The sequence below is a fragment of the Candidatus Dependentiae bacterium genome, from assembly GCA_026389015.1.
Classification (GTDB): Bacteria; Babelota; Babeliae; order Babelales; family Vermiphilaceae; genus JAPLIR01.
Genome location: JAPLIR010000025.1, coordinates 1 through 57671, shown reverse-complemented (window position 1 = coordinate 57671; position 57671 = coordinate 1). Strand labels below are relative to the sequence as shown.

The window sequence follows — 57671 nt, the reverse complement described above, 5'->3', positions numbered from 1 at the left end:
CGCTATCGCGCACTCCTTCACTGGCTCTGCCATGAAAAAGTTCCTTTTGGTCCAACACAAAACTTCTTTGATGAACTCCTCAGATTTCTCGACGGCAATGACAGCAAAACCCATCGGGCACATCATGCCTGGTCGCTCATCAAAAAGAAACAAACTGCCTGGATTGTAAAAATCTAATTCATCTTTTTATAGTAATAGAGTAGGCTGCGCTGGTACTCTGATACTAAAAAAGAAGGAACGAATGGAACAGCGCAACCCTTATCGCAGAAAAATGATGATCGTACTCCTGCTTGCGCTGCTTATTCATGCATGCATTATGCTTTTCCTTTTTGTCTGGAAATCTCAGAACGCAGAATATGAAAGAAAAACTCAACTATCACATGAAGAACGAGAACAAATAGTCTATATGCAAGACGAACCACAAGAAGAAACCAAACAACAAGAAGCGCCTCAAAAAGAAGAATGGGCTGCTATGAAGGCTCGCGCTAGTGATTTTGGTGGCACTCCTCTATTTGCCGACGAACCAGAATTCACTCCTGAGCCAGCAGCAGAAAATCAAGAACCTTTAACCCAACCAACACCTGAATCTCCACAAAAAGAGGAAGAAAAAACTCCTGAGCAACAAAACTCGAAACCGGACCAAGAAATTAAAAAAAAAGAACAAGAAAAATCAACCACCGTTGTGCAAGATAATGAAGAAAAAACAGCAGAACAAAAAATAGTTGAACCTGAAAAAAAACAAGAATCCCCGAAAATTGCCCAACGCCCTACAAAAAAAGAATCGGCCATTACTGGAACAATGGTCGGTACAAGTAATCGCGATGCTACTCCCGCACCAATAAGCCTAGCCGATATCACCAAGGGTTTCATACGCCATCTCACCAACGATGGCAATGACTCGATTACCATGTCAGGCAAAGAAGGCGGCAACCCAACGGCAGAACAACTCAGATACTCTCGCTATCTCCAAAAATTAAGCTGGTGGCTTAATAATGCTGATAAAGTTCACAATCATAAACTCAATAATCAACCCGCCATGAAAGCTGAACTTCAGATGCATATGACGCTCAAACGTGACGGCTCATTGATAGGGCTAGAGATAGCTCAATCATCGGGAAAAAAATATATCGATGAATATGCACTATTTATTTTCCGTGATGCGTCAGTTTCATTTCCACCGGTTCCTTCACATATTCAGGACAATCCCTTTAAAATTCTCTTTACTGTCAAGGTACATATCGGACAAGCAAAGCAATCATTTGGGTTCAGTCTTCAATAAACATAAAAACCTTTTCTTGCTCTTCTAGTTTGTGCTATCGTAAGAATGAAAAAAAATGAGACCCTACATGGCAATGGAGCCTACCATGAAACAACGCCTACTTTATAGCATCATTGCTCTTCTAGTACTATCAAATATTCCCAGCACAAAAGCATCCGAGGACTTTGCGGTAATCTTAAAGCCTGAATGGCAGGACCTTGAAAGCAATCCAGAAAAGGCAAAGATCTTTGGTGGCAAATGGATTCTTGCCGGCAGCATTGTTTTTAAAAAAAGAGCCAAAGAAACGGTACATCTCAACCGCCTTTATTTACAATGGCAAGGTGCATGTATTGATAAATTAATCGGCTCACTCTACAGAGTTGAGCCCGATAAAAAATTCATACCCATTCAGGACAATTTAGTCTGCGATGGCATATGGAATAAGGCACAACAAACACTGATGCTCAATTTCGATAAAAAAGAAACTATCGGCTTTAATAATACTTTCTACTTAGTGCTCACCGTGCCAAACACCTTGGAATCCATATTAAAAAAAGGTAGTTTCAGTCTGCTGACAAGTTCGTTGCCTGAAGAATTTAAGATATGCGCAGTTGCGCACCCATTGACGTTGTCATTTGACGTTCTTGGCGCACAGATCACTAAACTCGATTGATTCCTTCTAGACTTTTTATGCGTGCCATTGTATATCTAATGCAAATTTTGGCAAAACAGACGATGTAAGTATATGCAAGCATAAAAAGGAATAGCCGCATGGCAAAGATAGTGATTATTGGAGCAGGGTTAACCGGCATTTCAGCTGCCTACCACCTAGAACAAAAAGGCTTTAACGATTATGCCATTTTTGAACGAGATAACACCATCGGTGGGTTGTGCGGCACCATTGCCCAAGATGGCTTTACCTTTGACTTCACTGGCCATTATTTGCACGCAAGCGACCCTTACTTCCGCTCAATGATAGAACAATTAGTCGGCATGGAAAATCTGAACACCGTGATTCGCAAATCATTTATCTATTCTCATGACACCTACACCCGCTATCCATTTCAGGTAAACCTTTTTGGGTTATCTGACCAAGTAATTGCCGAATGCATTGAAGGATTTGTGCTGCGTAATCGCTCACGCAAAAAACCACAAACATTCCCTGAATGGGTTCTCCAAAATTTTGGCGCTGGCTTTGGCAAACAGTTCTTTTTTCCCTTCCAACGCAAAATCTTTGGACATCCGCTAGAAAAAATTACCGCCAGTTGGACGGGCCGCTTTGTGCCACAAACGTCGTTGCAACAGATTGTTAAAGGCTCAATGCAGGATATCGATGATACTCTGATTGGGTATAACGCTAGCTTTTTATATCCCAAAAAAGGCGGCATACTGTTCTGGGTACAAAAAATTGCTGACCAACTTACCCAGCCAATTCATACCAACTTTTGCGTCAGTGCCATTGATTTAAAAACAAAAACTGTATCGTTTACCAATGGCCATGTGGAACCTTTTGAGCAACTGATTAGCACCATGCCGCTTGATAAGTTACTGAGCAGCTTGCAGGAAAAATCTTCAACATCACTTGCAACTGCTGCCGATAAGTTGCTGTGCAATAAAGTCATCAACTTTAATCTTGGGGTGAATCGCCCACAGCTTTCCGAAAAACATTGGATTTACTTTCCCGAAAAGCACTATCCGTTTTATCGCATGGGATTCCCATCTAATTGCTCGCAATTCATGACACCGCCAGGCTGCAGTTCACTCTATGGTGAATTTTCCCATGTTAATAAATCGAAAACATGGGTAACGAGCACCCTCAAAGCATCACTTGATGCAACCAAAAAATTATTCAACATTGCTGATTCAGAAATCCTCATGCAAAAAATAATCCCGATTAGCCATGCGTATGTCATTTACGACACCTGGCGCGAAAAGAATTTGCCAAAAATTCACAACCGCCTCGCACAAGAATCGGTACATTCTGTCGGCCGCTATGGCGAATGGAAATACTCGAGCATGCAAGAAGCAGTGCTTGACGGCAAAAAAATTGCTGAACAACTGATTGTTGTGCCAGCACGACACGCACCAGAAACCGAATTTGTTATCTCTAAACAAAAAAAAGAAAAAGTAAGAGAGCTATAACTATGACACATTTTTATCACAACATGCTCGTTGTTATCACCGGTGGCTGCGGCTTTATCGGCTCACACCTAGCAGAAAAATTAGTAGATCTTGGCGCGCGCGTCACTATTGTTGACGATCTTTCAACCGGCGATCTTGAGAACATCAAAAATATAAAGGACAAGGTTACCTTCATTAACAAAAGCATTGTTGATAAAGAAGTGTGCCTTGCTGCAACCAAAGATGCAGAAATCATATTTCACCTTGCTGCTTTTATTTCCGTGCCACAATCGCTTGAGCAACCTGATGTATGCCATGCCACCAATGTTGATGGCACCTTGAATATGCTCGAAGCTGCGCGCATTAATGGCGCCAAACGCTTTGTGTTCTCATCATCCTCTGCTGTATATGGCAACAAAAATGAACCTTGTTCAGAAGAAATGAGCTGCAACCCAGAGTCACCCTACGGCTATTCAAAATTGATAGGCGAACTGTACTGCCAACAGTATGCAAAAAACTTTGGTATTAACACGGTCATGCTCAGATATTTTAATGTGTATGGCGAGCGACAAAACCCGAATGGCGCCTATGCTGGCGTAGTGGCAAAATTTGCACATCAAATACATAATAACTTACCCATCACCATTTTTGGCAATGGCCTACAAACACGCGACTTTACACCCGTTGCACGTGTTGTTGATGCAAATTTGAGATTAGGCATGCTTGCCGATTCAGTCCCTGGGCAAATTTTTAACATTGCTACAGGACACAGCGTTACCTTATTGGAACTAGTCGAACAATTAAAAAAAGACGCACCAGGCTATCAATTCCCGGTTACCTTTATGCCAGCCCGCCAGGGGGACATTAAACACTCCTCAGCACAGTGTACAAAGTATTATTCAATAGACGCTTATTAAGCAAAAGAGAGATCGAACAACACATGGCCATTCGATCTCTCTTTATTTTCATCATTCAAATACTATTATTTAGTCCTCAAAAACAGGCTCTTCTTCATCCATAATAGCTTCAGGATCTTTTTCAATTTTTTCTATTTTCTTTTGCAACTCTTGTGCTTTGGCAGGAACTGGTTCTGGATCTATCGCCTCAACTAACTCAAGTACATCTTTTAGATTACTCGTTATAGTCTTAAAAATAGCCTCAATCTGTGCCAACCTAAACACAGCTACAGCACTAAGATTTCTGAGTTTTACAATCGGTGCTTCTCCAGTAAATTCAAATAACGATTTCAACGTACTATTCAAATCGTTCACAAGAAGAGTCATAGTAACAACCAACTTAAAAATCTTCTTTGGCGTTAAATCCTTATCATCAATGTTATTTTTTATAATGCTTATGTTTTTATCAAAAGATTTAACCACATTAAGAACTTGGATCACCAATGGAATGGCTTTGTTCAACATACGAGTTCCACGCGTTAAATTGGACACCTCTTCCTGTTGAGCATACATTAATTGCCCACTCATCATGACCATACCACTCAAGGCTAATGCCATTATGTTATTTTTATTCTTCATAATTTTTTCCTTATTTTATTTTATATAGCTTAATACTTACCATAAGTTATCGATTGTTTTAGTTAGGTACGGGAGTTCCTAATAAGCGAGACAGCGTAGTAATTAAAGAACCAATTCTGTCGGCATACTTTTGAACATCTCTGATTTTATCCTGAACCATCGCCATACCCTCTGTACCTTTTCTAATTTCGCTACTGATAGGCTCCAACTTTTGAGTCATGCTTTTCGCAACATCAACAAATCGGATCAATTGACCAGATAATTCATTGAACAAATTAAAACTAATTAACAGTATCTTAAAGACATTGGCCGTTCTAACTTGTTTTGATGTACTTTTGTTTTTAATTATTTGTATCGATGCCAAAGCTCTATTTTTCTCATCGGTAAATTTCTGCTTAAACGCATCAAGGTCATTTTTAAGCGGCTGATACACCGTTGACTCAAATTCATTGGCATATGTCAAAACATCATTCGCGGCATTCATAAAATCTTCGAAATCGAAGGCCTTAATCTGACCACCCATCAATAAACCGCCCGCTAACACAACGGACATCATCATTTTGTTCTTCATTAGAACTCTCCTTTTTGTTATTAGTTATGATTAAAATACATTTCTACTTGTAATTATGCCACACGTAATGGCTATAAATCAATGGTTTTGATGTTTTTATATAAAATTCACTATTTGAACCTGGGACAGTCTGGCTAATAGCCTTCAAGTTCGCTCTCGTAAAACTCGAGCTACCCTTCCGACTTCGCTAATCCAGGCCTCCCGGCTTGGCTAGCTACGACGGACAGGCAGGGAGGACGGCGGGGGTAACCTGGGAAAACCTAAATCGCCCTATTTTAGGGCAGAAAAAATCTGTTCAAGACTTGTTATCATGGTTTTAATATCGGCATTAAAAGCCTCAACATAGTGAATATATCCCGTAATTTGTTGGTATACGGAAGGCATAGCCTCTCTAAACGATTGCTCGTTTAAGGATTTTGCAAGCCTAACAGCAAGATCAATAGCCTCTGCGACATCTTTAAGTAAAGGCAAACGAATGAGCGAGGATGCCGTGCCGCCTGTCTTTGCTCCCTGTAAAGCAGCAATATCGGTTACAAATTTTTGCTGCAATTGGGCAATAGGGTCCATTGCTTCTGACACTACTTTTTCAAGACCGACCACCACCAACTTAACGGTTTTGTGGAAGGTGTCCCAGTAACCATAATAGATGGCAAGTGACTCGGCTAATGAAGGATCCAAGGGTTTAAGAATCTGCTCATGCACAATTCTGGCAAACGCCATAGCAATATCTACAACACTCGTAAGATCTTTAACCAACACTATTACTGCTTTGAGTCTAACCATAAAGGATAAATTAGCGGTGATTGCCTGATTGATTTCGGTAACATCAGCTATGATTTTTTGATGTATAGGAGGGAACGACGACCATAATGGCGCAGCATCATTGACCACTTTTTCTAAAACTAAGGCAATATCTTTAAGTCCTGCGCCCATGACGGTCAAATAACCACTATAAATCGCCAACTGCTCTTTTGATGCTGGCGGTGTGCCTTTGGTCATTTGATCATTAAAATAAGTTACCAACTTTTCAATGAACGACAAGCCTTCTTTGGCCGTCGCAACAACTGATGGAAAATTGGCTATCAATGACGTGTGAGCTGTACGAGATTGAGCAATATTAGTAGCATCAGCAGCAATTTTTTGCTGCACTGTTGTGAAATCAGAAACAAAAGATCCGAATGCCGCTAATACCTTCTCAAGGTTTACCGCAAGGTTTTTTACCGATTCTTCTGACGAGACAGAAGACACAGACACTGGTGTCGTAGAAATAGATTCGACAGACGCTGGCGCCGCAGAAACAGACGTTTTAGCAGACACTTGTACAGGCGATAACGCAGTCTGCGCAGAGATTGGCACAAGACCAATATCTGCATACAACGACAGACCAGCAAGCACAAAGATGCTTACTGTAATCGTTAATAGTATATAATTATTACGTTTCATAGCCTGCTTCCTCACTGTTTAAAAGCAGAATAAATCTGCGCAAGACTGTCCACGGTATTTTTAATATCAGCATTGAAGGCCTCAATGAAGCCAATGTACAATCCAAACTGCGCGTACACAGAAGGAACAGCATCTCTAAACGTCTGCTCATTAAAGGATTTTGAAATCCTAATCATCAAGTCGACGATTTCAGCAATATCTTTCATCAATGGCAACCGAAGCATTAATGATGCAGTGTCGCTGGTTTTGGCCCCCTGCAGGGCAGCCATGTCTGACATAAATTTTTGCTGTAATTGATTAAGAGGATCGGTTGCCTCAGCTACTGCCTTTTCAAGAGCGACCACAACAAGTTTGGCGACTTTATGGAACGTATCCCAATAAGCATAATACGCCACCAAAGAATCACTGAGCTGAGGCTCAAGAGACTTTATGATCTGTTCATGAAAAATTTTGGCAAGCCCCATAAGAACATCAACAACGCCTGTAAGATCTTTAACCACTATCACCACGGCTTTGAGCCTGACCATAAAAGACAGATTAGCCGTGATCGACTGATTAATTTCAGCAATATCTGCCATAATTTTTTGATGTAAAGGGGGAATTAAGGAAATAAATGACCCTGAATCAGTTGCCACTTTTTCCAACGCTAATACAGCACTTTTAATGCCATTTATTACCATGGTCCCGTACCCAAGATAGGTAGCTATTTGAGCATTCAATTCAGGTCGCGGCCCTTTAAGCATTCGATCGTTAAGAAGTACGGCAAACCCTATTGCTTGGTCAACTAGCGCCACAGCATCCTTGGTTGTTGCAATTATCGATGGAAGACTTGCCATAATCGAAGTATTTGCTGTTCGTGCTTGCACCAATGTGCCAAAATCGGTCACTACTTTTTGTTGTAATTGGGTAAAGGCCGTTATAAAAGACCCTGATGCAGCAAGTACTTTTTCAAAATTGAGTGCAGCATTTTTTATCCGTGTATTAAAAGCAGCTACTAAATCAAGATAGCCAGCAAGTTGCACGCTTATGTCTGGCTGAACATTTTTAACTATTTGATCGTTCAAAATTTTTATAAAACTAGATGACTGCTCAACCAGGGACGTCGCATCCTTAACCAGGGCAATCATGAGAGGAAGTTGTTCGGCAATCGGCTTTCCGGCCACTTGACCTTCTTGAAGCGCAGCGGCATTTTTTAATATATTTTTCTGAGTTAGTGCCAAAGAATCAAAAAATGGCCCTGTCTCTTTTGCCAAGCGAATCACACCAGGAGTTATCTTAGTAATTTCTTTAATAAATTCTTGCAGTGGCACGAGATTAAGCTCAGCATATAAAGATAAACCGCCTGATACAGAGAAGCTTGCCACAATCGCGGATAGTATAATATTACTACGCTTCATAGCATGCTCCCTTCAACCAAGCGGAATACTTATTTTCTTATCGTTGCCCCATAGATTGCGCCATGGATGCAACAAATCCCTCTGCAACTTTAATAAGTCCTTGAACTTGTGCCAACAGAGCTTTGCGTTGGTCATGCGTCACAACGTCAACAACCTGATTTTTTTGCATTTCATCATTGAGCGATAATAAAAAGGCTAACAACCCATCAAAGAACATTGCAACATCGCCAGCTACTTTAGCGTAGGCCACTACTTTGGTCCCAAATTGAGCATTAGGAGAACTTGCAAGAGCAAGATCTGCCTGTATTTTTGGCAACAATGTATTAACGCCACCAATGACATCACCCACTCCAGGCTTTGCAGCAAATACAGCAGGAAGAACTTGCAATAGTGTTTGTAACATACTTGGCGTTACTGGTTGTGATGCATGCGCCGACTGGCCACCCATTACTAATCCACTTACCAGAACAACCATCATTATATTTTTCTTCATCTTATACTCCTATTTTTGATTATTATTTATACTTTTAGTTCTGTAATGCCGATACATCAAGCAACACCGCCATTAATGCCTCAATTAACTCAATCACGTAATTACTCTTAGAAAGTCCAGCTAGCCTAGCCTTAACTTTATCTTGCGTATCCAGAGAAACAGCTGACTCATGCAAAGCCTCAATAAACTTTGTTACTTTAGTCAGCACCGGCTCAAGTTTTTGTGCCATCTCAGGCTTAAAACTTCCCAAAAGCTCGCTATTAAGTGTCTCCAACAATGCAAAAAGCACTTTACTTAATGCCGATGAATCAGCCACCAATTTACTCACTAAGGAAATTCGTGTTCTAATTAATGAATGTTGTTCTTTTTCATTCATATTCTTTTGCGTTTCCAACCGAACATTAATAGCAACAATTTGCGCCAATCCATCCTTAATTTTCTGTATCGCTGCCTGATCAAGCACCGCGTCTTTAACTTCCATAACCCTTGCCAAAAGCATCATGAAATCTGGAAATTTTGCTGGCTGCACGGCCTGCTGGGCATGCATTGACAATCCACTCATTAAAAACCCAGTTGCCAAAACGGTTAACATTATTCTGGTACGCTTCATAACTACACTCCTTGTTATTATTTTACTATAGTATTATATTTCTAATTGAAATTATACAGAACTTTTGACTAAATAAGCAATCATTTTATTTTTATTCGATAAAATATGATTTAAAAAGGCTTTTTTGGTGCAATTGCAACCATTTTGACACCGCTCTTATAAAATTATCCCCTTGGGCAGGCAATAATTTTATGGTATACTAACCGATAACTGTTCAAGAACATTTCTTTATTAACCCCACAAGCATATTAAGACGTGAACCATGGCAAAAAAAGACTTTTATGATATATTAGGCGTTGCTAAATCTGCTACTGCAGAGGAAGTTAAAGCCGCCTACCGCAAGCTTGCACTCAAATATCACCCAGACCGCAACCCCGATAACAAAGAAGCTGAAGAAAAGTTCAAAGAAGCAACCCAAGCGTATGAGGTTATTTCCGATACGGAAAAGCGCCAACGTTATGACCAAATGGGCCATGCACAGTACCAAAATATGGGCGACATGGGCGGACACAGTAGTTCAGGTATGAACATGGACGACATCTTTGAACATTTTGGTGATATCTTTGGCGATGCATTCAGCGGTGGCCGTCAACGCAAGGGGCGTAAAAAAACAGGCCCAGAACCAAAACGTGGTCACGACCTGTATAAAGAAATTTCAATCTCTTTAAAAGATGCTTTTTTAGGCGCTAAAGAAGAAATAAGCTACTATCGCTTCTTTTCTTGCGAAACCTGCCAAGCAAAAGGCGCAGAAAAAGGAAGTTCCTACCAAAAATGCCAAGCCTGCGATGGCAACGGCCAAGTACAATTCCGTCAGGGCTTCTTTATGTATTCCCAAACCTGCGGCACCTGCGGCGGCGAAGGATACACTATTACCTCCCCATGCGCTGCATGCAAAGGACAATCACGCAAACAACAGTACGATAAATTCAGCATTAATATTCCACGCGGTGTTTTTGATGGCGCTGAACTACGCATTACCACCAAAGGCGATGCCGGTGTTTATGGCGGACCAGCAGGTGATTTGTTTATTAAAGTACACGTCAAAGCAGATAAGAAATTCCAACGCGTTGAAAACGATTTGGTCTGCACCGTCATGCTGACCTACCCACAATTAGTACTCGGCAGTCAAGTGGAAATTGAAAGCATTGATGGCTCAAAAGAGACCATTAAGATTCCAAAGGGATGCCCGGTCGGCGAAAAGATTATGCTTGCAGGTAAAGGATTTTTTAATATTCGTGGCAACTCACGTGGCAACTTAATTATTATTGCACAATGCCATATACCAAAGAACCTTTCTGCTGATGCTAAGAAAAAGCTCATGGAATATTCTGAAATTATTGGCACGGATACCACTGCTCATGAATCGAGCATTGTAGGATTCTTTAAAAAATTCTTGTGCTGAATTATTGGGTAAAAAAATTGGATAACAAAAAGCCCCGCCAAATTTGGCGGGGCTTTTTGTTAATTTCTAGAAAATCAAAATCAGATTATTTGCTTGATGATTTTTTTTCTTCTGTTGTTGCTGATGATGAGCTGCTGCTTGAAGAAGAAGATGATGATGATGAAGTAGCTGCAGCTGCCTTTACTTTTGCTGCTTCTGCTGCTTGAGCTGCATATACATCTGCAAAAACGTTGGTGCTATGTGCCAATCTTACAAATTCTGCAAGGACCTTGGTTTGTGCTTCATTTGATTTACCAAAGCCAAGTTCTTTGGCAAGATTATCCAATCTAGCTTGGTCAGCTGCTAATTTGGTTGCTGCAGTCGCATCAGCTAATGCTTTGTCAGCTGCTGCTTTTGCTCTTCTTGATTCATACACTTTCTTACCTACAACTACACCACCAACTACAGTACCTGCAGCTAAAGTACCCGCAACAACTTTTTTAGGTGTTGTGTCTAATTTGCTTTGAAGAATACCAGCTTGTGCAGATGATGAAACCAATGCAACAACGGTTAACGCTGCAACAATATTTTTATGTACCATGAAAAAACTCCTTAGAGGATGTATATGATGAATTATTTTAAACGACAGGCAAATAGTAGCAGAGCCGAAAAATTTTGTACAATTATTTTTTTATGATTATACGCCTATGCCGCGCTTTTTCATGCTTTTTTGCGACATCGTCAAGCGCTGATTTTGCTCCACGCCAATCTTGCAAATTAACTGATAAAAAAATTCACGATCGGGCCCTTTAACCACCGCTTGCTCATGCGCTTCGGCAATCGCAACGGGGTATCCACGGCCTTTAATCGATTGATCGATGAGAATACGTGCAACAGTGTCAACTTTAATGGCATCTTGCGCTATCCATGCAGGGACTTCCACGCGACCAATTTCGGTACCAACATGCAGATAAAAAAAATATGGCTGCAAATGGTTGGGGTACTGCGCGCAAATGGGTGAATTATTTTTAAATACGATAGTCCGAGAATACGGTTCAAGAAAAAAAGAAGCAACGCTGGTGTCGACCAGGCAATCAATATCTTTAAACAACTCAGATTGCGCAACATTAAAATTGCACAATTCAAGTTTAAGCAAATTCACCAACTCTTTATTTTTTGGCAAACTAATGTACGCCGCAGTTAATGTTTTAGTTTGATATAATTGATGCAACGTCAATAAATAGCGACTCAAAAAAGTATCTTTTAAGTTGGTATTTTTAGATTCCAAATGCCAAAAAATCAATGATCCATCAATCAAAAAAACAAAAGGCGCATCCTGAGCTGCCGCATCTGGTTGAAATTGTTTACTGTAGGCAAGGCCTGTCGTGAGTTCCAATTCCTGACGCCGGCAGTTGATAACTTCAGGGGTGACTTCAAATAATTCCTCATCCTCCCCAATATACACTAAAGGGGTTGAATCCAAGGTGACAGCTTTGCCCTCTAAACCATAACTGAGTACTACGGTGCCAATATTAATTAAAAAGCACGCGGTTCCTTGATGTCGATCGGGATAAATTTGTGAGCCATCCACCGAGAGTACTCGATAGGGCCCTACTTGTTGGTCTATAACAATACAATCACCAAGATTATCGCTCCAGGTAGGAATCAAAAATGGGGTTTCACCAAGAGAACGCACTTTATGCATAAAGGTTGCATCATTGGTTACACGTTCCCACACGTGCCGCGCTACATCGTGCATAGGACCAAGATCGATAAACAATTTGGCGGAGATATCTTGGAGCCGGGCAAGGACCCGTGAACGATCAAGCATGTGCAAATCCTTTTTATCCGTTACCCTGTTGGTATTCAATAATTCCTTGCTGGAGAGCTTGCAGAGGTAGCAATGCACATTTGAGACGCGTAGGCCCCAATGGAATGCCAAGATGAGTAATAATGTATTCTTTATCCAAGGCTAAAACCTCTAGGATCCCCTTATTTTTACAGATTTCGGTCAGCATTGAGGCAACACCCTGACTAATAACACACCCGCGACCATCAAAAACGATCGATTTTAGGGCGCCAGCACTAACAAAGCCTTCAAACTTAACGGTATCGCCGCACGAAGGATTATGCTCTGTGGAGGCAAATGACGCTTGTTCTAGACCCCCTTTATTACGGGGATTACGATAATGATCCATTAATTCTTCTTGATATAGCTGCATAAGAACCAGTATACACTACTCTGTTTACTCTGTAAAAAAAGATAGATTATTTCAGAATGAAACAATATTTTGTCTGTTGGGCATTTGACATCACTAAAAAGATATATAATCTGATTAATAGAATGAATCATTAAAAAAACATGGAGGCTCATTATGAATCCAAAAAAATTCTTCAAACCACTCTTATTACTCATTGCTGTAAGCGTACTCATATTAGGTGCCCCGCAACCCCTGAAGACTAATCCCAACCCGAATAACGATATTCACGTTATTTTTGATATGAATGGCGTATTGGTTAAAAATAGCGGAGAAACCAAAATCCTTGGTATAGGTAAATTTATCGCCTATGCACTGATGCACCCTTTTAGCATAAAAAAAACTATACGAAAAAAATTATATGAATTTCTTAACACGCTTGAAGCGCGTGACCCTCAAGAGACCAATGCTTGTGACGAAGAAGGCACACAACTACCCCAAATCATGTGTACTTGGATGAAAGGCACCAAAACGCCAGCTGCTATTTTAGAAGATGTGGAAACGGAAGTTGCACAACGTTGGGGCGGGCTAGAATTAAACATTGTCTCCTCAATTAGTCGTATGATGTTCACGCCGGAACTTATGGCACAAACACAAGAATGGGTACCCGAAACGCTTGATTTTGTTGATGAACTTAAAGAACAAGGATACAAGGTCCATATTCTTTCAAACTTTGACACCCACACCTTCAACGTTATGAGAAAACAGCACCCAGAAGTTTTCGAAAAATTTGATAGCATTACCGTATCAGGCGATATTGGTCTTATTAAACCAGATCCAACCATCTATGAACACGTATTGACTACCAATGGCATCGATCGCAGCAAATCATTCTTTATTGATGACTGCTTAGTCAACGTGCAGGCAGCAGAACAACAAGGCATCTGCAGCTCACTCTGTACCAAGAAAGGCAAGAACCCCCACATTAAAGCCGTGCGTGATGACTTTTATGACTGGATAGACCACATGACAAATCACGTTGGTGCGGTGGCGTAGTGATTAAGATCTTATAAAATCTATCACGTAAATAAGATTCAAACTAACAATCAAGAATGCACAGCTCCAGGCCAGCACGGTAACCCAACGAGGATTTACCAGTACTCCCATCTTTTTGGGATCGCTGGTAAATATAATCAAGGGAATTACCGCAAAGCCAAGCTGAAAACTAAGCACAACCTGACTGACCAATAAAAGATGTGCTATTCCCGTTTGCCCGTATAGCAAAATGCATATAATGGCAGGCACAATCGCCAACCCACGCGTGATTAAACGCCTTATCCAAGGCGTTATACGCATATCAAGAAACCCTTCCATGACAATCTGTCCGGCAAGCGTGCCCGTCAAAGTAGAATTTTGTCCTGAAGCCAACAGCGCTAAAGCAAACAAGGTGCTCGCTAATGGCACTTGCAATAAAGGACTCAATAATCTGTACGCATCTTCGATCTCCGCAACATCCCTATAGCCATTTGCATAGAAAACAGAGGCAGCCATAATAAGAATTGCTGCGTTAATAAAGAAAGCTAAGGTCAAAGCAACCGTAGTATCAATGGTAGTAAACTTTATTGCTTCTCGTTTACCAACAACGGTATCGGCATACTGCCTTGTTTGCACGATTGATGAGTGAAGATACAAATTATGAGGCATAACCGTGGCACCAATAATGCCAATGGCGATATACAACATTTCTGGATTAAGCACAATATCAATATCAGGAACAAAGCCCGCCATGATAGCGCCAAAAGGTGGCTGCGAGGCAATGATCTCAAACAAAAAACAACCGGCAATAACGGTCATAAGTGCAATAACAATTGCTTCGATATACCGAAAATGGAATTTTTGGAAATAAAGCAATACGAGTACATCTAATGCCGTTATGCATACACCCCAAATAAGCGGCACATTAAATAGTAATTTGAGTGCAATGGCTGACCCAATAACTTCAGCTAAGTCGCAGGCACCCACTTGCCTGGGTCCCTCTCGCCAACGGCGACTAGATAACCTGGCCCACCAAAAGCAAGCATCTTACGCCACCAGGGCCATGATGCCACAATAGGAATAGTTTTAAAATTCTCTTGCAAGCTCGGTATAACGCAAGGTTTTTGCCACCCTTTATCGCCCGCTTTGAGATTGTTTGTAGTGTCAGACATGGATATTTTTATTTCATTCTAATTTGTGTGCGCTTTCGCGCACACGATGGTTTCGTATTTAATAGTATTAAGTCATTAGTATAAGAATAGGCGAAAAAAAAGAATCTTGGTAGGTAAATTATTTAGATTTTATTACTATGCAAGAAACCCATTTTTTTAATAACGATTGGTAGAAATGCCAATAATGCCAGAAACACACAAGCGGCAATCATGGGAGGGGAAAAGATATCGCCTACTGTTTCGATGACCGTCAATTGTTGGCCAGCAAAGGTAAAAACAAATGATGGCAACATAACACCAAGCGATGTCGTCCAAATGAAAGTCGACAATGAAACATTGGTCATAGCAGCTAAAAAGTTAACCATAAAAAGAGGTATGCCAATAATAAAATGTATTACCAACAAATATAACGTACCATCTTGATGCATATGCTTATTAAATGAAGCTAGTTCTTTTTTATAACGATTTTGTATAGCCTCACCAATGACATAACGAAATGTCAAAAATGCAATGACTGAACCGACAGTCGAACCAATATTAGTATACAAAGCTCCCAGCAGCGTACCAAAAAAGAATCCTCCTGCAATGCTCATAATAGCTGCAAGTGGCAATGAAAACGCTACAATAATAATATACAAAAAAATGTACAAAAATGCTGATCTGCAATAATTGTGGCTAATAATGTCTTGTAAATGTATTTGCTGACTTTTAATATAGGACAAGCTCACATAATCATAAATACCGCTCGAGCGCAAGGCAAAAAAAGCTGCAATAATAAAAAGAACAATAATTATACGTTTAATAATTTTTTTCATACATTCCAATCTATACTTTTTTAAATCGCCTGATCAATACCGGCACTAGGGCTAGCACTGCTAATAATCCCAATAATATCACGACCTGCCAAGAAAAAATGTCACCCAATGATTGCATGGTTGCCAACTGCTCTCCTGCCAACGCACAGATAAAAATGAGCGGCATGCTACCAATTGTTGTCAACACCACAAAAATCCAAAAGGGAACTTCTGTCAATGCTGCCAGTGTATTAATTGCTCCATAGGGCACTATCGACATAAAATGTAAAATCAATATGTAACTACGACCATAAATCTCAATTTTTTTATTAAAATCATCTATACCTTGTTTGTAACGATCACGAATCAATGAATGCAAAGCATAACGAATAAAAAGATACGATATCATGCAACCAACAACTGCGGCCATTAACGAATAGGCAAACCCTAACCAAACGCCAAACAAATAACCCGCGAGTAAGGTAAAAGGCACAATTACAGGCAAAAAGGCCGCAATGCACAGCGCAAAAACAACCAAAAAAATCACTACAAATTTGATATATGATGCTTCGGCCATCAACTTAAATTCAACACTCTTTGCTTGAATAACTTCCAAAGAAAAATAGCGCCCTATATTGAGATAATATAATAATGCAGCGATCGATAAAAAACCTGCGACGACAAGCAAATTTTTGATAATTGCTCCTGATGACTTATCTGATTTCATAGTAAGCAGCCCCCCTCATGTGCGAAGTTTATTATTTTTTCATATCCCCTTGCATCCTTTCTTAATGCAATCATAGAACTATGGTAACAAAAAACAGCGCCCCCCACAATGATTGTAGGTTTTGCTAGGCCATGAGTGCATCAAACTCTATACAATCAAGCACTCAAATCGATATACTTCAATAAAAATGGTAATTTTGACGATGGAGGAAATATGCCAGCTATTCTAATAACCACAGGTTTTTATGTAGCATTTCTTATTTTTCTATTAATCTGCAATGAGCTTTTGCACCGCTCTAAAATTCTTGCATGGTCTGTATTGGTAGCATTACCCATAATCTTATCGCCCTATTGGATATTTTTTTCTAATGAATCACAAACCCCGTTTGAATGGGCAAAATTATATACTCTGTTCTTCACCTGCTGTTGCGTACTAGCATATCGCTATACTTCATTCGAAAAAACAAAATGGATCAGTTTTTTTGTATATGGCTTATTAATCATTAATATTTTTGAAGCAGCCTTTACTGATTTCACCATACATCATATTTTCAATCCGCTTGCTGGCATACTATTAATCATAACAATACCATCGCACCATCATATCGATGTTGATAACAAATCGCCTTACAAAGATCTTATATATACTATTCCTTTTGGTTGGATCATTGGCTACACCTTGTGGAATCTCACCTTTGTGTACAATAATTTCCCCGACTTTACCGCTCTCCATATGGCCATACTAGGAGCTCCTTTAATCGTTGACGTATTCCGCAGGGGCCACTGGTTCCAAACACGACTTTTTACTTTAACGATACGATTGCTATTGGATTTCACAGGACCAGATATACCTCAATCACTCCTTACCAAAAACTGGTTTAATCACACTGCAGCTATAGTCCTAGGGCTGTGTAGCTTACTATGGATGATTGGACTAACACTTTATAACTGGCATACAACGCGAACACTCACCGGAATACCTGACAATAAACCAAACCTTGTACAATGAAGCTCGCATAGAGCTAGATTAAAATAAAAATATTTACTGGGAGAATATGTATGTGTTTTTCTGCTCAAGCAAGTTTTACCGCGGCGGCTGGATTAGCGATTATTGGTTTTCTAGCAATATACAAAGCACACACAAATACTCTGCGTCTTTTTGCCTGCACACCACTGTTTTTTGCGCTACAACAAGCACTTGAGGGAATTGTTTGGCTAAATCTCATGAATAACAATACCAGCACAATGCTGCATACTATCGCAACCTACGGATTTGTTTTTTTTGCTGGAATATTTTGGCCAGTATGCATTCCAAGCATTCTCTATGCACTCGAAACAGATACTCTCAGAAAAAAAATCTTGTTGAGCACCATCGCTAGTGGCTCATGTGTTGCCAGCATTTCAGCCTACATCATCATTATGTTTGGCCCGGTGGCACGCATTGCCGAGCACCATATTGCCTACGATCAAAATTGGCATCATACGCCATTGGTGCTACTGTGCCTTTATAGCATGTACACCTTTGCCGTCATCGTGCCGTTTTTTGTCTCAAGTATACAAACGATGTGGCTTGTTGGATTAGCATTAGCAATAGGTTTTGTCGTTGCTTCTATTTCGTTTTGGCTGAGCTCAGGGTCAGTTTGGTGCTTCTTTGCTGCTCTCATCAGCGCCCTTGTATATAAAATCGTTATGCAAGAAAATAAAAAGCACTCTACGCAAAAAAGCGCCCACTAGCATAAAAGCTATGAGCGCTTGGTTATTATATTTACTTATTTGCAATGCTGGTTATTGCTCTGGTGTAGATGGCTTATCAGAACCAGCTGGCGCACTTTCATCACTACCATACAAGGCTTGCCTTACCAACGTTGGCACTATAAAATTGTTTAGCACCCACTTACCGGTGCCACATGCATAATATCTCTTATTGCCACCATCTTGTTTATATGCAGGACACTGAATATACCTATTAACCAATGACTGTGCCCCATTCGTTGCTAGCGCTGTAGTAACAGCACGTGGAGCTTCCTTTATTACAAATCCTGGCAACTCATTCATTGATTGACCAGACTTTATGTATTCATTTGCAACAGATACCGTTGCATCCACAGCAACACGTAGAGGGACTTTTACATACGGAGAACAATCAAGAATCTGCCTTTTTATCACATTACTAACAAGGTTAGCTGTAATGTCATAGGGTAAAGACTTAATGGTTGCACTAACAGCTTCTTTTCTGAGTTGCGCATCTAATATATCAAGATGATGAGTATCATCCTTATCCATTGCATCAAACATAGCAGGAGCAAATTTACAAGCAACATTGAGCGATTGCACAAGCGCAGTATTTAAACCCACACCAACTAATTGTCCGCCATCAATAATGGATGGTCTCAAGTTCATCGTAAATCCTGGCACTTGTTTTACTAATGCTTGCTGAATTTGAGCAGGAATATTTTCACCCTGTTTTGTTGCTTCGAGAGCTAGCTCAGAGGCGGCATCAGGATATTTATTAATAAGATGCACAATAGACTCAATCTGCCCTGCTTTATTAAATGCCTCTAAAACATAAGGCATTGCTAGATTCTTTTTTGCACACTCAATAAACAGATGCTTATAATGTGGATATTTATCGATATTCTCTGTAGAAAGCTCCAGGGTATTGTTGCCCTGCGCATATGCTTTTTGAGGTGTGGCAGTGGCCGCAGCCGTAGCAAAGAAGGCTGAACCTAAAGCTAAACGACTCACAGTTGGCTTAAAACTGAATTTTGAGGCTATATTTCCCATACCAGCGCCGAGCCCATTCGAACCCATGGCAAAGCGCGAAAAGAACCCTGAACCTGAAAATGTAGGCATTTGTGGCTTAAAAGCGGGCATTCGTGCTGCAAGAGCAGTTCGAGCCCCAGCCAGCATGGTGGTAAACCTGCTCGACCACATTCCCTGTAAATTTGAACTCACCAATGCTACGATCAGCACAAGTATATGTTTATTTTTCATAACAAAACTCCATTTTGGTATATAAAAAATTAATATAGTATTTTTACTGATATTAATAATAAGCCTATATACTAATTGAAATATGTCAAGAAATAGAGGTTTTGAGTAAGGTTTATAGCTCTGTTATGGGGTGAACGGATAGAAAGCAAGGTGATTTAAGGTTAAAAAGGAGCTAATGAGCAGGGATTAAGATGATGATGAAGACCTCAATACCCCTGAAGCCCTGTCATAAAGCGGCTCTGCATAGAGTCCTAAAATAAGAGCTGCCACTTGCTGCTTTAAAAGTGCTTTTCCATTTGTTAAAAGCCACTCATGCCAACCATCGTCTCTTGGTTTTTGTATACCACATTTTTGCAAGCCATAATCAACGACAGTATCAACATGCTTGTCCACATCAAAGACGTATATAACACCAGCCGTAGCCACACTGGTAATAAGAGCACGTGGCAAATCGCCTGCTATCTTGCTTGGTAATTCCTGCGCTTTTTGCCATTCCCAGGGACATGGAGCAACGTGATACGTGATGACAGCCGTGGTTGCATTGACTGCAACTGTAGTCATAGCAACGGTAAAGGGCCTATCTGGCATGTTTCTTTTTAAAATATTATTAACCGCACATGCAGCAACGTTGAACGGTAAATCTTTGACTATTTTTACCGGTAACTGCCTCCATGGCAGATAAGCTAAGTCAACAAGTTTTTTCTCCTGACACTTGTCATCTATTACATCATGGATCAAGACATGCAGTGTTGTTAATTTAAAAGCTTCATTATCTAATGTAGGCAATAATAATGTATTTAACTCATTATAATAAGTAACATTATTCCTATGCTCTATAAGATTATCAATAGCGCCTCCAAATTCATTCATTGCCTCTTTAGTCCTATCCAAAGAGCTTGAAGCAGTAACTCGTAATAATTGATACCCATTAATAATAGGTTCGTCGACATCCTTTTTGGCATCACCATTCTCTTGAGCAACGGCTAAAATATCCTGCGGTTGAGCATTACTAGTTATATCAGAAAGTTTTGCAGGCAAAGATTGTTGTCCATGCATACTGCCTACAAAGAACACAAAAAGAAATACGTAGTTATTTTTCACCATAAACCTGTTATTTTAAAAAATGTTAAAAAAATGATCTGAGAAATCAATAAGAAAAACCAAACATGCCATTATACATCGGCCCCACAAGACCTTCTGAAATCAATGTTGGGACTATAAGACTTTGCAATACCCATTTAATCGCCCAATAGGCATAGTAACGCTTGTTAGAACCTGTTTCATTATATTCAGGCTCTACCAAGCTATCGCCCACGACTCCAGCAATCTTTTGCTCAGCCGCTTCCTGAATAAGGGCGGTCGCAGTGCCGACTACAAGGACACGAGGTAAACTTCGTGCTACCTTGCCAATAAATTGCCGTTTTTTACTTCCTAGTAAAGCTCCAATATCGGGAAAGCCACGTTCATAAACAGGGACCGTATCCGCGTCGAACATCTGCGACGATTCGTCCAAGGTCTGACCTATTTCATTCACATCAGTTGCGACTTGAGTCAACGCTACCAGGCCTATGGTCCATAACATGTTTTTCACTAATTTTTTGATATCAATTCTTAATGCTGTCGTAACAACCTCAACAGAAATTTCTGACACATCCTGCGTTTGAGCATACATCATTGGGCTCATGACCGCCGTCAAAAAAACTGCGCTCATAATAAATTTTTTTATAATACTTTGATTATCAATCATGTAAATCCCTGGTGCAAAAATATTATAAAACCGTGTGAATTTTTTTCATAACCTCTATGAAATATTTTACCTCAGCTACCGTATTATAACAATAAAAACTGACGCGAACCGAAGCCTCAATACCCAATTTTTTAGCAAGTGGCTGCGCACAATGATGGCCAGCCCGTACGCATATGCCATAATTATTTAAATAGGCAGCAACATCATGCGGGTGCATGCCATCGACGGTAAAGCTCACCATATGACCAACTTTTTTAAGTTCATCGAGTGGCCCTAGAAGTTTGATGGAAGGAATAGTCGAAAGGCCATCAATAAGTTGAGTACACAACGCCGCTTCATGCGCACGCAATGCTGCCCAATCGACAGAACTTTGCAAATAATCGATTGCTGCGCCTAAGCCTATAGCTTGGGCAATAGGAGGAGTTCCTGCCTCCAATTTTTGTGGCATTGAACGCCAGGTCGCTTCCTTAAAATCAACCTCTTGCACCATGCCGCCACCAACTTGATAAGGGGACATAAAATCATGGAGATCTTTTTTTATATAGAGCACCCCAATGCCCGTTGGCGCCAACATTTTGTGCCCTGAAAAAGCCAAGAAGTCGCAATTCATTGCTTGAACATCAATAGGCTGATGCGGCACCGATTGTGCTGCATCAATCATAACCATAGCATCAACTGCATGCGCTGCCGTAATAATATCTTGAATGCCGTTATGAACGCCCAACGCATTAGAAACATGAGACAATGAAACAATTTTAGTGCGCGAAGTGATTAATTTGGATAATGTTTTCGTATCCAACCTACCATCGGGTAACACCGGAATAAATTTTAATTTTGCACTTTGTTTATACGCAAGCAATTGCCACGGCACCATATTGGAATGGTGTTCTAATTCGGTGATAAGAATCTCGTCACCTTCTTCTAAATCGCATACGCCCCATGTTGAAGCAACAAGATTAATACTTTCAGTGGTTCCGCTCGTAAAGACAATCTCGCTCGGATCTTGTGCGTTAATAAATCGTGCCACTTTGACTCGTGCATCTTCATACGCCTGCGTTGCTTGTTCGCCAATGGTATATATTCCGCGATGAATATTAGCATTGGTGGTGGTGTAAAAATTCATCAATGCATCAAGCACTGCCTGTGGCTTTTGTGACGTTGAAGCATTATCAAAATAAATTAATGGATGACCATTCATTTTCTGTTTTAGAATAGGAAAATCATTGCGAATATTTTTTTTCATAAACAACTCTCTTTCAACATTATAGTCCAATAGTTGCTATACGCTTATATATATCTACTACCACAGAAGTTGATAATCCTTCTAGCATTTGAGCAAAAAATCCTTCGAGCACCATACGTCGCGCTTGCTCCATGTCCAAGCCACGCGATTGCGCATAGAACAATGTTTGTGCATCAAGATAGCCGGCTGCCGTGCCATGCGTACAATGCACATCGTGCGTCAACACTTCTAAGCTCGGCACCGAAACACTTTTGGCAGTCTTGCTTAAAAGCAGCGTATGATTTTTTTGTAATGATCTCGTTTTTTTTGCCTGTTGATCGACATAAATCGTACCATGATAGAAAGCTTGTGCATGGCCGCTCAACGCACCCTTAAAGATTAAGTCACTGGTCGTATGCGCAGCTCGATGATGTTGCAGCGTGGTAATCGTAACCTTGTGCGCATCACGCAGTGCATAAACACCGCGCACGGTTGCTTGTGCCCGCTCACCGTCCAGAAAAACATTCAAGGTGATCGCCGACACCGCATCATCGGTTATAGCCATAAAACAATGCAAAGTACTGTCCCGCTCAAGATGAAAGTTAATGACACAGATGCCATCTATTACATTCTCTTGCCGTTGATCATAAAGATAATTCAGACTCGTGCCGGCTGGTACGGTAATAGTACGCGTCATCCGATTGAACCTTCCATTTCCATGGCAATCAATCGATTAATTTCGACTGCATATTCCATAGGCAATTCTTTAACAAATGCATCGATAAAGCCATTAACGATCATGGCGCGCGCTGCAGCAGAACTGAGTCCGCGACTTGTCAGATAAAATAATTGTTCGTCATTAAGATTGCTCACCGATGCTTCATGCCCAACATCAACTTCTTGCTCGTACACGTGCACGGTTGGATAGGTGTCAGAACGTGATTGATCGTCCAATATGAGCGCATCGCATTGCACATTAGATTTAACGCCAACGGCACCTTTGGCAACTTTTAATAGGCCACGATAGCTCGCGCGTCCGCCATCTTTGCTGATTGATTTTGACACAATGTTGGAGGTCGTATGTGGCGCGAGGTGAATAACTTTGCCACCCGCGTCTTGATGTTGACCTTTGCCGGCGACAGCAATGGAAATAATTTGTGCTTGTGCGCCTTCTTCTTTTAAAATTACTGCAGGATATTTCATGGTAACTTTACTGCCAAAGTTACCATCGATCCATTCAACTTTTGCATTTTTATACGCCACGGCACGTTTAGTCACCAAGTTGTACACATTGTTTGACCAGTTTTGAATCGTCGTATAGCGAATGCGAGAACCTTCTAAGGCAACGAGTTCAACGACAGCGCTGTGCAATGAATTCTGGCGATAGAGCGGTGCGCTGCACCCTTCAACATAATGCACATCACTACCTGGTTCGGCAATGATCAAGGTACGTTCAAATTGGCCCATGTTGGCAACATTGATACGGAAATACGCCTGCAGCGGCATGTCAATCTGCACGCCTTGAGGCACATAGACAAAGCTACCACCGCTCCATACTGCAGAGTTCAGCGCAGCAAATTTGTTATCGTGTGGTGGAATAATGGTAGAAAAATATTTTTTGAATATCTCGGGGTAATCACGCAATGCCGTGCCCGTATCAGAAAAAATAACACCCAGCTCTTGCCACTTCTTTTTTAAACTTTTATAGACCACTTCTGATTCATATTGCGCACCGACACCGGCTAAGAATTTTTGTTCTGCTTGGGGAATGCCAATTTTATCAAACGTGGTTTTGATGTAATCGGGTACATCGGCCCAGGAATTTTTTTGCTCAGGAATTGGTTTGACGTAATAATAAATATCATGAGGGTCCAAGGCGCTGAGGTCAGCTCCCCAGGTAGGCATGGGCATGCGCTCGAAAATCTCTAGCGCATTGAGTCGAAAATCGGTCATCCAGCCTGGTTCATTTTTTTGTTCTGAGATGCTCGCAACAATTTTTTTATTTAATCCTTTTGCCGACTTAAACGTATAACTACGCTCGTTCTGATCATTAGTAGGCATCGTAACCCTTATGCTCTAAATCATGTGCGAGCTGCGCATCCCCCGAAGCCACAATCTGGCCATCGCGCATAACGTGGACATGGTCAGGTTTTATATAATCAAGCATGCGTTGATAGTGGGTAATCATAATAATGGCACACTCTGGATTATCTACTTTGAGCTGATTCAATCCTGCAGCAACAACCTTGAGCGCATCGATATCCAACCCAGAATCGATTTCATCAAGAATCACCAGGCTTGGTTTGAGCACCAATAATTGCAACATTTCAAGGCGTTTTTTTTCACCGCCAGAAAAGCCGTCGTTTAAGCTGCGATAGACATAGGATGGATCCATAGAAAGAAGTTCCATCTTGCTTTCAAGCAATGCCTTAAAATCTTTGACCGAACTTTGAACGCCCGTCACTGCTTGATGGGCTTCCTTGAGAAAAGTAAGAACAGTGACACCCGGAATTTCGTATGGATGCTGAAAGGCTAGAAATATGCCCAATTTTGCGCGCTTGTCAGGAGACAGCTGCGCCAAATCCTGGCCCTTATAAACCATTGATCCTTGTGTAATGGTGTAACGCGGATGCCCCATAAGGGTAAGTGCTAGCGTACTTTTGCCCGAACCATTTGGCCCCATGATTGCATGAAGGGTCCCTGGCTGAACAGTAAGATTAAGCCCTTTGACGATAGCAAGGGCTGATTCAAGTGCAACATGCAGATTAGTAATAGATAACATTAACCCTAAACCCATTCAAGATCGATTAGCACAGTAGAATTCCTATAAAACAAGTATAGCGTAAAGCCCAACTATTCCTAGCTGGGCTTTACGCTATACCTACTTTTTAAACCATAGTGCGCTTATGTGATCTTTAATACTCGCCCTAATGTTTCGAGCACTTGTGGCATTTCTTTAAAATGACCAACCAAGCCCCACCACAAGAGAATCCATATAAAACTCAAGGCAAACATTGCTTCAACTGTTTTACCATAAAGCCCCGGCACAAAACCCTTGCCACGATAATACAATTTCACGACAAGAAGAATCGCAGAGATCACCGTAAATAGTATTATCGATTGACCCTCAACTGCATCCCAAGCAAAATACATGCTTGTAAGGCCAACAACAATATACATCCACCAAGGATACGTAGCCTCATCTCCCTTAGAAGGGGTCGATACAAGGTGTGTTGCTGGCCTTAAAGAGACAGCATAGCCAACCACAAAGAGCAGAAAGTAAGGAATATAAATCAAGAAATGACCAAAATATTCATCATAAAAATATATGAGTTTAAAGACTGGTATTAATTTTGGATCAACACCTGGCTGAGCATGTCCAAGCCCAAGCTCGTCATTATATTTTAAAATCCACATCTTTGCTTGCACATTATTACCCACCATGTACACACCGTATCCAAACGTGAATAAATAGCTTAAAACTTCAGCTACAGTCGGTAAAACACCATTATTAAAATGTTTAATAATTAACCGCAAAATGAGGAGCGAACAGACAAACCACAAAAAACCAGCTATCGTACCCAAGTCGGGCAAATTCAAAGGAGTAATAATAAAAAGAGAATAGATTGTTGCATTAAAATCAAGCAACAATGCTGAAACTAAATGCGCCAACAACAAATACCACACCTTGTAATCAGCAAATCTACCATGAGCTATTACTTGCATACATCTTCCTTTTTTAAAAATAAAACGATTTAAACGACCACTCGGATAAGTTCTTCTAGCGTAATAATGCCATCTTTAACCTTTTGAGCGCCGTCATGCAGCATCGTCGGCATACCGTCCTGCAATGCTTGTGCATAAATAGCGTCAAACTGTGGCCGATGTACAATCAAAGCACGCAGCGCATTAGTCATGGTCAAAAATTCGAAAATTCCTGTTCTGCCTTTATACCCAAGATTCAAGCATGTATCGCAGCCCTTTCCTTTATACAGCTGATCAACCTTGAGACCTACGCGCTGCAAAATCTGTTGCTCTTGCTCATCAGGCCTTACGGCAGTGCGGCATGCAACACAAATTTTACGAGCCAAGCGCTGCGCCAAAACTCCCGTGACGGCAGCATTAATAAGAAAAGGCTCAATACCCATATCCATAAGGCGCATTATGGCGCTTGGTGCATCGTTGGTATGCAACGTACTTAGCACCATGTGACCAGTCAACGCAGCTTCAATGGCAGTACGAGCAGTTTCTTTGTCTCGAATTTCCCCGACCATTAAAATGTCTGGATCTTGACGTAAAATAGAACGAATCCCCTTGCTAAACGTAAACCCAGCCTCAGGATTAATGTGACCTTGGGTAATACCATCGACACTGTATTCAACAGGGTCTTCAAGCGTGATAATATTTTTTTCGGGTGCATTCAAAGCAGAAAGAGCGGCGTACAAGGTGGTGGTTTTTCCTGAACCAGTCGGTCCCGTCACTAAGAAAAAACCATGCGGCCGCATCAAAAGTTCCTTGAATTGCTGGAGCATACTATCGTACATGCCCAAAGCATCGAGGGTGATTTTATTAAGTGATCGATCTAAAATACGAATAACAATCTTTTCGCCATAGATAGAAGGAAACGTAGATATTCTCAAATCGATGTCGTGCCCATCGGCAACCGTTCTGAATTTACCATCCTGAGGAACCCGTTTCTCTGCAATATTAATATTGGCGAGCACTTTAATCCGCGAAAGAAGATGAGACATCAATACAGCCTCAATGGTCTCTTGATCATAGAGCATGCCATCAATACGAAATCTAATGCGCAAACCTTTTGCCGTAGATTCCAAATGAATGTCCGATGCATGACTAGCAATTGCCTTTTGCAAAATAGCATCCACCAACCGAATAGCTGGCGCATCACTCTGCTTTATTTCTTTATTCATAGCGCAGCACACACATGCTTATTATTTTTTATCATCTTCATCACGATACACTATGTCGCTATAGGTCAACTCTTCCACAATTTCATCTTTTGCCATGGCTTCATCCTCTAATCGCTCATCCTCACGCATATCGTTATCTTCGATTTGCGCATCGGTGGTTAACGATCTGTCGTAAAACTCTTCGATCGCATCAATAATGTCGCCATTGATGCCAACAAAAAATTCTATTTCATAAGAAACAAACTCACGCATAGCGCTTTCAAGCCCAGGATCTTCCGGTCTGCTCGCCACAACAATAATCATGTTTTGATCAACCTCTAGAGGAATCACACTATGACGCAACAAAAAATCTTTAGGAAATTGATGTAATAAAAAAGTTTCAAAAAAATGCCCTTGAACATCAAATGATGGCACTCTATAGTACACACTCAAAGCGCGCAGAAGATCAGATGATTCTAGAAAGCCTTCTTTCAATAAAAAATCATCAAAGTTTTCTTGTTCTGAATCTTTAAACACATCTTTCATGGCAACTGCTTCAATATCTGTTACCATCTTATTTTTAAGTAAAATAGCGCAAAGCTCTTCAACAAACGTTTCTTTATTGGCCACAAGCTCCCTTTCTTATTTTCTATTACCCAACCCTTAACCCAACAAAAAATCCTACAAAAAAGCCGATCACTGCGGCCACATTCTGCGTAACCCATTCCCAATATACGGCTGCTAGCGAACCACCTTCAGGGACTACTATTGGCTTTAACCCAAAGCAATGATTAATTTTTGCCCAATTGATACCAATATTCAATAACTCAAAATGCTGCAACAGTACGAGTGCTAAAATAAATCCAACAAGCACCGCAACATATTCTCCATATCTTTTTAGTACAAACCCCACTAAGAAACCTACACCCGAAAAAACTATGACATCAAAAATAACATCCTTGGATTCGGTAATTTTTTGCCAGATCAAACGAGGATTGAGATAATGCTGAATCGTTTGAAAAAAACTCATTTCTGGTTGCACGGGCGCATTCACCATTGTTCTTCTCTCCCTTATTTATCCCTAGAAAAAACCCACGTCTTTTCAAGACTGGGATGAATAGGCTAAAGCCTTTTTTCCAGGGGCCCCCTAAACAACTTATTTTTAAGCCGTGTGAGGAGTTAATTTATAAAAAAATCACACATTAATGCCAGTATAGTAACCCACAATAATTATTCGCAACAAAAAAGAGCCATCATACATGACAGCTCTTTTTGAACATCGAAGCTTAAACAAAGAAACGGGGAGCACCAATTGATGCTCCCCGTTTGAATAAACCGTATATTAAAACTAGGTTATTTAACCATAGATTTTAATGCTTTACCTGGCTTAAACTTTGGAACTTTCTTAGCAGGTATTTGCATTTTCTTGCCAGTGGCAGGATTAATACCTACTCTGCTCTTTCTCTTCATAACACTGAAAGTACCAAAACCAGTTAATACAACTGTTTTGTTACCTTTTAATGCCGCGCCAACTGAAGTAATGAATGCTTCTAAGCACTCTTTGCACGTTGACTTAGGCAATTTGGTTATTTTGGCCATGCCTTCAACTAATTTTGCTTTATTCATAAAATATCCTTTAATCGCTTTGCTTATAAGCAAACGAAACTAGTACTTAACTTGTACAATATCTGGGTCATAGGTTTTGTCAAGAAATCTTAACAAAAAATACTAAACCGTACATCATGTACACTACACCAATAAAACTCACGCTGCTTAATACATCAAAAAGCAACACCACACGGCACATACTACATCAAAATTAATCAAAAATAAAGTCCAATCAAATACAACACATGCAAGCATAATACAAAAGCATGAACCATAGCACACTTACACACATGGCATTCAACATCAGCACTTCCGGTTGACAATTATTCAAATAAGCAATAAGATTGGAATTATCACGTCAAAATATATGCTTTCATAGCATCATAATTATTTAACAAAATAAGACACAAAAGGTATTTATTATGAATTCACTATTCAACAAATTTTTTATATGCCTGATATTGAGCTTTGGATTCAATTCACATGTTTCTGCTATGAACTCAAATAATCCATGGGACGGGCGATTAAGACCACGCCAACCACATCAATTGCCAAAGATTTCAGAAATAGACTGGCAATTCATGAAGGCACATCAACAAGCACGACGCAATCTTAACTTGCTTGCAGCAGAACAAAGAAAGCAGCCTTTCACTGGTGATATCTCCCCAGATGTATCTCCAGCGGGAACACGCCCTTCTACTCCTATCAGAGAAATGCTCAACATACCGAGAAATAACTACTCCCCTGTTGGAGGATATACCACTCCTATTAGAAAATAGGATCTTTCTATATATTGAAAATCTTAATTATAAAGGGATATCATTATGAACTTGTCAGTCAACAGATTTTTTCTATGCCTAGCATTAAGCACTGGCATTACAGCACACGTTTTTGCTATGCAAGATGGTGCTGGCGCAGGCACAGGTAATCCTGGCAACACTGCACAACAAACACAGGCTAGCCAAATACAGCACCCGCAAACTCCACCACGACCACAGGTAAACAATGCACCCCTGGCACAACAAATACAACAACCCCAAAGCCAATCTGCTCAATTGAGTCAAGAAGAGCTTAATAGAATATATGCACGCAATGATGAAGTATCCACACATCGACGCACACAAGCACGCCTAGCTCGCCAAGCACAACGCGCACAACCAGAATATACAGCTGCAAGAGCATTAAGATTTGTTTTGGCAGCTGAAGTCGGGGCAGGAGAACATCCAATTGTCAGAAGGGCCAACAACACCCCTTTTGACTCTCAAAGCGACCAAAATAATCCAGAAAATTAACCTTACAAAAAAAAGATAGCTTTTTATAAAACAAAGAGGGGCTGCAATTTGGTTTGCAGCCCCTCTTTGTTTTATATCTTTAAAAAAAGATAACAATTTTTTCTTTATTTACTGGCGTCAGCCAGGCGTAGCTAGCTCTACGAGCAGAGCGAGAAGAACCTAGTGAAGCCTGGTGCCGAGAGCCGGACTCGAACCGGCACGAGCTAACGCTCGAAGGATTTTAAGTCCTTTGCGTCTACCAATTTCGCCATCCCGGCACACCTATCAAATACAAAGCTTTCAATCACTGGAGGCGGCACCCGGAGTCGAACCGGGGATCAAGGTTTTGCAGACCCATGCCTTACCACTTGGCTATGCCGCCATTACTACCTACTCATTATCAAAAATAGGACGTCGTAAAAACGACACTTTAAATGTACCAGAATTTCGTGATCCTGCAAGCTTTTAAGCGCTTTTCCTATCTAACACGCTCAAAAAAGCGATTCCACCTAATACGTGTCCAGAAATCTATAGGATGCTTGAGTAGATCTAAAATCCACCATGATTCATCGCTGTCCATAGACCAAATCCGGTATAAAATCCTGCCATGGATATGCTTACCATCAACGGGCCCAAAGTATCGTGAATCACCACTACCAAGCCTGTTATCTCCCATGCACCAATACTGATTAGGACCTAATTCTATATAAAACTCATCGGCACTGTTACCCCAATAATTGCCATTACCACGTTGGATCGGTCTTTGATCTGGCATTAACACTGTATACGGATAACGTATTACTGGTTCACCTTCACCGTTAAGCGCAATACGATCTTCTTGAATGCGATAAAACGGTTGCTTGTCCCAACTCACTGCAGGATCAAATGATTTTTGTGTTGCAAATTGTTCTTTTACTCTTCCCTTAAGTTCATTAACATCAGATGAACGTATCCGACCAGTTAAAAGCAACTCGGTCAAATAGGCTTCACTCAGTTTATCCACTTCTTGCAGGGATTCTTTATACACCGAAATAAGCGGATATTTGTTTACGTACGGCTCATCCAACTTTACATCATTAATATAAATGACTGGCTTGCCATCTTCAATAACACCTTTGACTTTATCACCAGGCAAACCAATAACACGCTTGGTCAAATTCACTGGCCCCCAGATATACTGTTGAACAAACAATATTGCAGGATTAGAAGAGTAGACGTACATTGTTTCTGGTTGATTAAAAGCTATGATATCGCCGCGCGCTGGCTTTGAAAACCATGGAGTAAATTTTTCTGCAAAGAATCGCTCACCAACTAAAATGGTAGTTTCCATTGAACCGGTTGGCACTTGATATAAACCAAAACCGATAGTGCGAACAACAAAGACAATGAGTAGAAGAATAACTAACTCTTTTATCAATGCTAGTGCGCCTGTTTTTTTATCCGTTTGCATTCTCATATATATGATCCTTTATCGTAACAACTGAACGTTTATCTACTTTCACTACCACTATGTCACCCTTTGCGCACATCGCTCCCAACGAATTGATTGCCAAAAATCACGAGGATGCATCAGTATATCATATAAAACTGATGAAGCCACTCTATCAACCGATGCTAATCGATACACAATTTTTCCATGAATAAAACGACTATGCAAAGGACCAAAAGTACGTGAGTCGTAACTGTTAAGCCGATTGTCTCCCATCACCCAATACTCGTTAGACCCAAGCTCAACATAAAATTCATCTGAACCATTCCAATAATTTCCATTACGATCAGCTGGCGATCTTTCTTGAAGCAACTCGCCAGGCTCCCGTACTATTGTTCTACCATAGGCATCACAGATTACACAATCGGCGTCAATGGCATACCACGGCTGATTGCCGTAGGGTTTTGCAGGATCATACACTTTAAACGACCACTCTTGGCAAACTTGTTCATCAGACATCGCCAGGCTATTTTTTGGTTTTTCATGCCACACACCAATGAGTGGGTAACGATTAACATACGACTCATCCAACCGCACACCATTGCGATACACAACAGGCTTACCTTGTTCTATCACTCCCTGCATGCGATCACCCGGCACGCCAATAACACGCTTTGTCCAATTTGATGGTCCCCACATATAGCGCTGAAACAAAGCTTGAATCTTATTTGTTGAATAAGAGAAAGTAGGATCATTGAAACTAATAATATCACCGCCCTGCGGTGATAAAAAAAGCATGACAGCTTTATTAGCCACAAAAAACTCACCGGCCAACATCGTTGATTCCATAGAACCAGTAGGCACACGATATAACCCATAACCAAAAGTACGAATTAAGAAGGCAATACAAACAATTGCGGCAACATCAAGAAAGCCAACAAATGCTGAACGTTTTTTTGTATCGGTATCACTAGTATGCTTCATAGAATGCTCTTCTCATGTTACTCATGCAAGAAAATAACTGGGATTAACTTGTTTACCAAATGCGTATACTTCAAAATGCAGATGAGATGCATCGCCACCACGCTTGCTGCGTACAAAACCAGTTGCGCCCACATTGCCAATATACTGACCTGATTCAACTTTTTGCCCCACAGACACACGCATAGAATTTAAATGCGCATACCGCGTACGATATTTACCCGTATGAGCAATCACAATTGTTTTACCATAGCCTGACGAATGCCGCGCCTCAACAACAACGCCACCGGCTGCTGCTTTAACGTGAGTCCCTTTGACCGCTGCCATATCAATGCCATGATGGAACCCCCAAGCTCCGTTGGGTTTTTTGCGTGGACCAAATGGTGAACTCAACCAGAAATGCGAACGTTCGATGGGCCAGTGCATAGCAATGTCATGCACACGCTCTCGCGGCTGAGAATGAACCTTTTGACGCGATTGACGCCTTGCTTGCTTTCGATAGACACGCTTTGAACGTTGAGGTCTTTTTTTATCTGCAGCAGCTTTATCACGTTCGATAATATGATCAGTGTACTCACGCCAGGCATCAGACCCCATACGTTGGGTTAGATAACTTAATTTCTGCTCTTTAAGATAATCAAGCGTGGATTGCTTAAGATATTCAAGCTCCCGATTGACCAGCGGAAAAGGTTCTTGCTCTTCTTGTTCATCATCGGTTGAATACACGCGCACGCCCTCAGGAAAAGTTGCCTGCAGACCAATGCCTAATGTTTCAAACTCTTTTTTTTTTTCAACCACCAGGGTTTCAAGTTCTTCTAAGCGGACCTTTGTTCGGTTGTAGTCATGCAGAATTTTTTTTACCGCCAGCACATAGTTGCGATAATCTTCCTTAAGCTCCAACATTTTCTCTGTCTGGATCTTAAAAAAACGATACTCATACAGCAATACTGACGTTAATGAACACAACACCACCACAAGGACAGCTAAAGATATTTTGATAGAAATAACAGCATGTCGCTTAAAGAAAGAATAGATATGGTCAAATGATTGAGATAATTTTTCTACCATGCTCATACTACCGTGATCATCTCTTTCGGCACCCAACCGCTGCATCGTTGATGCTTAATTTTGCACCATGACTCTCGTTCTTCTACAAGAGTTACCGGGCAAGCGGCATTCAGTACACCAACTACATGGTACTGTTGATCGGGTCCAGCAAATACTGATACATTGGGTTTCATAACAACACCCCTTTGTTGTAAACTTTTATATTTTATCACTACTGCTAAACCACTACTCAACGTTACGATAATAAGTATACTACCGAATAACGCCCTATATTTTGTACCTCGATTATATTTTTTTATAAAAAAGAAGCAAGAAAACCAGCAAAATAAAAACATAATCTGCAACCAAAAGAGTGGCGCCGCATCGAGCTTTCGCTCAAGTTTTGCAAGCACACCATGCTCGCCTGACACCGCAAGTTGGATCTCTGCAACATCAATATTATAAGATATAGTCGCCCGCTCTTCGGGCAATGCATGGCGCCGCGCCTTATGCCAATACGCAACGGCCTGAACAACATTGCCAAGCTTGTAACAACAGTTGCCCATGTTATACCACACCAAAAGATCCTTGGGCTCTATAGATTCATAGAGAGTATATGCCTGAGAAAAATCTTTCTGCTGATAACAGGTATACGCACGCAACAATAATTCCTGCGTTGTATCAGCGCGCACCATATGTAAACTAAATAAAATAGTTACAAGAATATATTGTCGAAGACGTCTTCGACAAGGCTCAGACAGGACGGCAGTGTGTAGTTCCTCTCGCCGTCGTCCCTGAGCTTTGTCGAAGGGTGCAATACTGTTACTCTCAATCCAAAAGAATTTTGACAAGAAGCTCAGATTTTTCATAATGCTTTCTCTAATCTATTAAGCCACGCATAGGCTTTTGACGCAATATCTTTTGACCCATAATTTTTTGCAAAAAATACCAATGCCGACAGTTGTGTAAAAAATTCGTGCCATTCTTCTAGACCAGTATCATCAATACCACAAGACTTTAATTTTTCACTCATAAATTCTTGCGTCACCTGATGCGTATCAACACCATATTTGGTAGCAAAAAGCTGTATAAAAGCGTGATATATTTGCGCATTTTCTCTTGTTTGGAGAGCTCTGTCTATTTGTTTGCGTGCCACGTCAAAAGCTCGTTTTTTACCCGTAAGATTATAAAATGAAAAACGTACGAGGCCAAAGCTTTTTTTAAAATACACAACAAGCATAAACACAAAAGGAAGCGCCATAAAAAATATGAATGCCCACCATGGCATTGCCAAACTTTTAGTCCTTACCCAAGGCATTGATCGATAAACTGGTTTAATCTCATCTTCGACTACTGCAACATCATTTTTTTCTACTACATCAACAGCAGTAACTGGCGGAATCACAACCGATTGCTTTGCAGCAACTGACGGAAGAATCATCACCGAAAGTGGCAATGTTTCTAATGTTTTATACGAACGACCCTTGACATCAAAGTACGTAAACGATTGTGCCGGAACCTGCCAATCGCCACGTTCAAGACCTTGCACAATAAATTCGAAATAGTGCTTGGTCGTATCGTCAGCAGATTTTTTATCAACCACATAATTTTTGGAATCATAAAATTTAAACGATGCAGGCATCCCTTGCAAAAGAGCTAAAGCATTATCTTTATCAATAGAGCCATCACCCTGCAATTCCAGGGTGAGAACCATTCCCTCGCCCTCTCGTGCTACACCAGGCTCTAATGTAGCGTTAAAATGAGTAAATGCGCCGATAGCGTGAACAGTTTTTTGCGTAGTTGGCAGTGGATCGATCTGTATTGAAACAGCATTTGAATAAATGCGTTTATGCTCCCCCTGAGACCTGCCCAAAAAGAGTGCCATGGCAGCATTGTACGGATTTTGCTTGTGCGACTGAACAAAAAAATCTACCGCATACGCAGGAATTATTTTTTTACCCGGTTCAAGCGGATAGGCATCCCAGCTAAGCTCAAAATAGTTATACTCAATGCCCTTAATGGTCTCAGCCCCTTTACCCTGACAAACATTGGTGTCAAAACGAAATCCATGGATAGGAGCATGTTCTATTGGTGATATATTAATCACCTCATTGGTATAATACAATCGCAAAGAGCAAACTAATTTTTCTCCAACAACCGCACGATCTTGGCTCATTGCTAGCCGTAAAAAAGCCACATTTGATTGTGTATTGCTTGCATCAGGTTTAGTTTGTTTATCGGTCACGCGTACGGTAACTTTATTGGAAGTAATCATAGAACCATCTTGCATAACCGATGCCGGCCCAATGGTATACGTACCAGCCGTGTCAATACGCACTTTGTAAGAATATTTTAGTGTAGTTTTTCCATTTATTGTCATACGCATCATGCCATTATCGCGCACGTAGGCACCATCGAGCCCCTCGATACGAGGCCACTCATTGACAGACCCACCACCATCAATAGCGGCTTGCAGCACAAAGGGTTGTCCAATGCCTATGGCTTGCACAGCATCGCCATTATTATCTGCTACGGTAAGAACCATGCCTGCCTGTAGCTGCAATGCGACAAACATACTCAGTAACACTACGCTTATTTTACCAACAATTTTGTCCATCTTTTCCCGCCATTGATTCATTAACTGCTGCCTTTACCATCATCTTATTCATTACAGCATCTTTTTTTTCCTGCGCTTGTAGCACTCGAACAAGCTTGGCATCTAATTTTTTTTCAACGGCCGATTCGTCCTGTTGCTGAGCTTGTGCTTCAGATGCTTGTTGCTCTTCTTGCTGTTTTTGTTCGGCAGCTTTTTGCTGTTCATCTTTCTTTGCAGCTTCTTGTTCATTCTTCTGCTGCTCAGATTCAGATTTCTCTTTATTATTTTTTTCTTGCTGTTGTTTGTTTAATTGTTCTTGCTTTTGCTTATCTTGAGCATCTTTTTCTTCTTGTGACTGCTCCTGCGATTCATCTTTCTGGTCTTGCTTATCGCTCGACTGCTCATTATCTTTTGATTGATCTTTCTTATCGCCTTGTTGTTGCTCTTGTTGATCATTTTTCTGATCATTTTTTTCTTGCTGATCTGATTTTTGTTTGTCCTTCTGGTCCTGCTCTTTTTTATCGTCTTTTTTATCCTTGTTATCTTTTTGCTGCTCTTTATCTTGCTGCTGCTTTTTTTGCTGTTCTTGTTGTTTGATCATCTCTTTAACTTTTGCAAGATTATGCGCAGCCTGTTTATTATGAGGATTTAGTTTTAAGACTTGTTCGTAATTATCAACAGCCTCTTTTAACTGTTTTAATTCAACAGCAGCGTTACCACTATTAAAGTGTGCTTTCTCTTTTAAAGCATCTGGAGAATCTTTTACGGAAGCTGCTTTTTTAAAATACGCATACGCCTCTTTAAAATCTTTTGTTTTATAGGATGCAACGCCCGCGTCATAGAGTGTTTTGGGGCAATCAGAATTGTCTACCATCATCACTTTAAATTTTTCTTTAGCCGCATCCCATTTTTCCTGTTGCATCAAAAGGGCTGCTCTATCATGCGCGAAGAAACAATATCCTGTTGCATGAGACAGAAATAAAATAAATCCAATCACTATTTTTGTGTATGCTACCATAACCATTCCAATAAAAAACAAACGAAACTTACTACGAGAAAACAATGATACTGCTCTTGCAAGGCACTCATACGTTTGTCTTCCAGCAGATCCTTTTCAAACGAATTGACGTGCGCAATAATTGATTTAATATCAGCATCATCGCTCGTCATACGCACATACGTGCCACCAGAGTCTTGCGCAACATTATATAAAATGCCTTCGTTTAAATGAGAAATAACAACTGATCCTTTTTTATCTTTAATATGGCCGATTTGTTTGCCATGATTGTCCACCAAAGGTATTGGAGCGCCTTGCTCAGTACCTACGCCCATAGCAAAAATTTTCAATCCTTGTTCTTGCGCACGTTGTCGGACACGTTGTAAATTGCTTGAAAAGTCTTCGCCGTCAGTGAGCAACATAAGCAATTTTGTTTTACGATCCTGCATGGTAGTATATGCGCCCAGCACTTTTTGAATTACTTGATCCAATGCCGTGGTGCCCGAAGCAATAGTTTCAACATCTACTTGATCGAGAAACATAAAAAATGCTCCATAATCGGTGGTCAATGGACATTGAATAAATGCAGTGCCAGAAAAAATAACCAACCCTACGCGTTCACACGAAAGTTTTTTGACTAGCGATTTTATCTTTGCCTTGGCACATTCCAAGCGATTAGGCAAACAATCTTGCGCCAACATACTGCGCGAAACATCAAGTGCAATAAATAAATCTCGCCCATGTTGCGCCACTATTTCTTCTTTTTTATTCCACTGTGGATGCAATAACGTTATGAGTAAAAACACCATTCCCAGCACAAACAAAAAAGATTTTACATATAATTTTACAAGAGAAAAACCTACAAGAAACTGCCTTGCAATTCGTGATGAGCTCAATTGTGCAACAGATTTTTTTGATCGATAGACACGATAACCAAGTAACAACATTGTCAGCAATATGAGTGCGCCAACAATAAAAATATTCTCTAATGCGCCCCATGTAATACCGCTCAATACCATACTTATACCCCAAACCAAAAGAAAGATGATGCGAGTAATTCAAACATAAGTAACCCAAAAATAATCCAAACAACCGGAATAAAAATATCCCAATAATGACTAAATACCGGGGCTTCTATTTTTGTTTTTTCCAATGCATCAATCGTATCATAAATCACCCGCATATCATGAGCATTTTTTGCCATAAAAAATTTGCCGCCCGTTTCTCGTGCTATTCTGGTAAGCAATTCTGTATTAACTCGTGGCATAGTCATTGGCCCATAAAATGGATGCATAACTTGTTGAATTTTATCATTACCAATACCGACCGTGTAGACTTTAATGCCCAACTTTCTTGCCGCATCTATGGCAACATCAGGAGACATATCACCCTCGCTGGGCTCACCATCGGTTAATAAGATAATAATTTTATTTTTTGATTTTGAATTTTTTAAACGATTGGCTGACGTGATCAGCGCCGTAGAAAGCACAGTGCCTTCGTGAGGAATAATCCCAATTTCCAGTTCATCCACAATCGTTTTTAATATTTCTTTATCGAGCGTTATAGGACACCGAGATAGAGCATCTTGTCCAAAGATCACTAAGCCAATGGCATCATTGTCGCGCTTATTGATAAAACGAACAGCCTCTTTTTTTGCAATATCAATACGAGAACGTTGATCATTTTTATCATCCTTGATTTGCATAGAACCAGAAACATCTACAGCCAAAACAATATCGATGCCTTCTATATTGACCGTTGCACGAGAATCAACTAATTGAGGTTTTGCAATAAGAAATGCCAACAGAACAAGTACTAAAAAACGACATAAGAAAAATATTTTTTTATAAGGATGCTTACTTGCTTTACCATGAGATTTGAGCAATGAAGCCAATGGATAACGATACATGATTCCTTTATGCCATCTGGCACGAATCAACAACGCAAGCAATAACACGGGAATTAAAATATAAAGAACTACAGGATGTACCAGACGTAAAAAATAATCCACGCTCTAATCCTTTTTTTGTTGAACAAACCACATGTGAACCCGCTCCTTAAACCCTTCATCTGTATCGCCCTCTTGATACACAAGTGGCTTACCGACAACTACCGTGATTGGCACCCTATGAATCAACCACGAACCTCGCGGATAGGCTTTTTCCATACCAAAGATACGTATGGGCACCACAGGACGGCTCGTCTTTTTTGCTAGTATAACAAAGCCAGAAAAAAAATCATGAATATTGCCATCGCTATAACGGGTACCTTCGGGAAATATCATAACATTTAATGTTGGATTATCATTAAGCATTTTTATGGCGCGCAATAATGATTTTGTAGACTTAAGCGGTGTGGACATATCAACGGGGATACTTACTGTCTTAAATATTGAAAGAACATATTTTTCTTTCATCAAAACAACTCGAGGCTTGCTCATAAAAATTCGATCAATCAACCAAGCATCGCGCCCTGATTGATGGTTCATAACAAAAATAGCAGACTCATCAGAAACATTTTCTTGACCAATAAAAGTAATTGGTAAGAATAAAATTTCAATCGCTAAACGATTCCACAGCGACCATGTTTGCCAAAACAAAATACTTTTAAAAAGCCAATCTTTTGACACCACAACATTAATAATCCAAAACGGTGTAAAAATAATAAATAATACCACAAACAAACAATACGATAGCAGTGTTCGTAATATCGTAACGATAATCATTAAGCACCCTTTTGTTGTTCTAGAAACCACGTATATACACGATCTTTAAATACTTGATCAGTATCGTGCTCTTGATAGATAAACGGCTTACCAATCACTATGGTAATAGGTACCCTATGAATTAAAAAAGAATAGGGAGGATACGCTTTATTAATACCAAATATACAAAGCGGCACGACAGGACGACCAGTTTTTTTTGCTAATAATACAAACCCAGAAAAAAAATCATGAACCTTACCATCAACATAACGACCAGCTTCCGGAAAAATAATTGCATGTATACTTGGATTATTATTAATTTCCTTTATTGCCCGCAACAAGCTTTTCATCGCTTTTAACGGTGTTGAATCATCAATCGGCCATGAAATTCTAGTAAGCCATGTAAGTAATAATGATTTTCTATAGGTTAAATTTGCAAGGTATACATGAGGTCGTCCAGCTAGTATCACATCAACTAAGGGTATATCCATCATTGACTGATGATTGACCGCAAAAATAGCCGCTTCATTTGGTATGTTTTCTCGCCCCTTAATTGTTACCGACAGAAAATAACAATACAGCATTAAACGATAAAATACATACCAAATACAAAAAAACAATCTGCTTTTAAAAAGAGATCCCACAGGAATAAAAGTAATGATAAAAAAGAATGGCATAAAAACAATGACTAACGCTGCCAACAAAAAATAGGACAATAATGTTCGTAAGACTATAAGCATTTTCACAATTCACCTTTTATGCTTTTAGAGTTTCAATAAACCAGGCACGTACCCGCTCTTTAAATACTTCTTCAGTATCATGCTCTTGATACACAAACGGCTTGCCAACAGTAACGGTGATAGGAACCCTCGTGACGAGGAATGTTTTAAGCGGATAAGCTTTTTCAACACCCTGAATACATATCGGCACGACGGGACGTCCTGTTTTTTTTGCTACGACAGCAAACCCAGAAAAAAAATCGTGTAACACACCATCATTATATATAGCACCTTCAGGAAATATAACTAAATCAAGCTTACTACCATTTAACAATTTAATTGCTTCTAATAATGACCGCATAGCTTTCATAGGTGTTTCTACATCTACTAAAACCAAAAAATTGGTCAACCATCGATAGACAGGCATACGTTTAATGTCAGCAGTAGCCATCCATATATGCGGCCGACTTTTTACCACTTCATTAACTAACGACATATCAAGCCGCGATTGATGATTTGCCACAAAAACCGATGGTTCCTTGGTAACATTTTCTAATCCAAAAACCTTAACAGGCAAAAAAGAAGCCTTGAGAATGAACCACAATAAAAGATCGCCAAACATAAAAAATATCCGGCTATTAAAAAGCCATTTTTTGGGAATTGCTGCGGCAATCATAATGCCGGGCGCAAAGAGGATAAATATTACTACCAATAAAAATTTAGAGATAAGCGTGCGAATGAATGCAAGAATATTCATTATTAACCCTTTTGCTCAAAATAGAGTTCAAAATTCTCATGCAGGTATTTGGTGTACAGATTGCTCATAACGCAGATGGAAATTGGTTGTACTATAAAGATATCTATAAAAACAAACAAAGACATCGCCAAGGGGCATGCCAAGAATGCCTTAATGGATTCTTCTACAGAGCCAAACCAAAATAAAAATTTTATTCCAAATGCATATGCATAGGATAATACTATTAATGGTATCACTACTGGCAGTGTATATAACAGCATCTTCCCTGCTCGCTTTATTGAGGGGAATAACGTATAAAATCCACCATGTGAATCAAGATAAAAAAATGTAAAATAATCAGTAAAAAATCCCAAAAATAAGACTATTGCCTTAATGGGAAACTCAAAGGGAAGCACAAAAACTATTAAAAACCAGAAAAAATAACGGCAATATTGTTTAAGATACGCATAGTCTTTTAGATCTACAGAAGGTCGAGCGATCAAATACATTAAAAAATATAGATAATAAAAACTTAAAAAAGGAGCTATTACTGCCAACATGAGTAATAAAACAGTAAGTAATGATACCGAATCTGGTATCTCTCCTGATACTAGAACAATAGGAATCCATGGCTTTAGCAAAATACCAGAAATAATCATTATCGCAGAACACCCCACAACAAGAGGCCAAAAGGTACCCACCATAATTTTATAGGTCTCTACCACCGATTTGAGGGTAACCAAGAAAAAAAGCTTTAAATTTTGCGGTTTATATAAGGTTAATGTATTCTTCCACACATCTAATAATTGCATTGAACTCCCTTATCATAAAAAATACTTTTTAATCACCAGCAAAAAGTAGCATAGAACGATACAATTCTCAAGCGATTCAATATTTTATTTGACATTTAGAAAATAATTGCCTTATTCTAAAGATAGTAATAGAGCAAAGTTATTAACATCTCGTTTAAAATAAGCAATTGCTTTTAAATGATTTTGCTTTATAACATTAATGAAATAGAGCGCGAGGTTATAGATTTTATTCGCATTGAACGAAGGATAAAGGTTAGGCATGGCAAAAAAGCTACTCATAGTAGAGTCTCCCGCAAAGATCAAAACGATTTCCAAGTTCCTTGGCAAGGACTTTAAAATCATGTCCACTGTTGGACATATCAAAGATCTGCCTGCAAAAAAGATTGGCGTGACCATTGATAAAGACACAATCAATATAGAATACGTGGTGATGCCCGATAAAGATAAAACTATTGCAGATATCTGCAAAGAAGCTTCTACTGCCGCAGATATTTATCTTGCACCCGATCCTGACCGTGAGGGTGAAATTATTGCATGGCATATAGCAGAAGACATCAAAAAAGTCGTAAAAGATAAAAGCAAAATTCATCGTATTTCTTTTAACGAAATTACTGAACCAGCAATTAAGGCAGCCATAGAAAATCCAGGCGAAATTGATATGCCCAAGGTGAATGCTCAACAAGCTCGCCGTGTTCTTGATCGTTGGGTGGGCTATGAAGTTTCTCCTGTCTTGTGGAAAAAAATTGCCAAAGGCTTATCAGCTGGCCGTGTACAATCGGTTGCATTGCGTTTAATTGCCGACCGCGAAGAAGAAATTCGAGGCTTTAAACCTGAAGAATACTGGACCATTGATGGTGATTTTGCTCATGGCAAAGCACACCTTATTGCCGCGTTAACGCACATCAATAAGAAAAAAGCTGAAATCAAAAGCGAAAAAGAAGCACAAGCTATTGTAGAAAAGCTCAAAAAAAGTGATTTTGTTATTGAATCTATCATCGATAAAACTAGAATCAAAAATCCGCTACCGCCATTTATGACCAGTACCTTGCAACAAGCAGGTTTTAACCAACTAGGCTTTTCGGTTAAAAAAATCATGCAAGTGGCACAAAAATTATACGAAGGTATGCCGCTTGGTGATGCTAGTTCGCCCGTAGCTTTAATTACTTATATGCGTACCGACTCGCTCAGAATTTCTGACACGGCACTCACACAAACCCGCGAATACCTCAAAAAGCACTATTCAAAAGAGTACGTGCCAACCAAAGCAAATAACTTTGAAAAAAGTAAAAAAGGCAAAGCACAAGACGCGCACGAAGCGATTCGCCCTATTGACGTTAACCTGACACCCGATAAGGTTAAAGCTTATTTACCTAAAGATGCCTTAAAATTATACGAATTAATTTGGAAGCGCTTTGTTGCCTGCCAAATGACACCGGCTCAATATGCACAACGTCAAGTGACTATCGAGGGTGGCACATTCACCTTCCGTGTTACTGGCTCAACCTTGATTTTTGATGGTTACTTAAAGGTATATTCAGCCTCTGATGACCAAGAAGAAAAAGAAGGTAAGGTTACTATTCCGGCAACGTTGAAAGCAAAAGAAGCTATTGATTTAGAAAAGATTGATCCAAAACAACACTTTACCCAACCACCACCAAAATATACTGAAGGTTCGTTGGTTAAAGAAATGGAAAAAGAAGGCATAGGCCGTCCAAGTACTTATGCAACAATTTTAAGTACCATCCAAGCACGTTCTTACACAACACTGGATGACAAAAAACGCTTTGTACCAACAGAACTTGGCATGATCGTCACCAGAATGCTCGTGGAAAATTTACCCGACATTATGGACATTAAGTTTACGGCGCACTTGGAAGAAGATTTAGATAAAGTAGCAAGTGGTGATCTTGAACGAGACAAGCTTTTAAGGGAATTTTATACAGGGTTCCAAAAAGATTTAACTAAATTTAAAGGCAAAGATAGCAAGCGTACCGTAGAAAAAACTGAAGTTATTTGCCCTAATTGTAAGAAAGAACAATTAATTGTTCGCTTTGGCAAAACAGGTGAATTCTTAGGTTGCCCTAACTATCCTGAATGTACCTTCACCTGCAACTTCCACCGAACAGAAGAAAATAAACTTGAATGCGTTGAAGCAGAAGAACCAAAAGTACTTGATGAAAAATGTCCAACCTGCGGCAGTCCACTACGCCAAGTTGTTGGTCGCTATGGACCATTCATTGCCTGCTCAAATTACCCAACGTGCAAATACATTCACAAAATCAAGGCCGGATTTCCATGTCCAGCGGACGGTGGTGAAGTGGTGCAACGTAAATGGCGCGGCGGCAGCTTCTGGGGATGTTCAAACTATCCAAAATGTAAGTTTGCTGTGTTTGGCGATATCGTAGAAACACCGTGTCCTGACTGCAAGTTACCCTTCTTAGTTAAAAAAGTAGCTAAAGATGGCACCATTACCTTACTCTGCCACGACAAAAAATGTGGCTATAAAAAAGTAGAAAAAGCATAAGAAATTCATCGACATCACATTATTGAATTTTTTATAAGTTCAATAGTATGATGTCGATGAAAGCATTTTTCTATTCCCCACAATAAGGAGTCCCTTATGACAAAGCCATGCATATTTCTAGCGTTATCTTTGCTGGTATTCGGTAGTCACCTCAGTCTTGCCGATGAAGCTTTAGAACAAAATACCGATCAAACGGTAGAAGAACAAATAAGCTTTGATTATGCAACATATGCTCAGGAATTTGCAAAAAGTTTTGGCATAGGCGCAGCTGCAGGCGTGTTAGTCGAATTTTTACGAAGCAGAATTTTACCAGACATAACCCATGTACGTCTTCATGCCAGAACCGGTATTTGTAGAGATCAACTTACGGGAGAAGCAAAAGTAATAGCAGCATTACTTGGTACCGCTGCGCTTCACAAAACAATCGACACCTCAAACTGGAAAATGCTTTGTTCTCAATTACTCGGCATCATTGCCGGTTCATGCAGCGCAAGCTATGTCACCAAAATCGTGACAGGAGAATAATTCTCCCTCTCATCTTCATGAGTTAATTATAAAAAAAGAGCCTTACTAAAATTAGTGAGGCTCTTTTTTATTCAAACTAAATAACTTCTACTCAACCGTTACTGCTTTAGCCAAGTTACGAGGCTTATCAATATCATGTCCCAACTCTTTTGCCACCTGATACGCAAAAAATTGCATTAAGCCAGCCATAACAAGCGGCTCGAGTAGTGGAGCCACTCGAGGAATAATAAATGATTGGTCGGCAATTTTAATGAGTTCCTCTTGCCCTTCAAAAACAAATGCTATCAAATGTCCCTTGCGTGCTTTGACTTCTTGTGCATTCGACACCAGCTTTTGATAAATCACAGGATCTAAATGTGAAAAAATTAAGGTCGGTGTTTCAAGGTCTACAAGAGCTATTGAGCCATGCTTCAATTCACCGGCAGGATATCCTTGCGCAAAAATGTACGAAATTTCTTTAAGCTTCAACGCACCTTCCATGGCAAATGGATAACCAATATGGCGGCCTAAATACATAAATCGTTTTGCTTGTGCATATTTTTTTGCGTGCGTTTGAATAATAGAAAGTCTGTACGTGTCAATGACAGCCTGCAATGCATCAGCTGCCTCAAACAAATTTTGCTCCGCTTGTGTCATCTCTTCTTGCGTGATAATACCCTTGGTGAGCGCTAAATAATGAGCAAGCCAATAGAGTGCGGTAATTTGCGTAGTGAATGCTTTGGTTGAAGCTACGGCAATTTCCGGGCCAGCCTTGAGTGGCAGATGACCTAATGCTTCGCGTGCCATGGTGCTTGACGGCACATTGGTCAACGTAACCACGGGAATATTCACCAAGTTAATCATACGCAATGCTTCTAACGTGTCAGCTGTTTCGCCCGATTGTGAAATGGCAACATATACGCAATTGGGAGACGTAAAGAACGGCATGTAACGAAATTCAGACGCTAAATGCGCAGCTGCTGGAACACCGCAAATAATCTCAAAAAAGAATTGTGCAATGCGTGCCGCATGCCACGAGGTGCCACAGCCAAACATATGCACTGATTTTAAATCCCGTGCATACTCAGCCGAAATGCCCAGTTGTTCCCACACACCATCACCAAGCGATTTGTAATGATTCACCGCTGCATGAATTGCATTGCGTTGCTCATAAATTTCTTTGAGCATATAATGTTCGTGTTGAAATTTGTCGTAGATTGTTGGTGTGATATCAAGTGTCTTGATTACCACCGGCAACGCCTGCCCATCAAAATTATACAACTCAATGCTGTCTTTGGTAATCAACGCAAAACTTTCATCCGGCAAGAAAACTACCTGATTTGTTTTTCCCGCAAAGCCAAGAAAATCAGAAGCAATAAACATTTCGTTTGTGCCAAGCCCTACACACATTGGTGAACTTTTACGCACCGCAAGAATAGTGTCAGGCTGTTCTGTCATCAATGCAAGAAATGCAAAAGAACCTTTCAAATTACCGATTAATTCGAGAGCTGCATCTTTTAACGTTTGATTGTTATCAAGACAATCTTCTAAAAGATGCGGCAACACTTCCGTGTCAGTCTCAGATTTAAAAACGTGACCCTGTGCTTTCAATTGCTCTCTGAGTTGATAGTGATTTTCAATAATGCCGTTATGTACCACCGCTACACGAGCACCGCACCCTGTTTGAGGATGCGCATTAGTTTCCGTTGCTGCGCCATGCGTTGCCCAACGCGTGTGGCCAATGCCAACGTGACCATCAATGGGATCTTTTTTTAATTTTTCTTTCAGCTTTTCTAACTTACCTTCTGCTTTGAGCACGACAAGATCTTGATTATCATTAAGACATGCAAAGCCTGCTGAATCGTAGCCGCGATACTCAAGACGATCGAGCCCTTGTTCTATATAAGCACTACAGAAGTTGTCGCCCAGATAGCCCACAATGCTGCAGGGGTAAGATAAGCGGTCACTTAATAAGAGAAGAATGATAAAAAAACGGATACGATTCATGGATAGCTTCATAATATAGTCCTTTAAAAAGATCTAAAATATTTTGATATCCATGAATCGTATCACAAATTTTTTTTTATTGAACTTTTGTTCCATTTGGAACAGTTCCAGCAATGGTAACAAACGTTTACTAATTGTTGTGCACAGCAAAAAAGCATCATGTAATAATATTCAAAACCCATCATTTTACATGGATTCAAATCCATAAAAAGCACACCTTGTTTGCCAACAAATTAAATGCCATCTATATTAGCCCTTTACATAAGCACTCGTTAGATATTCAATAACTCTCTGCGCTCCAACTTGACCAGCTTGGCACGATTTTTCCATAGTAGGAATTTCTTTGAAAGTTTTGGTAAATTCACCTACTAAAAACCTATTCTTACACTGCGTTTTGCCATCATTTAACTTAGGGTAATCTTCTGGCGTAACAACAAAAAGACTCATTGATTCAGTCCACTTACCCTGTTCATAATGCAATGCAGGATCAATGACATAACCAATCACTAAATTTTTATCAATACCACATTGAGCAAGCGTTTCAGCAATAAGTTCTTCTGGCGCACATTCAGTTATTGGCTTACCAAAGATCTTTCCATTACCAAGAGCATCATTAAAACTAATCGAAGCAACACACTTAACGCCCTCAGGCAATACAACATTTTTCCAAAAGGTATTATTATCATACATAAAAAAACCAAATCGCCATGGTTGATTCCAAATAAAGCCAGCACTGTAATCACGGGGCAAAAACGAAGGTCTCTCTTTTAAATAAAATTGCATACCATTTGTCCACTGCTCTGATTGAACTGAAGGTAAAACTTCCTGCGGAAATAGCTCTTTGGCAACGGGTAATGAAACACAAAACAGATAGGCATCGGCTATTACTTCTTTATCTTGTGCTTGATAGATAGTATTGCCCTGTATAGTTACAGGACTATTAAAATGAAACACAACGCCCTTATTTTTTAAGTCCTCGATCCATGGATCGATGAATCGTTCTGATGTTGGCCCATTCAAAAGATTAATGGTTGCTGTGCAATCCTTAGGTAGGGGCAAACCTGCAGCCATGACTAAAAATAATTCTTGATACATACTGCTTGCGGTAGCGGTTGGTTTTGCAGATATCAATATGGTCAAAAATTGCCTCATAAAATCTCCAAATCGTTGCCCCCAACCATCTAACATAGCTTGTTTAAAACTAATGGTATTCAAATAATCACGATAACGAGATGAAAATCTATACTTAACCGACTCAATAAATAAAAAAAACAAATCCCAATACCTTACACCAAAACTGCGCATTAATTTTATAAGGCCTATATATCCTTTAAACCCACGGGCAGTAACATCTGGAATATGATTAAATACTTTCCCTGTTGAAGTTTCCAACATAAGATATGTTTCAATAGGAACTAGATTATCAAATACAGATGCATTTTTATAAGGTATTAGTTTCATATATTCATAGAGTGAAAAATATTTACCGTAAACCCTTCCTGAATGCTCAACAGGGTATCCTCGCTCGTCATGAAACCCATAAGCCTTACCCCCTGGATATGGCTTAGTTTCATATATCTCAACAAGATACCCTTTATTAATCAAATCTGTAGCAGCAGTCAGACCCGCAATACCAGCACCGACAATAACAACTTTTTTCTGCATAAAAATATTATCCCTACTTAATGTAATCAAGATTAAATACTATAAAAAATACTATTTAATCTTGATTACATTACACAATAGAAAGTATATCGTTAGATAATTTATCCTGTGCTGGTAGTTTTATAACTACTGAACTTTTGTTCCATTTGGCACAACGCCAGCAATGGTGACAAATGTTTGCTTGTTATCATGTACCGCAAAAAGCATCATACCATGCGATTCAAAGCCCATCATTTTACGTGGCTTCAAGTTAGTCACAAACACACCTTGCTTGCCAATAAGGTCAGTAGGTTGATATGATTTTTTTACGCCAGAAAGAATTTGGCGCATGCCCAGTGGCCCGAAGTTGACTTGTAGTTTAAGTAGCTTATCTGACCCTGGCACTTCTTCTGCTTGTTCGACAGTACCGATAATTAATAAAGCTTTGATAAAATCTTCAATGCCGATTTCTGGCACTTGTGGTTGTTCTGGTTGCGCAGGAGCGACAACAACAACTTCTTCTTTTGGTTCTGGTTTTTCAAAAAGATTTGGTATTTTGTGTAGCATAAAATGTTGTCCCCAGCTGTTGAGTTCTAAATTTTTTAATGTGTTATTAGTTAACAAGGTTGATAAACCCAAGCTATGGAGCAACTGTTCCATCTTCTTTGGCATGACTGGCCACAACAACACCGCAATAGTTTTTAAACTATGACAGGTTGCTGACAAAATTTCGATAAACCGTGCTCTGTCAGTTTTGGCAAGCTTCCAAGGTTCTTGTTCGTGAAAATACGCATTGGTTTTATTAATAGTTTTCCACAAACGAGCGAGTGCCATATGAAAAAGATAATCTTCCATATACCCTTCAAACTCCTGGGTCATATTCCAACTTTCATCGCGCAATTCCAATGACCTTTCAGACCATTCATGAATAGCTGGCAGCTCAATGACATCGTTTTTATGCGCTAAGCTGACCATACGATTGAGTAAATTGCCTAAATCATTCGCTAAATCAGATTCAATCTTTTGTTCCAAATCGCCAATGCTAAATTCACCATCATGCGTAATAGCCATCTGTTTGACTAAATAATAACGCACTGGTTCTGGGCCATATTTTTTAAACAAAACTTCTGGGTCCACAACATTGCCCAACGATTTGGACATTTTTTGATCACCGACTTTAATCCAACCATGGACCAACAATTGCTTTGGTAATGCTAAACCAGAGGCCATTAAGAATGCTGGCCAATAAATTGCATGGAACCGTACAATATCTTTACCTAGAATATGCAGATCAGCTGGCCACCAAGAATTAAACTCATGCTCACGCCCAGGCTGACCGTAGCCAATCCCGGTAATGTAATTGTTCAATGCGTCAGCCCACACATAGGTGACATGGTGTGCATCGTCAGGAAATGGAATACCCCAAGTGACGGTAGTTCGTGAAATACTAAAATCTTTTAATCCAGCTTTTACAAAATTCACCACTTCGTGTGCGCGTTCTTTTGGCACAATAAAGTCAGGATGTTCTTCGTAAAATTTGAGTAACTTATCTTGATATGCTGAAAGCTTGAAAAAATACGTCTCTTCCTGAACCATGACGGTTAATCTGCCACATGAAGGGCACGCAGGAGCAACTGAACTATCGACCTCACTATCTTTTTCCGTTACAAAGGTTTCGTCGGGCGTGCAATACCAACCTTTATAATAGCCTTTGTAGATATCGCCCGTAACAATTAAACGAGCAATCCATTTTTGTACTGCTTTGACATGATACTCATCCGTGGTGCGAATAAAGTGCGTGTAAGCTATTTCGTAATTGTACCAAACCTCTTTATAAGCATGAATGAAAGAATCGACAAACTCTTGTGGCAATTTATTAGCCTTATGCGCTGCTTCAGCGACCTTTTGACCATGTTCGTCGGTACCGGTCAAAAAGAATACTTGTTTTCCTTGTAATATATTCCAACGAGCGACAACGTCGGCAAGCAAGGTGGAATATAATGAACCAAGGTGTGGTCGTGCCGTTACATAATAAATGGGTGTCGTAACATAAAATTTGTTGTAATGGGTGTCATGCATAAAAATAACCTTTAATAATGCTGAACTTGTTTACGCTTTAAGGGCAATCCAAAGATCGCTTAACTGTTCTTTCGTGAGAATATTTTTAAAAAGATGAGCTTTTGCAAGCTGATCATCGGTAGGCAAGGGTATAGCAGCTTGATCGGCCGCAATATCTTTAAGTGGAGAAAAATAACCGAACTTTTCCATGTGGTGCTTCAACGAACTTTCTGAATACATGTAAGAAAGAAACGCATAGACCAAATCGTCTTTGTTAGTTGTCTTTGGCATTGCAAATACATCGATGTTCAAAAAACTTCCTTCTTCGGGGATAATAAACTCGATATTTTTAAACATAGGCATAATACGAGCAACAACCGCATGCGATGTCACGGCAACCGGACACGCTTTAGAAGCAAGAAGAAAATTGGCGCGATCGTCAGTGTATAATTCTACCCATTTCTTTTGTCGTATTAACAATTGTTTGATCTGCTCAAATTGTATTGAATCGATATGAGACAACGAACCATAAAGATATTGCGCTGCCAACAAGGCCAATACGCGTCCATCGTCAACCATACTGACATAATAACCACTATCGTTAGGAGCAAAAACTAATCCCCAGCTCGATTTGAATTCTTTACCTGCAAAATAATCTTTATCAATAGCAATACCATAGATACTCCAAAAGAATGGAATGACATAATTATTCTCTGCATCGTAATAGTTATTAATAAGGTGCGGACGTAATTGATTAAAGAATGCCAACTTAGTTTTATCTATTTTTTTGAGCAATCCTTCTTTAATCATCACCTCAGCCATATATTCAGAAGGCATAATGAGATCGTATCCCTTTCCATTGGTCAGTTGCATTTTGGTGAGCAACTCTTCATTCGTTTCAAAATACCGCATGTGCACCCTAATGCCCGTATCTTTTTCAAACTGCTGAATGTACTGCGTATCAACCAAAGCGGGCCACGTAAGAACGGTAATACTTTTTTGGTTGCTATAAATATAGGTTCGATAGACAAATCCAGGAACTACTAAAAAGAATAAACAAACGCTGAGCCAAAAAAGCACAATAAAAAGACGTGCAAAAAAAGGTAAAAAGCGATCTCTGATATTCATCGTAGTATATCCATTTTTTTAATCTGTAATGAAGAAAAAATAAGCACCAAAATACTGCTCATACCAAGCAATACGGTTGACAAGGCACTCACCACAGGAGATGCACCAGCACGAATCATAGAAAAAATATAGATGGGTAATGTTTGTGCTGAAGAACCCGCACAGAAAAATGAGATGACAAAATCATCCAACGAAATAATAAATACCAATAACCCTGCGGCAAACAATGCTGGTGATAATAATGGCAACACCACCTTCATGAGTGTTTGACCTTGCGTCGCGCCTAAATCCAATGATGCCTCTGTGTAGCGATCATCAAGCTCAATGAACCGTGAATGCACAATAGGTACAACATAGCCTAAGCCGATGAGTGTATGGCCAGCAATGAGAGTTGTAAGCCCTAGAGGAATAGAAAAGAAGGCAAAGAAACTGAGCATGCCAACTGCTAGTACAATTTCTGGTACAGCGAGATTGCCATAAAATAATAAAAATGATTTTTTAAAAAAGCTGTTACCACTATAAAAAACCAAAAGCACGCCCATGGTAATACTTAAAAATACCGAAGAAGTCGCAACGATTAAAGAATTTTTTAATGCATCCCAAATTTCTGTTGATGCGAACAACTCGCGATACCAACGTAATGAAAAAGATGACCACTGATAGGTAAACTCGTTATCATTAAAAGAAAACAACACCAATACAATAATCGGTATATACAAAAATAAATAAAGACAAAGCACCATCGATGGGAAAAAGTAGCGCGAAAAAATAGACATATTATTGACCCCGACTTGCGTAAGCCTTTTTACTGAAATACCAATTCAACACAATAGCAATAGTCAATAACACCACCCCACTCAAACACGTAAATGCAGCACCTTGTGACGTATCATGTACTGTTAAGAAATAATGGGAGATGAGTGAACCAGCAAACATATATTTTGAACCTCCCATAAGAGCGGGAATAACAAATTCTCCAAATGAAGGAACAAAGACAAGAAAGAATCCTGTTTTAATGCCCGACCACGACAATGGCAACGTTACATTAAAAAATGTTTGCCAGCTATTAGCGCCAAGATCATACGAAGATTCAATAAGCCGTGAATCTAGTTTTTCCAAATTACTATAAAGCGGTAAAATCATAAACGGCAAGTAGCAGTACGCCATAACAATAAGAATTGTCAGAGAACTGTTCATAAGATGTAATGGTTCGCTAATTAAACCAAGCTTCATGAGTAAGGTGTTGCATAATCCATTACGCTCAAGCACAAAGAACCATGCATAAATTTGTACTAAAATATTAGTCCAAAACGGCAACATTAATGAAAACAATAAGATGTTTTTCCATTTTTTAACATTGCGAGCCAAGAAATAGGCAGCTGGATAGGCAAAGATAAGACATACGAATGCGTTGATGAGAGCGAATAATAATGAACGAGTAATGATCTTGAAATAAGGAAGTTCTAGTAAAGAGCTATAATGCTGCCACGAGATGCCACTTTGATACATAAAGCTGGCACCGACAATCATGGTCAGTGGTATATAGAAAAATAACACCTGCCATAACAGCGCAGGCGTTATCATAAAAAAAGAAACTTCTTTGGTTATCGCACCCTTAAAATCAGTTTGTTTCATTTTTCTAACAGCACCACATTCTCTTTTTGCCAATACAAATTTACCTGATCATCATACTCAATGACTTCTTGCGGGAAATGTTCTTCGTTTTGTTCAAAAACTTGCAACAACTGTCCATTAGATAGTCGTACATTGTACTGCGTCGAGCGACCATGATAAACAATAGATTGTACAATGCCTTTAACGTGGTTAGAAAATCCCACTTCTTCTTTTTTGCTAATTTCAATTTTTTCGGGACGAATACTCATAAATACGGCACTTTTGTCCGATGCCCATGGCTTGTCGCTTGGCACAACTACTTCGTACTCACCCAGAGCTTGAATAACAATGACCTGTTTGTCAGGCTTAATAGAAAGTGTACCTTGCAAAAGATTAGTCGTACCAACAAACTTTGCCACAAACGTAGACGCCGGAAATTCATACACTTGTTTTGGTGTACCAACTTGCTCGATCTCACCATCATGATTCATGATAGCCATATAGTCTGCTACGGTTAAAGCTTCAAATTGGTCGTGCGTCACATAGACAAAGGTGGTCTTGAGTGTATCTTGCAATTCAATCAACTCAATAAGCATGCGCTCACGCATCTTTAAATCAAGAGCTGCTAATGGTTCATCTAAAAGAAGAACTTCAGGCTCATTGATAATTGCTCGGGCTAATGCAACACGTTGTTGCTGGCCACCAGAAAGTTGCGCAATAGATTTATAAATATATTTTTCTAAATGTACGGCTTTGAGAATTTTAATGACACGTTGTTCGATAATATCAGTTGGAATACGCTTAATTTTTAAGCCATACGCAACATTATCAAAGACATTCATATGAGGAAACAGAGCATAATTTTGAAATACGGTATTGACTCTGCGCTCATTAATAGGAGTATTGGTAATTTCTTGATTACCAAGAAAGATCTTTCCACTATCCGCTTGATCAAATCCCGCGATTAAGCGAAGCAATGTGGTTTTCCCACTGCCGCTCGGCCCAAGCAAAGCAAAAAATTTGCCGCTCGGGATCGTAAGATTGATGTTTTCGATGATAGTTTCACCGGCAAACGCCTTAGTAAGATTTTCTATCCTAATGCTTCTCATGTTTCTTATCAGCCTTTTTTGCAAAGTACATTGGCACTACAACATCTGAGAATGTACATGGTACTACAACCGCAACAATTAAAAACAAGAATATAAAACCTATGTCTGCACCCCAATCAACAAAACCATGGGACACAAGGTAAAACATTGATGCAAATGAACTAATTAAGATATGAATAAAATGAGAAAATGTTGAATACATTGATTGCTTTGAGGAATGGTGCCTGCTCATGATAAAACCATTAACCAATCCTACAAATAAGAATGGTAGAATTTTATCTAGATCTGACCAAAAACAAAGATGAAAATGCATATCAACACCCAGCATACGACCGCCGATGTAAGGCAAAATCGAATCTGATACGGTACAGAAGAATGAAGCGGTCAAAACACCGACAATCAACCCCTTTAAAACACTCTTAGAAAATCTAAAATAGGTTATTAAGGTACCGGTTGCTGCAAATACGATATGCATGAAGTGGAAAGAGTGAAACAATAAATGTGCACCTTGGCTGGTTGCATCGATATTGTTGTTAAAGGATGAAAAAAAACTAACAAAGCTTAATACGGCCAAACTTAATGCAACGGAAAACACTGCATAAGGGAAATGGCATAAAAGCTCTTCTTTTATTGTATGGCTATGGCTGAATTCGTGTTCTTCGCAATGATCGTTCATGATTCTCAAGTCCCTAAATGAATTAAATGATAAAAATACTGTTTTTGCTCGTCATATATAGGTGTCAAAATAAGCCCCTAACTGCCTTAAAATAATTGTTTTTTTAACAGAAAGCAAAGAATTTCTATTTTTGGGAAAAAGCCTTTATTAGAACGCCTGGCCAAAGGTTAAAAACCATGCATAGGATCGTGTCGATGGATCGGGTTTTGTCAACTTCCAAGCGATGTCAAAACGCAGTGGTCCAACGGGTGTCGCCAGACGAAGTCCAAACCCGGTTCCAAAGAGAACCTTGCGGGGGTCAAATGTAGCAAAACCATCACTGCTTAACGCACCAAGGTCTTGAAATACTACCCCTCCTAAACGCTTAAAAATAGGAAAGCGAAGTTCGGCATTAAGGTTAACCATTGATTTGCCACCCTGTGGTGCATACTGGCATTGACCATTGTCACCAATAAAAGATCCTAATGGCGAGGCAAAGTCGGTGTCATAGCTACGCAATGAGTTAGCACCACCCAAATAGAATCGCTCTATCGGCATAATATTGCTAAATTCTTTATGAAAAATATGCCCCACGCGGAACCTCAAAGCTCCCACGACCGATCTAAATGGCATAAAAAATGATTGTTCAACAAGTGCTTTAATTGAATAGGTATTTAAACTCGAGCGGCTGAGAGGAAACAAGCCCTTTAATGAAAGCAGGGTTAATAAACCCTTGGTTGGTGATATCTGTTGATCCAACAAATCAATCATCATGGTCGGCTCTAATTGAAATGAAGGAACACTTTGATCAAACAATTGCTTGTTAAAATTGATGGCACGCGCAACGCCCTCAACCAAAGCACACTTGTCCACTACACTCTCAGTATTCATTAATTCAAAGCCTATGTTGCACCCAACATCAACCGCACGAAATTTTCTGTTGAATCCAACGAGAAATCCATGCTGCGTCGTAGCATACACATTATGTTTGCTTCCAATAAAACCGGGCTGGAAGTATTTGTTACTGTAGCCCATAAACACCGTTTGAATTGGCTGAGAAAACAACCATGGCAAACGATATTCTGCAACCACTTCACGATGACCACGAGCAAAATCAACATCTACCTTAAACTGATCCGCTTTGTTAAAGGGATTTTTAAAGATGAAGGCACCCCCGGCCATATAGGTCAAAGAATCTACAGAAAATTGTTGTGTGAAGTTCTGTAATGCAAAACCACCACGCAAACGTACCTCAAATGGGTCGTCTTCTTGCAGCTTTACCATAATAGCCTTTTCGGGCTCTTGCTTGGTTACCTGATCGGGGTAAATATGAATGCCTTCGAAAATCTCAAGATTTTTAAGCTTTGCAGATGTTTTTTTTAGCGCATCTTTGTCCCAAATTTGCCCTTCATGGTACTGAAGCTCACGCTTGATATACTCAAACGGCACCCTACTAGTACCCACTACCACTGTTTTGCCAAAGCTGACCTTTGACTCCCCAAGTTTTACCTTCCAGGTCACCGCAACATTACCATGATTACGCTGTATATCAGGTTTAACTTCTACATGAAAATAACCCTGCTTGCGGAAATATTCGAGCAACCATTGGCGCTGATCGTGGAGCAACTGCGTATCAAAAGGAATATGCAAATCTTGCTTTTGCAAATGAGAAAATGGCCCTTGCGTTTCAAGCTCCTTCCAACATTCAATAGAAAGAGCGGTTAAATATGAACGCTGGCCTTCATCAATGGTCAATACAAGCTGTTGGTGCCCAGGATACTCACGCAGTACAAAATCCTGCTTGAGTACCTTCATATCCCAAAAGCCTTCTTTGAGATACCATTGAGTTACTCTATCCAAAGCGTTTTTTAGTGTGTCGACATCATAGTGCTTCAACTTTAGAAAGTCTGCAAAACAACCC

General features: G+C 39.9%; 58 protein-coding genes, 2 tRNA genes and 1 pseudogene (1 of these 61 running past the window's edge). 14 read left to right on the top strand and 47 right to left on the bottom strand.

What is annotated here, in order from left to right; genetic code table 11:
- The 5 genes from tilS to NTX86_04970 form a co-directional block, all read left to right on the top strand.
- Positions 1–177 carry the 3' end of a tRNA lysidine(34) synthetase TilS gene (gene tilS / locus NTX86_04990; protein ID MCX5922651.1) on the top strand. 804 nt of this gene lie to the left of the window's left edge, so only the last 177 of its 981 coding nucleotides appear in the window; the start codon falls outside the window, past its left edge; it ends in the stop codon at positions 175–177.
- A gap of 64 nt (positions 178–241) precedes the next feature.
- Entirely contained in the window at positions 242–1279 is a 1038-nt protein-coding gene (locus tag NTX86_04985; GenBank protein MCX5922650.1) for a TonB C-terminal domain-containing protein, read from the top strand.
- A gap of 85 nt (positions 1280–1364) precedes the next feature.
- Positions 1365–1931, top strand: coding sequence for a hypothetical protein (locus NTX86_04980; GenBank protein ID MCX5922649.1), 567 nt, complete (start codon positions 1365–1367; stop codon positions 1929–1931).
- A gap of 98 nt (positions 1932–2029) precedes the next feature.
- Positions 2030–3400: an FAD-dependent oxidoreductase gene (locus tag NTX86_04975; GenBank protein ID MCX5922648.1), complete on the top strand. Its 1371-nt coding sequence runs from the start codon at positions 2030–2032 to the stop codon at positions 3398–3400.
- A gap of 2 nt (positions 3401–3402) precedes the next feature.
- On the top strand, positions 3403–4296 hold the full coding sequence (locus NTX86_04970) for an NAD-dependent epimerase/dehydratase family protein (GenBank protein ID MCX5922647.1): 894 nt from the start codon (positions 3403–3405) through the stop codon (positions 4294–4296).
- A 69-nt stretch (positions 4297–4365) separates the two neighbouring features.
- Here the strand turns inward: NTX86_04970 and NTX86_04965 are convergent, their stop codons facing one another.
- The 6 genes from NTX86_04965 to NTX86_04940 form a co-directional block, all read right to left on the bottom strand.
- The gene (locus NTX86_04965; GenBank protein MCX5922646.1) at positions 4366–4914 is read right to left on the bottom strand and encodes a hypothetical protein; all 549 of its coding nucleotides are present in this window, start codon (positions 4912–4914) and stop codon (positions 4366–4368) included.
- A gap of 58 nt (positions 4915–4972) precedes the next feature.
- Positions 4973–5485, bottom strand: coding sequence for a hypothetical protein (locus tag NTX86_04960; protein MCX5922645.1), 513 nt, complete (start codon positions 5483–5485; stop codon positions 4973–4975).
- 270 nt (positions 5486–5755) lie between these two features.
- Positions 5756–6928, bottom strand: coding sequence for a hypothetical protein (locus tag NTX86_04955; protein ID MCX5922644.1), 1173 nt, complete (start codon positions 6926–6928; stop codon positions 5756–5758).
- Positions 6929–6939: 11 nt separating this feature from the next.
- Positions 6940–8325 carry a hypothetical protein gene (locus NTX86_04950; protein MCX5922643.1) on the bottom strand — a complete coding sequence of 462 codons (1386 nt, stop codon included), beginning with the start codon at positions 8323–8325 and terminating at the stop codon, positions 6940–6942.
- A 37-nt stretch (positions 8326–8362) separates the two neighbouring features.
- Complete coding sequence (locus tag NTX86_04945; protein MCX5922642.1) at positions 8363–8818, bottom strand: hypothetical protein; 456 nt, start codon at positions 8816–8818, stop codon at positions 8363–8365.
- A gap of 34 nt (positions 8819–8852) precedes the next feature.
- Positions 8853–9428 (bottom strand): hypothetical protein, encoded by a 576-nt coding sequence (locus NTX86_04940; GenBank protein ID MCX5922641.1) that lies wholly within the window; start codon positions 9426–9428, stop codon positions 8853–8855.
- 262 nt (positions 9429–9690) lie between these two features.
- Here NTX86_04940 and dnaJ point away from each other — a divergent pair, with 262 nt between their 5' ends.
- On the top strand, positions 9691–10830 hold the full coding sequence (gene dnaJ, locus NTX86_04935; GenBank protein MCX5922640.1) for a molecular chaperone DnaJ: 1140 nt from the start codon (positions 9691–9693) through the stop codon (positions 10828–10830).
- A gap of 85 nt (positions 10831–10915) precedes the next feature.
- Here the strand turns inward: dnaJ and NTX86_04930 are convergent, their stop codons facing one another.
- From NTX86_04930 to NTX86_04920, 3 genes are all read right to left on the bottom strand, one after another.
- A complete protein-coding gene (locus NTX86_04930; GenBank protein ID MCX5922639.1) occupies positions 10916–11410 on the bottom strand; it encodes a hypothetical protein in 495 nt (164 codons plus the stop codon).
- A 96-nt stretch (positions 11411–11506) separates the two neighbouring features.
- Positions 11507–12640, bottom strand: coding sequence for a DNA double-strand break repair nuclease NurA (locus NTX86_04925; protein ID MCX5922638.1), 1134 nt, complete (start codon positions 12638–12640; stop codon positions 11507–11509).
- A gap of 13 nt (positions 12641–12653) precedes the next feature.
- A complete protein-coding gene (locus NTX86_04920; protein MCX5922637.1) occupies positions 12654–13031 on the bottom strand; it encodes an iron-sulfur cluster assembly scaffold protein in 378 nt (125 codons plus the stop codon).
- A gap of 153 nt (positions 13032–13184) precedes the next feature.
- Here NTX86_04920 and NTX86_04915 point away from each other — a divergent pair, with 153 nt between their 5' ends.
- Entirely contained in the window at positions 13185–14063 is an 879-nt protein-coding gene (locus NTX86_04915; GenBank protein MCX5922636.1) for an HAD-IA family hydrolase, read from the top strand.
- Positions 14064–14066: 3 nt separating this feature from the next.
- Here the strand turns inward: NTX86_04915 and NTX86_04910 are convergent.
- The 3 genes and pseudogenes from NTX86_04910 to NTX86_04900 all read right to left on the bottom strand — a co-directional run bounded on the left by NTX86_04910 (position 14067) and on the right by NTX86_04900 (position 16735).
- Positions 14067–15214 (bottom strand): annotated as a pseudogene (locus NTX86_04910) (Nramp family divalent metal transporter).
- Between the two features lie 122 nt (positions 15215–15336).
- Positions 15337–16029, bottom strand: a complete 693-nt coding sequence (locus NTX86_04905) for a VTT domain-containing protein (GenBank protein ID MCX5922635.1) — start codon at positions 16027–16029, stop codon at positions 15337–15339.
- Between the two features lie 10 nt (positions 16030–16039).
- A complete protein-coding gene (locus NTX86_04900; GenBank protein ID MCX5922634.1) occupies positions 16040–16735 on the bottom strand; it encodes a VTT domain-containing protein in 696 nt (231 codons plus the stop codon).
- Positions 16736–16948: 213 nt separating this feature from the next.
- Here NTX86_04900 and NTX86_04895 point away from each other — a divergent pair, with 213 nt between their 5' ends.
- Both NTX86_04895 and NTX86_04890 read left to right on the top strand, forming a co-directional pair.
- The gene (locus NTX86_04895) at positions 16949–17743 is read left to right on the top strand and encodes a DUF5692 family protein (protein MCX5922633.1); all 795 of its coding nucleotides are present in this window, start codon (positions 16949–16951) and stop codon (positions 17741–17743) included.
- Positions 17744–17793: 50 nt separating this feature from the next.
- Complete coding sequence (locus NTX86_04890) at positions 17794–18468, top strand: hypothetical protein (protein ID MCX5922632.1); 675 nt, start codon at positions 17794–17796, stop codon at positions 18466–18468.
- A gap of 51 nt (positions 18469–18519) precedes the next feature.
- Here the strand turns inward: NTX86_04890 and NTX86_04885 are convergent, their stop codons facing one another.
- The 12 genes from NTX86_04885 to NTX86_04830 form a co-directional block, all read right to left on the bottom strand.
- On the bottom strand, positions 18520–19728 hold the full coding sequence (locus NTX86_04885; GenBank protein ID MCX5922631.1) for a hypothetical protein: 1209 nt from the start codon (positions 19726–19728) through the stop codon (positions 18520–18522).
- 186 nt (positions 19729–19914) lie between these two features.
- Positions 19915–20829, bottom strand: coding sequence for a hypothetical protein (locus tag NTX86_04880; protein MCX5922630.1), 915 nt, complete (start codon positions 20827–20829; stop codon positions 19915–19917).
- Between the two features lie 46 nt (positions 20830–20875).
- Entirely contained in the window at positions 20876–21475 is a 600-nt protein-coding gene (locus NTX86_04875; protein MCX5922629.1) for a hypothetical protein, read from the bottom strand.
- A gap of 22 nt (positions 21476–21497) precedes the next feature.
- Positions 21498–22718, bottom strand: a complete 1221-nt coding sequence (locus NTX86_04870; protein ID MCX5922628.1) for a cysteine desulfurase — start codon at positions 22716–22718, stop codon at positions 21498–21500.
- Between the two features lie 19 nt (positions 22719–22737).
- Complete coding sequence (locus NTX86_04865) at positions 22738–23394, bottom strand: SufD family Fe-S cluster assembly protein (protein ID MCX5922627.1); 657 nt, start codon at positions 23392–23394, stop codon at positions 22738–22740.
- The gene (sufB, locus tag NTX86_04860; GenBank protein MCX5922626.1) at positions 23391–24758 is read right to left on the bottom strand and encodes a Fe-S cluster assembly protein SufB; all 1368 of its coding nucleotides are present in this window, start codon (positions 24756–24758) and stop codon (positions 23391–23393) included. The genes NTX86_04865 and sufB overlap by 4 nt, the downstream gene beginning before the upstream one ends.
- A complete protein-coding gene (gene sufC, locus NTX86_04855) occupies positions 24748–25479 on the bottom strand; it encodes a Fe-S cluster assembly ATPase SufC (protein ID MCX5922625.1) in 732 nt (243 codons plus the stop codon). The genes sufB and sufC overlap by 11 nt, the downstream gene beginning before the upstream one ends.
- Before the next feature lie 122 nt (positions 25480–25601).
- Positions 25602–26423, bottom strand: coding sequence for a hypothetical protein (locus tag NTX86_04850; GenBank protein ID MCX5922624.1), 822 nt, complete (start codon positions 26421–26423; stop codon positions 25602–25604).
- A 29-nt stretch (positions 26424–26452) separates the two neighbouring features.
- Complete coding sequence (locus NTX86_04845) at positions 26453–27628, bottom strand: GspE/PulE family protein (protein ID MCX5922623.1); 1176 nt, start codon at positions 27626–27628, stop codon at positions 26453–26455.
- 21 nt (positions 27629–27649) lie between these two features.
- Positions 27650–28237 carry a hypothetical protein gene (locus tag NTX86_04840; protein MCX5922622.1) on the bottom strand — a complete coding sequence of 196 codons (588 nt, stop codon included), beginning with the start codon at positions 28235–28237 and terminating at the stop codon, positions 27650–27652.
- Between the two features lie 22 nt (positions 28238–28259).
- Positions 28260–28664, bottom strand: a complete 405-nt coding sequence (locus tag NTX86_04835) for an FUN14 domain-containing protein (protein MCX5922621.1) — start codon at positions 28662–28664, stop codon at positions 28260–28262.
- A gap of 296 nt (positions 28665–28960) precedes the next feature.
- A complete protein-coding gene (locus NTX86_04830) occupies positions 28961–29233 on the bottom strand; it encodes an HU family DNA-binding protein (GenBank protein MCX5922620.1) in 273 nt (90 codons plus the stop codon).
- Positions 29234–29637: 404 nt separating this feature from the next.
- Between NTX86_04830 and NTX86_04825 the strand changes: the two genes are divergently transcribed.
- On the top strand, positions 29638–29994 hold the full coding sequence (locus tag NTX86_04825; protein MCX5922619.1) for a hypothetical protein: 357 nt from the start codon (positions 29638–29640) through the stop codon (positions 29992–29994).
- Between the two features lie 45 nt (positions 29995–30039).
- Positions 30040–30507, top strand: a complete 468-nt coding sequence (locus NTX86_04820) for a hypothetical protein (protein MCX5922618.1) — start codon at positions 30040–30042, stop codon at positions 30505–30507.
- 170 nt (positions 30508–30677) lie between these two features.
- Here NTX86_04820 and NTX86_04815 read toward each other — a convergent pair.
- Both NTX86_04815 and NTX86_04810 read right to left on the bottom strand, forming a co-directional pair.
- Positions 30678–30764 (bottom strand) — tRNA-Leu (locus tag NTX86_04815).
- 30 nt (positions 30765–30794) lie between these two features.
- Positions 30795–30868, bottom strand: a tRNA-Cys gene (locus tag NTX86_04810).
- On the opposite strand from NTX86_04810, the gene NTX86_04805 reads away from it, so the two are divergent.
- On the top strand, positions 30833–30955 hold the full coding sequence (locus NTX86_04805; GenBank protein MCX5922617.1) for a hypothetical protein: 123 nt from the start codon (positions 30833–30835) through the stop codon (positions 30953–30955). The genes NTX86_04810 and NTX86_04805 overlap by 36 nt on opposite strands.
- Before the next feature lie 9 nt (positions 30956–30964).
- On the opposite strand, the gene lepB (NTX86_04800) is transcribed toward NTX86_04805, so the two are convergent.
- The 12 genes from lepB (NTX86_04800) to NTX86_04745 are packed head-to-tail and all read right to left on the bottom strand — an operon-like array spanning position 30965 to position 42507.
- Entirely contained in the window at positions 30965–31942 is a 978-nt protein-coding gene (gene lepB / locus NTX86_04800; protein ID MCX5922616.1) for a signal peptidase I, read from the bottom strand.
- 51 nt (positions 31943–31993) lie between these two features.
- Complete coding sequence (gene lepB, locus NTX86_04795; protein MCX5922615.1) at positions 31994–32899, bottom strand: signal peptidase I; 906 nt, start codon at positions 32897–32899, stop codon at positions 31994–31996.
- Between the two features lie 21 nt (positions 32900–32920).
- Positions 32921–33964, bottom strand: coding sequence for a M23 family metallopeptidase (locus tag NTX86_04790; protein MCX5922614.1), 1044 nt, complete (start codon positions 33962–33964; stop codon positions 32921–32923).
- A gap of 2 nt (positions 33965–33966) precedes the next feature.
- Positions 33967–34812: an SH3 domain-containing protein gene (locus NTX86_04785; protein ID MCX5922613.1), complete on the bottom strand. Its 846-nt coding sequence runs from the start codon at positions 34810–34812 to the stop codon at positions 33967–33969.
- On the bottom strand, positions 34809–36581 hold the full coding sequence (locus tag NTX86_04780; protein ID MCX5922612.1) for a BatD family protein: 1773 nt from the start codon (positions 36579–36581) through the stop codon (positions 34809–34811). Before NTX86_04780 ends, NTX86_04785 begins: the two co-directional genes overlap by 4 nt.
- Complete coding sequence (locus NTX86_04775) at positions 36541–37557, bottom strand: tetratricopeptide repeat protein (GenBank protein MCX5922611.1); 1017 nt, start codon at positions 37555–37557, stop codon at positions 36541–36543. Before NTX86_04775 ends, NTX86_04780 begins: the two co-directional genes overlap by 41 nt.
- Complete coding sequence (locus NTX86_04770) at positions 37551–38555, bottom strand: VWA domain-containing protein (GenBank protein ID MCX5922610.1); 1005 nt, start codon at positions 38553–38555, stop codon at positions 37551–37553. The genes NTX86_04775 and NTX86_04770 overlap by 7 nt, the downstream gene beginning before the upstream one ends.
- A 2-nt stretch (positions 38556–38557) precedes the next feature.
- Positions 38558–39547: a VWA domain-containing protein gene (locus NTX86_04765; protein MCX5922609.1), complete on the bottom strand. Its 990-nt coding sequence runs from the start codon at positions 39545–39547 to the stop codon at positions 38558–38560.
- 3 nt (positions 39548–39550) lie between these two features.
- Complete coding sequence (locus NTX86_04760) at positions 39551–40261, bottom strand: lysophospholipid acyltransferase family protein (GenBank protein ID MCX5922608.1); 711 nt, start codon at positions 40259–40261, stop codon at positions 39551–39553.
- The gene (locus NTX86_04755) at positions 40261–40980 is read right to left on the bottom strand and encodes a lysophospholipid acyltransferase family protein (GenBank protein ID MCX5922607.1); all 720 of its coding nucleotides are present in this window, start codon (positions 40978–40980) and stop codon (positions 40261–40263) included. Before NTX86_04755 ends, NTX86_04760 begins: the two co-directional genes overlap by 1 nt.
- Before the next feature lie 16 nt (positions 40981–40996).
- Entirely contained in the window at positions 40997–41716 is a 720-nt protein-coding gene (locus NTX86_04750) for a lysophospholipid acyltransferase family protein (protein MCX5922606.1), read from the bottom strand.
- A gap of 2 nt (positions 41717–41718) precedes the next feature.
- A complete protein-coding gene (locus NTX86_04745; GenBank protein MCX5922605.1) occupies positions 41719–42507 on the bottom strand; it encodes a hypothetical protein in 789 nt (262 codons plus the stop codon).
- Between the two features lie 259 nt (positions 42508–42766).
- On the opposite strand from NTX86_04745, the gene topA reads away from it, so the two are divergent.
- Complete coding sequence (gene topA / locus NTX86_04740; protein ID MCX5922604.1) at positions 42767–45031, top strand: type I DNA topoisomerase; 2265 nt, start codon at positions 42767–42769, stop codon at positions 45029–45031.
- Positions 45032–45127: 96 nt separating this feature from the next.
- Positions 45128–45556, top strand: coding sequence for a hypothetical protein (locus NTX86_04735; GenBank protein MCX5922603.1), 429 nt, complete (start codon positions 45128–45130; stop codon positions 45554–45556).
- An 87-nt stretch (positions 45557–45643) separates the two neighbouring features.
- Here the strand turns inward: NTX86_04735 and glmS are convergent, their stop codons facing one another.
- The 9 genes from glmS to NTX86_04690 form a co-directional block, all read right to left on the bottom strand.
- A complete protein-coding gene (glmS, locus tag NTX86_04730) occupies positions 45644–47554 on the bottom strand; it encodes a glutamine--fructose-6-phosphate transaminase (isomerizing) (protein MCX5922602.1) in 1911 nt (636 codons plus the stop codon).
- Between the two features lie 237 nt (positions 47555–47791).
- Positions 47792–49207, bottom strand: coding sequence for an oleate hydratase (locus tag NTX86_04725; GenBank protein ID MCX5922601.1), 1416 nt, complete (start codon positions 49205–49207; stop codon positions 47792–47794).
- 126 nt (positions 49208–49333) lie between these two features.
- Positions 49334–51265 carry a methionine--tRNA ligase gene (gene metG, locus NTX86_04720; protein MCX5922600.1) on the bottom strand — a complete coding sequence of 644 codons (1932 nt, stop codon included), beginning with the start codon at positions 51263–51265 and terminating at the stop codon, positions 49334–49336.
- Positions 51266–51295: 30 nt separating this feature from the next.
- Entirely contained in the window at positions 51296–52372 is a 1077-nt protein-coding gene (locus NTX86_04715; protein ID MCX5922599.1) for an extracellular solute-binding protein, read from the bottom strand.
- Positions 52369–53148 (bottom strand): ABC transporter permease, encoded by a 780-nt coding sequence (locus tag NTX86_04710; protein ID MCX5922598.1) that lies wholly within the window; start codon positions 53146–53148, stop codon positions 52369–52371. The genes NTX86_04715 and NTX86_04710 overlap by 4 nt, the downstream gene beginning before the upstream one ends.
- A 1-nt stretch (position 53149) precedes the next feature.
- On the bottom strand, positions 53150–54007 hold the full coding sequence (locus NTX86_04705; protein MCX5922597.1) for an ABC transporter permease: 858 nt from the start codon (positions 54005–54007) through the stop codon (positions 53150–53152).
- The gene (locus tag NTX86_04700) at positions 54004–55095 is read right to left on the bottom strand and encodes an ABC transporter ATP-binding protein (protein ID MCX5922596.1); all 1092 of its coding nucleotides are present in this window, start codon (positions 55093–55095) and stop codon (positions 54004–54006) included. The genes NTX86_04705 and NTX86_04700 overlap by 4 nt, the downstream gene beginning before the upstream one ends.
- Positions 55082–55771: a hypothetical protein gene (locus tag NTX86_04695; protein MCX5922595.1), complete on the bottom strand. Its 690-nt coding sequence runs from the start codon at positions 55769–55771 to the stop codon at positions 55082–55084. Before NTX86_04695 ends, NTX86_04700 begins: the two co-directional genes overlap by 14 nt.
- Positions 55772–55918: 147 nt before the next feature.
- Positions 55919–57671 (bottom strand): BamA/TamA family outer membrane protein (locus tag NTX86_04690; GenBank protein MCX5922594.1); only part of this gene is annotated, 1753 nt, incomplete at its 5' end.

Bases quoted from the DNA above. Each gene is read 5' to 3' on its own strand.
- NTX86_04865 (MCX5922627.1), bottom strand. From the start codon at position 23,394: ATGACGCGTACTATTACCGTACCAGCCGGCACGAGTCTGAATTATCTT.
- NTX86_04975 (MCX5922648.1), top strand. From the start codon at position 2,030: ATGGCAAAGATAGTGATTATTGGAGCAGGGTTAACCGGCATTTCAGCT.
- NTX86_04705 (MCX5922597.1), bottom strand. From the start codon at position 54,007: ATGAAACAAACTGATTTTAAGGGTGCGATAACCAAAGAAGTTTCTTTT.
- NTX86_04750 (MCX5922606.1), bottom strand. From the start codon at position 41,716: ATGAATATTCTTGCATTCATTCGCACGCTTATCTCTAAATTTTTATTG.
- NTX86_04970 (MCX5922647.1), top strand. From the start codon at position 3,403: ATGACACATTTTTATCACAACATGCTCGTTGTTATCACCGGTGGCTGC.
- NTX86_04870 (MCX5922628.1), bottom strand. From the start codon at position 22,718: ATGAAAAAAAATATTCGCAATGATTTTCCTATTCTAAAACAGAAAATG.
- NTX86_04785 (MCX5922613.1), bottom strand. From the start codon at position 34,812: ATGAAAAATCTGAGCTTCTTGTCAAAATTCTTTTGGATTGAGAGTAAC.
- topA (MCX5922604.1), top strand. From the start codon at position 42,767: ATGGCAAAAAAGCTACTCATAGTAGAGTCTCCCGCAAAGATCAAAACG.
- NTX86_04700 (MCX5922596.1), bottom strand. From the start codon at position 55,095: ATGAGAAGCATTAGGATAGAAAATCTTACTAAGGCGTTTGCCGGTGAA.
- NTX86_04890 (MCX5922632.1), top strand. From the start codon at position 17,794: ATGTGTTTTTCTGCTCAAGCAAGTTTTACCGCGGCGGCTGGATTAGCG.
- NTX86_04695 (MCX5922595.1), bottom strand. From the start codon at position 55,771: ATGAACGATCATTGCGAAGAACACGAATTCAGCCATAGCCATACAATA.
- sufC (MCX5922625.1), bottom strand. From the start codon at position 25,479: ATGTTATCTATTACTAATCTGCATGTTGCACTTGAATCAGCCCTTGCT.
- NTX86_04985 (MCX5922650.1), top strand. From the start codon at position 242: ATGGAACAGCGCAACCCTTATCGCAGAAAAATGATGATCGTACTCCTG.
- NTX86_04770 (MCX5922610.1), bottom strand. From the start codon at position 38,555: ATGGTATTGAGCGGTATTACATGGGGCGCATTAGAGAATATTTTTATT.
- NTX86_04915 (MCX5922636.1), top strand. From the start codon at position 13,185: ATGAATCCAAAAAAATTCTTCAAACCACTCTTATTACTCATTGCTGTA.
- NTX86_04715 (MCX5922599.1), bottom strand. From the start codon at position 52,372: ATGAATATCAGAGATCGCTTTTTACCTTTTTTTGCACGTCTTTTTATT.
- NTX86_04930 (MCX5922639.1), bottom strand. From the start codon at position 11,410: ATGGTACATAAAAATATTGTTGCAGCGTTAACCGTTGTTGCATTGGTT.
- NTX86_04900 (MCX5922634.1), bottom strand. From the start codon at position 16,735: ATGAAATCAGATAAGTCATCAGGAGCAATTATCAAAAATTTGCTTGTC.
- NTX86_04790 (MCX5922614.1), bottom strand. From the start codon at position 33,964: ATGGTAGAAAAATTATCTCAATCATTTGACCATATCTATTCTTTCTTT.
- NTX86_04735 (MCX5922603.1), top strand. From the start codon at position 45,128: ATGACAAAGCCATGCATATTTCTAGCGTTATCTTTGCTGGTATTCGGT.
- NTX86_04960 (MCX5922645.1), bottom strand. From the start codon at position 5,485: ATGAAGAACAAAATGATGATGTCCGTTGTGTTAGCGGGCGGTTTATTG.
- NTX86_04875 (MCX5922629.1), bottom strand. From the start codon at position 21,475: ATGATTGATAATCAAAGTATTATAAAAAAATTTATTATGAGCGCAGTT.
- NTX86_04760 (MCX5922608.1), bottom strand. From the start codon at position 40,261: ATGATTATCGTTACGATATTACGAACACTGCTATCGTATTGTTTGTTT.
- sufB (MCX5922626.1), bottom strand. From the start codon at position 24,758: ATGCCTACTAATGATCAGAACGAGCGTAGTTATACGTTTAAGTCGGCA.
- NTX86_04895 (MCX5922633.1), top strand. From the start codon at position 16,949: ATGCCAGCTATTCTAATAACCACAGGTTTTTATGTAGCATTTCTTATT.
- NTX86_04965 (MCX5922646.1), bottom strand. From the start codon at position 4,914: ATGAAGAATAAAAATAACATAATGGCATTAGCCTTGAGTGGTATGGTC.
- NTX86_04725 (MCX5922601.1), bottom strand. From the start codon at position 49,207: ATGCAGAAAAAAGTTGTTATTGTCGGTGCTGGTATTGCGGGTCTGACT.
- metG (MCX5922600.1), bottom strand. From the start codon at position 51,265: ATGCATGACACCCATTACAACAAATTTTATGTTACGACACCCATTTAT.
- NTX86_04780 (MCX5922612.1), bottom strand. From the start codon at position 36,581: ATGAATCAATGGCGGGAAAAGATGGACAAAATTGTTGGTAAAATAAGC.
- NTX86_04885 (MCX5922631.1), bottom strand. From the start codon at position 19,728: ATGAAAAATAAACATATACTTGTGCTGATCGTAGCATTGGTGAGTTCA.
- NTX86_04950 (MCX5922643.1), bottom strand. From the start codon at position 8,325: ATGAAGCGTAGTAATATTATACTATCCGCGATTGTGGCAAGCTTCTCT.
- NTX86_04955 (MCX5922644.1), bottom strand. From the start codon at position 6,928: ATGAAACGTAATAATTATATACTATTAACGATTACAGTAAGCATCTTT.
- lepB (MCX5922615.1), bottom strand. From the start codon at position 32,899: ATGAAGCATACTAGTGATACCGATACAAAAAAACGTTCAGCATTTGTT.
- NTX86_04925 (MCX5922638.1), bottom strand. From the start codon at position 12,640: ATGCTTGATCGTTCACGGGTCCTTGCCCGGCTCCAAGATATCTCCGCC.
- NTX86_04825 (MCX5922619.1), top strand. From the start codon at position 29,638: ATGAATTCACTATTCAACAAATTTTTTATATGCCTGATATTGAGCTTT.
- NTX86_04945 (MCX5922642.1), bottom strand. From the start codon at position 8,818: ATGAAGAAAAATATAATGATGGTTGTTCTGGTAAGTGGATTAGTAATG.
- lepB (MCX5922616.1), bottom strand. From the start codon at position 31,942: ATGAGAATGCAAACGGATAAAAAAACAGGCGCACTAGCATTGATAAAA.
- glmS (MCX5922602.1), bottom strand. From the start codon at position 47,554: ATGAAGCTATCCATGAATCGTATCCGTTTTTTTATCATTCTTCTCTTA.
- NTX86_04830 (MCX5922620.1), bottom strand. From the start codon at position 29,233: ATGAATAAAGCAAAATTAGTTGAAGGCATGGCCAAAATAACCAAATTG.
- NTX86_04845 (MCX5922623.1), bottom strand. From the start codon at position 27,628: ATGAATAAAGAAATAAAGCAGAGTGATGCGCCAGCTATTCGGTTGGTG.
- NTX86_04980 (MCX5922649.1), top strand. From the start codon at position 1,365: ATGAAACAACGCCTACTTTATAGCATCATTGCTCTTCTAGTACTATCA.
- NTX86_04835 (MCX5922621.1), bottom strand. From the start codon at position 28,664: ATGGTGAATGCGCCCGTGCAACCAGAAATGAGTTTTTTTCAAACGATT.
- NTX86_04745 (MCX5922605.1), bottom strand. From the start codon at position 42,507: ATGCAATTATTAGATGTGTGGAAGAATACATTAACCTTATATAAACCG.
- dnaJ (MCX5922640.1), top strand. From the start codon at position 9,691: ATGGCAAAAAAAGACTTTTATGATATATTAGGCGTTGCTAAATCTGCT.
- NTX86_04940 (MCX5922641.1), bottom strand. From the start codon at position 9,428: ATGAAGCGTACCAGAATAATGTTAACCGTTTTGGCAACTGGGTTTTTA.
- NTX86_04920 (MCX5922637.1), bottom strand. From the start codon at position 13,031: ATGCAGCTATATCAAGAAGAATTAATGGATCATTATCGTAATCCCCGT.
- NTX86_04775 (MCX5922611.1), bottom strand. From the start codon at position 37,557: ATGGTAGCATACACAAAAATAGTGATTGGATTTATTTTATTTCTGTCT.
- NTX86_04820 (MCX5922618.1), top strand. From the start codon at position 30,040: ATGAACTTGTCAGTCAACAGATTTTTTCTATGCCTAGCATTAAGCACT.
- NTX86_04905 (MCX5922635.1), bottom strand. From the start codon at position 16,029: ATGAAAAAAATTATTAAACGTATAATTATTGTTCTTTTTATTATTGCA.
- NTX86_04850 (MCX5922624.1), bottom strand. From the start codon at position 26,423: ATGCAAGTAATAGCTCATGGTAGATTTGCTGATTACAAGGTGTGGTAT.
- NTX86_04755 (MCX5922607.1), bottom strand. From the start codon at position 40,980: ATGCTTATAGTCTTACGAACATTATTGTCCTATTTTTTGTTGGCAGCG.
- NTX86_04710 (MCX5922598.1), bottom strand. From the start codon at position 53,148: ATGTCTATTTTTTCGCGCTACTTTTTCCCATCGATGGTGCTTTGTCTT.